The following is a 53,487-nucleotide window of genomic DNA, read 5'->3' on the forward strand; positions in this document are numbered from 1 at the left end:
CGTCTCGCGCCGCCCCCTCTTCGAACGCTTCCTCACCGACGGCCGCATTGAGCTCGACTCCAACATCGTCGAGCGCGCCATCAGACCACAGACAATTACAAGAAAGAATAGCCTCTTCGCGGGCAGCGACGGCGGCGGACGAACCTGGGCGACCATCGCAACACTGCTGCAGACGGCGAAAATGAACAACGTCGATCCGTTCGCCTGGCTCAGCCTAACGCTGCAGCGTATCGCCAACGGCTGGCCGAGCAGCGAAATCGACGCGCTTATGCCATGGAACCACGCCGCCTGACGGCCGCAGCTTGCCGCTTACAAACGTTTTCAGGGCATGGTCTCTACTAAGACTCTACGCATCGAATTCTTCCCTCGGGTCGATGTCGGATGGCAACCCCGCCGTACTCGCTCGCTTCCGAACCGCCAGTTGATATCTCAAAGTCTTCCATCGAGCGATGAGTTTCCTGGACAAGATGAAAGCACCTCGACGATAGATCAGATCTCAGGGTCACTCATCCGCTTGCCAACAACCAAGGCGATATCCTCTTGGAGCGTCAGCTCTCGGCTCGATGGTGACGAACCGCTCGTCTTCTCTACAAATTCAATCACTCAGCGAAAGCTCACGCAGCAGCATCGGGTTTTGCCGAGTTAAGTGACTCGACGAATGTCGCTTGATCCCGCCAAGCAGGGCGACAAGTGGAGCAAGAACAAAGATGCCAAATGCGCGAGGGCAGCTTGTATCTTTGCCGCAACTGAAGACAGTAGCGGAAAGCCGACATGATTTCACGAGGGCTGGCTTGCGCAACCGGATCACCCGGCTACCGTTCTCTCTCGTGAACCTTACTTAGCCAGATCGTGGATCTGCGAAGCGCCGAAAGATACTGCGCCATTCAAGGGGAGGCGCCAGCCGCCGAAAGGCCTCTGGCCATCAGCCTACCAAAACAAGGAGACGACGGCATCTCTTGTTTGTCTGTAGCATATGCTGTGCGAGCGTACGGCTGTTAACAGATGGCAACAATGTCGCGCCGGAGCGCTCGCACCGTAGGCGAATAGGGGCACTCGGATGATCACGCCGTTTCGACGGAACTGGAGCCCAAAGGAATTATTCGATGCTCTTACGCCAGCGATGTTCGCCGCCGAGACGTCGAATGTCCGCGCACGTTGGGACAAATTGTGGCCTGATCTGTACACGGAATATGACGCCCGGCACCTGAAACAAGAACTAGTAGTCCGAAATCTTATCGTCTCCGATGAAGCTGCGGCATTCTTCAACGCCTGGGCGATCGACGAAGAGCGTCACACCGACGGATTCATCCGGATCATTGAACTCGTCGCCAATGGATCCGAAAAGGATCTCCGGGAGAGATTGGACGCTCGATCTCATGATTTTGGTCCGATCATGGAACACCTGAAGGACGAATTCTCCCTAATGGTTATGATCGCATTTGATGAGATGTGCACTTGCCGCGCTTATGCAGCGGAAAAGCCGTTTTATGACAGACTTGGGAACAACACGTTCCATCATTGGCTCCGGGAGGTAATTGCCGACGAGGCCGTCCACTCGATGAACGCCGTTAACGTTATCCGCGCGTGCTATCGCGACCGCATTAGCCAAGTCGGCACAATACTCGATAACCTAATCCGCGCAGCTGATACTCTATGCTATTCGGGCACCTTCGTCCTCGACTACTTCGGCGCAGTGTACTCCAGGGAGCTGCTCGCCGAGTCCCGCCTCGCTACAATGAGAAACATTGCCAAACCACTCATCGTGTAGAGCGAGATCTGTAGCCGGGTGCCTGCGGAAAGTTATTCCGACGTCATACCGCCGCTCAATCCAGCTCTTCTGCACATTTTACGTTCTGCCAATTGACGCCAATTTTTCCTGATGCGTTGTGCGCAATTGTCGTGTTCACCACACGCCGACGGTTCTCCTTTTGACAGGATGGTACAAGCCAGTTCTGTTTTGTGTCTAGTTGGCGCGCGCGCGGCCGTGAGTACGCCTCTCCCGCAATTGGTCCAGTCTTTGCTCTGCAGTTTGGCGAACGACGTGCGGCTCCCCTGCTTCGTCGGATTTGTCCGCCATGAACGTGGATCAGTATGGAACGAAAGGCGATGCCATGAAGAACCGGATTTCGGTCACCGCCAAGGCAGGAGGTACCGCCGCTAATGCCTCCGGCTCGACGACGCCCACCGCGCTGGCAGTCGAGCACAGAATGGATGATAGCACTGACATATATCTTCCAGAAGAGGAGAGCGTCTTTGCCGACACGGTCAAATCGGATCGACCCGCTAGCTTCACGCTTGAGAACGGCTTCCAGGTAGTCGTGATCCCGGATCATCGCACGCCGGTTGTGACCCAGATGATCTGGTATAAGGTCGGCTCCGCCGACGAGCCGCCTGGCAAATCGGGACTTGCGCATTTCCTCGAACACCTGATGTTCAAGGGCACCTCCAGACATCCGGCGAATGAATTCTCCAAGTCCGTCCTGCGCGCCGGCGGCAATCAGAACGCCTTCACCGGGCTCGACTACACCAGCTACTTCCAGCACGTGCCGCGCGAGCACCTCGGGCAGATGATGGAATTTGAAGCCGACCGCATGACCGGTCTCATTCTCAAAGATGAGGATGTGCTTTGCGAGCGCGACGTCGTGCTGGAGGAATTCAACATGAGCGTCGCCAACAATCCAGGTGAACGTCTCGCCGAGCAGATGATGGCGGCGCTTTACCTCAACCACCCCTACGGTCGCCCGATTATCGGGTGGCGCCTGGAAATCGAAAAGCTTACTCGAGAGGACGCGCTTACCTTCTACAAGCGCTTCTATGCACCGAACAACGCGGTCCTGATTGTCGCTGGCGACGTCGCCCCCGAGGAAATCCGCTCGATGGTGAGAGAGACATTTGGCGGCATTCCCACGCAAGCATCGATTCCGCTGGAACGCCTGCGGCCGCAGGAGCCGACGCCGGCCGCGCCACGCACAGTGACGTTGGCCGATGGCCGCGTCGAGCAGCCGGCCCTGCACCGCTACTATCTAGCACCAGCGGCTCGCACCGCGGCCGCTGGCGAGGGTGCAGTGCTTGACGTGCTCGAGCAGTTGATCGGCGGCGGCGTTAACTCATATCTCTATCGCTCGCTGGTAGTCGAAAAGCAGCTCGCGGTCGCTGCGGGAGCGAGCTACCACTCCGCCGCGCTCGATCCCTCGCCATTCGCGATTTCCGCCGTACCGAAACCCGGCGTCAAACTGAGCCAGATCGAGCGCTCCATCGACGAGGTAATAGCCGAGATTGCGCGTAATCCCGCAAGCACCGAAGATCTCGAGAGGGTCAAGACGCGGCTGATCGCGCGCGTAACGTACGCCCGGGACAATCACGAAATGCTCGCGCGCTGGTATGGCCGCGGCCTGACAACGGGACTATCCATCGACGATATTCGGGGCTGGCCGGACCGCATCCGCGCGGTCGGTGCACAGCACGTACACCAGGCCGCGCGGAAATGGCTCGACAAGAAACGGTCGGTCACCGGCTATCTCACCAAAGAGTCCACCCTAAAACACGGGGAGGCGCTCTAATGATCCACCCTTGCACACGACGTGAGATCCTCCTCGGGGGAGCCACGCTCTCGATTGCGATGCTCGGCTCGGCAAATTCGCTCGCCGCCACGAGGACGCTTGCCCGGACCAGGATTAAACGCCTGGTTTCGTCTTGCGGTATAGAAGCCTGGTTGGTGCAGGATTCCACTGTCCCGTTGATCGCGATGGAATTTGCCCTCACCGGCGGCGCAACTCAGGACCCCCCTCAGAAATCCGGCGTAAGCCACATGGTTGCTGCCCTACTCAAGGAAGGTTCTGCCGGACTTGACTTCAAGGCCTTTCATAAGCGGCTCGACCGTCGTGCGATTGATCTGCATTTTCACTCGACCCATGATCACTTCCGCGGTTCCTTGTGCACGCTCGAGGACAACGCAGACGAAGCCTTCGACCTTTTACGGATGGCGCTAACCTCGCCCCGTTTCGACGCGGCCGATGTCGAACGGATCCGTGCCACCGTGCTTGCGCGCCTTCGGCACGACTCGACCGATCCTTCGTCTCTGGCCCATCGCAAGTTCCTCGAAGTTGCCTTTGGCGATCATGCTTATGCTCGCCCACCCGGTGGCTCGCTGGAGAGCGTACCGGAAGTCGAGGTCGCGGATCTCAAGGACTATGTCCGACGCGTGATCGCAAAAGACACGCTCAAAATCGCAGTGGTCGGCGATGTTGATCCGGGGGTCCTCTGCAAACTGCTCGACAAGACCTTTGGCAGCCTGCCGACCAACGCGGAGACGACGCCGGTTCCCGACGTCGTCGCAGCAAAGCCGCCGCAGCGAGTCTTTATTCCGCTCGACGTGCCGCAGACAATTGTGACTTTTGGCGGTCCAGCCGTCCGTCGCAATGAGCCCGATTTCATGGCCACCTATGTCGTCAACCACATCCTCGGCGGCGCCGGCCTGACGTCGCGCCTGTTCCGAGAAGTCCGCGAAAAGCGCGGACTGGCCTATTCGGTTCGTGAGCACCTGCTCTGGTTGGATCATTCAGCCGTGTTTCTCGGCAAAAGCGGCACCTGCGCCGATCGTGCCCACCAAACGGTCGAAGAAATCGAGAAGCAGGTCCGCTACATCGCCGAGGAGGGACCGACTCAGCACGAACTCGATGATGCAAAGTCCTACCTGAAGGGCTCGCAAATGCTGGCTCTCAACACATCATCAAAGCTTGCGCGAACGCTGCTGCAGCATCAGCTTGACAAGCTGCCTATCAACTATTTCGAAACACACAACGCCGTGGTCGATGGGGTGACGTTGGAGGACGCCAAGAGAGCCGCGCAGCGGCTGTGGGGCGAGGGTCTGCTCACAATTGTCGTCGGCCGCGCCCCAAAGCATGCGGCGCAGCCGACCACCATGCCAGCGGGGACCGCACCCTCGCCGGACGCCGAACAGCTGGACGCCTCCCCGACGGCGCCGCCCAATTAACTTTCTAGCAGCCCGGGCCGCTAGCTGGCGCCTCGCTGTGGCACGCGGAGTGCGTCTAGCCACCCGCCTTTTGCTCGCGGAGATATTCGCTCATCGGGCATTACCATGCGGCCGCTCGAGTGCCGCTTTTTCTCAATCCCGTTGCGAACGAAGGCGGCAGTCCGGATTGGAGACTTCAGGGTAGCGAAATGCAGAAATAGAGCTATCACCAAGAAACACGGCCTCACCGGGGACTACGCTGAGGCATGGTCGTGCTATTGGGGGAGCGGCACAGACGCGGAAATGACCGCTTACCAAATGACTTGTTCTTAATTCTTTTCATTCGGGCCTAACCACACGGATCGAAGCTCTTCGCGGCGCTCTAGGGGAATGCCTAGCAAAGCTTCGGTGGTTGTCCATCAAGAACATGAAGCGAGCATGATGTGGCTTTGCGCCGAGGCCGAATATGCAGACCAATTATCTAAAGCGCGACTGACCGGAAGAAACGAGAACTGGACGCGCACCTCGCGCCCCATTTGAGGCAGGCTTGCCCAGCAAATCGAATGGGAGGTCAGAGTGGGCGCTTAAAACTATAATGTACACCGTCTTCCGCACCTCAAAGGAAGCGGCCCACCGCGAGCGCACACGCGCCAGGCAATCGCTGAATCCTTGCAGATTCTTCTCGGCCCGCCGTCATCGGGGAACTCAATGCCAAGACAAGGTCGCCGTCCCGGTTGCTGGACGCGGCTTCTTTGACTGAGCGTGCTCGCTATCGTTTCACCACCGATGCAGCGCCGTCGGCCGGCGCGCCCCGCTCGCCCTTCTATCCCACGGGGCTCGCAATCTGACGCTACGTAAGATTCGGTCGCTTCATATTAATCTGGATAGCGACAGCGATAGATAACGATGGCACGTCACCACAGGCAGGCTGTTGATTCTTGGCGACGCATTCCAGCCGCCCACAAACCTCACGTAGATCACCAATACAAGTGATTTACTCGCCCTTCTCGGCCTGCATCGACGTTGCGATCTAAGGACATCACTCGCTTGATGTTGAAAACGTTCATCGGCAGCAAAGCTCTCGCATCGAAGATTCGTTGCCCCTTCTTTCTGCCATGTTCGCACCCAAAGCAGAGACGCGCCCGTTGCGCAATTTGCGCGCGGCAATAGCGAGTGTCTCAGGAGATTTCCATGGTGAAGCCAGTTGTAATTGTGGTAGGCGCGGACAAGGGAGGAGTCGGCAAGACGACAGTATCACGAACGCTACTGGACTACTTCAGCGTCAACAACGTGCAAACACGCGCATTCGACACGGAGTCGCCGCGGGGAACGCTGAAGCGTTTTTATCCCGAGATCACCGAGATCGTCGACATGACAACGACGGCGGACCAGATGAAGATCTTCGATACCCTGAACTCAGGGCTGTCCGTCACTGTCATCGATGCTCGCGCAGGCTTACTGTCCTCTGCGTTGGCCTCCTTACGCGACATCGGATTTCTGGACTCGGCGCGGTCTGGCCAGATCACGTTTGCCGTATTCCATATCCTGGGATCATCCATCGCTTCACTAGACGAGATCGCGGAAACCGCGACTTTCATGAGCGGCGCAAAGTACTACCTGGTCAAGAACTTCATCAACGACACTCAATTCTTCCAGTGGGATCAAGCGACATACAATTCCTATTTCCACCGCATCAAACATGCCACTGAGTTGGTCATACCGAAGCTCAACGAGATGGCTTATGAGCAGGTGGAAGTCGCATCCGTCCCATTCGTAGACTTCGTCGCAAACAAAGGGCGGAACGATGAACCCGCGAACAACTCCTTCGTGCTGCGCGGCTATGTCCGGCACTGGCTGGCAAACGTCTGGAGCGAGTTTGATCGCATCGACTTGACGGAATTGGCCGGCGCCAAGTCCGCCACCCGGGCCGGCGAGAAGTAGTCGCATATTCGGCGAGCTCAGGTTGGGCCCGCGCACGAAACAAAATTGACCTGCTGGCTATGTTAGCGACCCCCATCTACATCATCTGCTCTCCTAGCCCGCAGGTCGGTAAAACCCTCGTCGCTCGGGCCATGAGCGAGTTCTTGCTGCTGAAGAACGGCACAGCGCTGTCGTTTGATGTCAACCTGAAAGAGCCGTCATTGCTCGACTACCTCCCAAATATCACGGAGACCGCGGATGTGATCGACACGTATGGCAAGATGCGGCTGATGGACCCTCTTGTCATCCACGATGGAGTAGCCAAGGTAATCGATCTCGGCTTTCACGCTTTCGACGAATTCTTCAAGATGTGCGAAGAGATCGGCTTCATGAAGGAGACGGCGCGCTGCTATGTCGCCCCTATCATCCTTTTCGTCGCGGGCGCTGACCGCATCTCTTGTCGTAGTTATGAAATGCTGCGGAGGCGAATTCCGCCGGCGTCGCTGGTCACCATCCACAATGAATTCGTGCTGCGGGGCGAATTACCTGAAGGGATGGATCGCGAGCGGGTGCTTCGGATTCCCGCGCTTCCGCTGTTCCTCAAGAGATATATAGACCGGCTTAGCTTTTCCTTCACTGGATATCTGCGCAACGAGAAGGATTGGTCCACCGAGCTGCATCAATGGATCCGACGGAATTACAGCATGTTTCGTGATCTGGATTCGAATGTGATGCTGCGAAACTCCTATCGATCTCGGGGGACGGATATTGACAGTCTACGTTCCACAAGGGCTACTTGAGATTCCGATCCTCTCGCCAGCTATTCGTCCGGCTATGAGCAGTCTTCAATGGCGTTCTCAACGGGACGCGAACGCATGATTCGCGGTCTACGAATCGCAAGTGGATTGCCCATCTTTACCGGATCGTCCGCACCGATCACGCGACCGGCAAGTGACGGCAGCTCATTCGCCGAATGGCTCATGCAGACACGCCGTCCTCAAAAGGATCGATGACTGTGTTCGCCTTGAGAGCGGCTAGGCGGTCGACCAGCTCTTGCATCAGACGACGGTCATAGATGAAGACCGAGCTTCGCGAGCACCTGGTACATGACCGGGCTTTTGATCTCGCGGGCGATCTCGTTTCGGATCTGGGCTCCGAGCACCCGCTCGGCATCGGCATCGCCCGTCAAACCTTCATCGGCCAGTCGGAGATTCAGGCGGGTTTGAAACTCTTCGCCCATCGCGTCGACGAGCCGCTCCTGCATGGCGGCATAATCTCCGGGCGCGATGCGCCTCGTCACGCTTTCCCACGGTTGCCAACGCGTTGCCAGATAGTCCGCAAATTCCGCCGCTTCCTGATTCCGCACCAATGCCTCGGCGCTAGCCACGTCGTCCTCGGTCACGTGAGAGACGTTCATAAAGCGCATGTCGGGAGCGATATGCCGCAGCTCAAGCCGGTCGCGCAGCTGGGTCTGGTAGGCAAGGTAGACCTCGATTTCATCGACGTCCGCGCCGGGATCGGCAAGACGAAGCGAGTTGACCCTCTCACGCGCGATTCCGTCCAGCGCTTCTAAGCGAAACATGACGCGGCCGTGCTGGAGCAGTTCGCCTAGTCGCCCATCGTAGGCGCCGTCCTCGACATCAGCGTTCAGGCGTGCGGTTTGCATGCCGTTCCAGGCCAGAGTAATGCGATCTTCGCAGCTCGCGTTGGCTCCCGACGCCAACTCGAAATATTGCTGGCGCAAACGCGGCCTGACGGCCGCCTGCCGCAAATCTTCGGCGACCGCCTGGCGGAACGCCTCATTGCCATAGTTTACGGTGCTCCGGAGCCTGTCCAAGAAGAGGGCATAGTGCGCCGCGCCCGCTTCATGGGCGAAGTGCTGCCAAGTGGCCATTGCCGTGGGCTCCCCCTCGAGCCAGTCCGCGGCAACCTCTTGCAGGGAGCGCGGCTGAACTTCAACAGCTCCGTCCGCGGTCGAGAAGAAAACCTGCGGGCCGGCATAGCGTCCGGCATGCATCGCTGTTGCCAGGCCAGCCTGCACCCAATCGGCGAGCGGATTATTCTCCAGATCAACGCTCGAGTCACGGCTCAGCTGCGTCAGCAGGGTCCCGGGCACGCTGGTCAGCTGGTTGTTGCTGGCGCCGAGCCACAGCAGCTGGGGTGGGACCGTCTCAGGCAGGCTTGTCAGCCGGTTGTGGCTGGCGCTCAGCCATTCGAGCGCGGCCGGAAGAGGCTCGGGCAGGTCGGTCAGCTGGTTGTAGTCGACGTTCAGACGCTGGAGCCCGTCTGGAAGTCCGGGCAGGTGGGTCAGGCGGTTACCGCTGGCGTCCAACTCCTGAAGCGTTGCTGGAAGGCGCTCGGGCAGGCTGGTCAGCTGATTGTTGTCGACATTCAGCCGCCGTAGTCCCGGCGGCAGCTCTGCGGGCAGGCGCGTCAGCCCATTGCTGATGGCATAGAGCCGCCGCAGGCCAGGTGGAAGCGCCGGTAGGCCGGTCAGCTGATTATTGCTGGCGTAGAGCCGTTGGAGGCTGGCCGGAAGGGTCTCGGGCAGGCTGTTGAGCTGATTCTCGTCGACATTCAGGCGGCGCAGCCCAGCCAGAATGGACGCCGACAAGGCGGTCAGGGACAGAGACGACAGATCTAGCGGCTCGTTGAGATCACCCGTGCCCCGCCAAGCCCTCGTTCGACTTACCGCCTGTTGCCGATCCTCATATTGCCCCTGCCCGTCTTCAGCAGCCCAGTCCGTCAACACCTGGTCCTGCGAGGCAGCCGCCTCGGCAGTGAACGCCTGCACGTCCATCAAGGCCTCTCCCCACTGCGATGCGGCCGGAGAGCCCGGTTCGGAGCTTTCCGAATCGGAAGTTACGGAAGAAGTATTAGCACCGAGCTGTTCTGCATTCATCGATGTCGTCTCTTCGGTAGCAATATGAAGCGACGCGCCGGGGCGGCGCATCTTAGAACGGGTAATCCTCACCGTGGATGACGCTCCACTGGCTAATTGCAATGAGGTGCGATCACCACCGGGGCCATCCCGCACGGCTGGCGCGAACAAGCTGCTGAGAGTGTTACAGAGCAACTGCAGACGGTGCAGCGGACCCAGGCGAGGGCTCGCTCGTGGATCGGCGTCTATCCGCGGTGTCCTCTGCTAGATGTGCGCTCATAGAGCCGACCCTGCCTGCGAGTAGCGGCGTTCAAGATACGAGAGCTAGCTGTCGATAAGCTGACCGATCGCGGAGCGACGAAACTGGACAGTCTTCATCAATCTCTCAACCTTCGGATCGGCATTCCGAGGACGAACGCACTTCGAGTTAGGCGGACTGGTGTCGAGTGCCGGCACGCCAGCTGCGGGACGCTTAACCAGCAACTTTGCTGTCGCTCGCCGCCAGGCCGCCACGCCCTTCCCCTGCGTTCGAACAGTATGTAAAATAGCTGAGTAGAAAGCTTGCAGCCCATCGCGCCTAACGCCGCTCGGGCTTGTCTACGAGACGCGGCGCGCACCCGATGTTAACAACTCGGCCTCGCTAAATTTCTCCGATGACGAGTTCCCAGCCATTTTGACGTCGCCACGAAGACCGACCCTGCCCCTCGGCTCACACTCGCAGATCTCGACGGACAAGCGCTGATGAGGCGGCACTCGACCCGTACACCTCCGACCGAATGATCGAACAGCTGCATCTGCCCTGGTGCGACACAGGGTTTCTGTATCTCGAGCTCAATTTAGTCGATCCGCGCCGAGACCAATGAACTCGAGCACCGACTGCGCCTCTGATCTCGCGTGACACACGTTTCAATATTTGTATTGGTAGCTCTTCCGTCCCGATCAGTCCTGCTCTCTCGCCGGCTAACCAAAAATGATCACCTGCTCGTCAGAGGGCGCGATACCACTCCGCAACACACTGATCATCTATGATGAGAGCATGTGCTCGACCACGTCATTCTCCGCCTGGCTCAAGACCTAGTCGTTCTGATTTTTGTTCAGTTCTGTATTCTTCGGCCGCCACATCGAGCGAGTGTCGCTGCGAAGGATAGTCGACTTCGAAATTGCAGCTTCACGCCCGTTGAACGCTATCCAGAGATTTATCTGGTCGGTTACCTCACTACTCGGACCGATTCTCAGCACAGGCGCACGGCTTCAGATAGCGTGAGTTCAGGATTTTGATCGCTCCACAGCGGCATTCCACCTGGAGTGCCGACCGCATGATGGCGCAAATATGGAAAGGATTCCTAATTCTGATCTTCGCAATCAGAACGTCGTCAAGTTGCGGCACATGAGAAGCTATTCTCTCGCAAACGTCCGGTCGGGCCTGATCTGGCGGCCTTTCGACTCAACGCGTTGCATGTCGTGGCGTTGCCCCACGATCTTCCGGCGCGGATGCTTTCGGCAGAATCTGGACGGAAACTCAACCGGCGCCTTTTGCTGAATGGGTGGCGCGTGCCGGGATCGCAGTTAGGCCGGCTCGCCTTCCTCAAACAATCGCCGTCATGCTTATTTATCGGGTAAGCGATTGCGGATGCCCCGTTAGCAGCGCGGGCCTGACCAGCATCAGAGCGCAGGCGATCGCAATGAAGCCGCCAGCGCTTTACGCCGCTTGGGGCGTTGGAGCTCGACATCGTTACGTTCGGAGTCGCGAGGCTCAACTCAGGTCGCGCTCAGCACCTGAACAGGCAACAAAGCCGCCAAACCCTTGCAAATTTCGCTGACATCGACCATGGAAACACTGTGCGTTAATGGCTCCTGAGTGAGCCGTTTGTGTCGGACATGGATTTAGCGACCCTCCGGTTGTCCGTTTTTGTTCGCGCACCAATCAATCCTGTGGAGCACAGGATTGTGCAAGGCACACAAGCGGCGCCGTGAAAACGCGAGGTCCGCCGCGTTCTCTCGTCACACGCGCGGTGTAGGGTGATATTGATGATAAGAGTTTCGCACATCGAACTGCTCGGCGAAAGAGCGGACGGAAGTCGCAAGTCCTCGGATGCACTTATTCGGCAGGAACGCGGGGCCTACGAATGGCCCTTCGATAACGATCGCCATGCTTGATACTCCAGGGCCGAAGTGAACTACATCTGTGATGACTTCAATTGATGATACATTCAGTGAGATCAGATGGCTGCGGAACGAAATCTGGCGCTGCCGTCAACTCCTTAAAAGGGACCTACCTGGCACGGAGCGCAAGGCGGTTGAGAAGCGTCTGCTTGAACAGCTTTTCTGCTTTTGAACGGCTCTTGTCGACGGCGTTTCCTTTGACCTTGAGCCCTAAAATATGTTCGGCCAAGAGCACCACGATCGGGCGAAGCGACTCCCCTGAAGCGCCTATCGAGAATGCCACAACGGCGTCAAGCGGTTCCTTCGGGAAGTCGATGGGCGGCTGATGACAGAGGTTTTCTAGCTCATTTGGTACCTCGAACCCGGAAGTCGGGACCAAGCTAATCCCCAGCTGAGAAATCTGAGGAAGACTGCGATGAAACAAACCTCCAACCCTAACATTCCGGCGATCTTTTGCCAGTTATACCCGATTTAGCCACCTGCCCGGAAAATACTTGGTTGCCGACCACAACGCTATAGATTGATGGGCAGCACGGTTCCGGCAGATGTCCGCGGTAACCACCACAGTTTAAGCAGATCGTCCTTCCGACCAGTTACAGCGAGGTGATGGCAACCTCACGCGGCCTCAAAGTCGGCGAATGGTTGCAGCGCAACGCAGTACGAAATCGGGGCTCAGAGCGCATTACAACCTCGCAACACGCATGGGCACACTATCGATCGCTGATCGAGGCCAATCATCCACCGAGCTCAGTCGCCCTCAATAAATGAACTGCGGGTCGGCAGGCTGATGCTTGCAGCCCGATCGACTTTCGCTCCAAGCTGGCCAAACTCCAGCGCCCGTCAGTCTGAACACCCACTTTCGCTCGATTTCTGCAACTGCCGCTCGGACGCCTCACTCTCGATGGAGGACGACCGGAAGCCTGTTGAGACGTCGTCTCGGTCCGTCGTTTCTCTCCGCCGCGGTTGGCACCATGCGGCGGCATTCGCCGCGCAAATTCTTGAAATTGTCCTTAAGACAAAACATGGCTACATCCACATCGCTACGCCCTGTGAAGTGGTCACAGAAGCGGATCAGATCTGGTCTGCATGACATCAAGACCTCCTCGGCCCGCCGATCTCGCGCGCGAGCCTGTCCTCTGCACCAGGTCGCTGCAATCGCGATCGTAGCCAGGGCGGCTGCACAGCGAAGCGCATTGCAAGTCCAGCCCCTTCGTCGCTCTTGATTCACCAAACCTCTCTTAAGCCGCATATCCTTCACTATTGTTCTCTGCCCCGCGAGTATAACCTGTTTACCGGATGGGCCGCCTCAGCAGCCACTGTCTCGCTGTTGCGGGCCGACGCAATGATCACGGGCTTCCGAATCATCATCCCACTACCGGCACGCTGATTGCGAAAGACCGAGATACAGCTGATATCGGCCGGTTAGTGCTTGTGTGGCGATGCTGGCTCCCAATACGGCGTCCTGCTTCGCAATGCTACAACCTGACGCGACCGTCGATTCAAGCACTTTGAGCGTCGTGAAGTGTGTGAATACGCTTTGAGACGGGCAGCATACCCACATTAGGGAAGTAGGCCGAGCTCCCGAGAACTCGAGGTCGCGTTCAAACACTTCGCCAAGGCCATCGAGGCGTTCAAGGCGACCCTTGACTACTCCTGCCGCTCCCTTCGATCAGTACCTCGATGGCGACGGATATGCTCTCACTGATCAGCAGAAAGCCGGGCTGAAGCGATTCACCGAAAAAGGATGCTCCTCTTGCCACAACGGAGTCAACGTCGGCGGACAAGATTACTTCCCGTTCGGCGTGATTGGAAGGTCGAAAGCCTGCTTGCGAGGGAGGACAAGGCTCGTTTTTCCGTCACCAAGCATCTCGGCGACGAGCATGTTTTCCGCTCGGCGCCGTTGCGCAAACGTCGCGTTCCGCCCCGTACTTCCATTCTGGTCAGGTTTGGAGTCTAAGGTAAGCGGTTGGCGTGACGAGTGAGGTTCTGCGGCGCAAAACTTAGCGGTGAAGACGCTGACGAGATCCTCGCCTTTCTGAACTCGCTCACCGGGCAACTGCCAAAGATCGATTACCCTTTACTGCCCAAGCGGACCATTGCAACCCCAAAGCCCTCGTTAGACAAATAGGCCTTCACGATAGCGACACGCTACATTGTGATTAGCGAGGAAGATAGGCGGTTGCCACGAAATCCGGCGATGTCGCGGTCCAAGCTTGAGCAACCAGCGGGCCCCCATTGTGAGCCTCGAGCCCAACCCGGTTCGTCGCTGACGCAAGGATTCCTTAGGGGCCTGTCAAATCATCCATCTTTCGCAGCTCGATCCTGGGCCACCTGGCCTTGCAACGAGGGTCCGCGCACCCTGAAATGCGCCGCAGCCGGTGCTGTGAGGAAGATCTCTTCCGTAGTTCGCGGGCACCGCATATCATTTCACACCAATCATTTTTCAAAGCCCCGGCAGCCGACCTTCTCATGCGCGCACATCGGAAGGTGTCCCAAATCGGGTGCATAGACTTGTGCATCATTGACGAGTTTTACGGCCACGTGTTCGCCAAAGCACCATCTCCAATGCAAGAGACGATCGATCATCCTCAGCTTCCATCTCCTAGCTCCTGCATGTGCGGTTGGTGACGCGAGCGTCGAAAGTCCTACAATAAGATACGACGATTTAAGACGCCCGGCGCAGACCGAAACAAAGCCCCCTTGCCGCTAGACGCTCAGGTATTCCTTGAAACGGCACGCGTATTGCTGGGTAGAGATCAGTCGGTCGCCGCGAAGGAAGCCGGAGCTCAAATGAAGTTTATGCGATTCATCTTGATTGATCTGGCTTTGATCCTGCTCGTACCCGAGAATGCAGAAGCCATCACCGTGGCTCACGGCACAAACTTCAAATCGGCTCGCAAAGCCGTGGGATCCTTGATGCGGATTTCCGGCTCCGAGCCAGCATTCATCTCTGGCCTGAGCGGACATCTTTGCCGCCCAACCTTTCAAGCCGCGAAATTTGGACATTCAGCAGAAGCGGCCGGGCCGGCCAAGCAGCCTGAAAACGTCGTGCTAATGGACGGGCGCTTTGCCTCTCATTGGCAAGCGCACTGGGCAGCGTCCCACTGTCACGATCGTCGCGGCGCGGAGATGCTCGAGAAGCCTCTGATCTTAACACAGATCTGTAGTCCTCCGCCGCACCTTATGCCCGCACGCGAGCAGAGACGCCGTGCTGGAGCGGCACTGGCCGGATTATCTGAAGGATCACCATCATCTCTATTGGAGCGATTGTGCTCGTGACTTGGATGGGAAGATACAGCGCAGGCGCAGGTCCATGAGAGAGGCAAAGACGGGCTATATTGAGGTTGCGTTCAACGGCTCTCTGGCAAACATTCCGTTAGATGCGCAATTCAGCGCGCCAGCCAAGGGCGTCACAGCAATTTTTGGTCCACCCGGGTGCGGCAAGACCACACTCGCGCGCTGCATCGCAGGCGTGCAGCATGTTCCGACTGGATTTTGTGCGGTCGATGGAGAGATTTGGCAGGATGAGACGACGTTCCGACCGCCTCATCTGCGTCCCCTCGCATATGTATTCCGACCACCAATTCCTCTTTCTCATTGGTCTGTACGCCGCACCCTACAATACAAGGCGTCAAAATCCACACCCTCACTAATCGATTTTGATGGAGTGGTCGAATTGCTCGCCTTGGCGCCGCTGCTCGAGCGTTCGCCATCACATCTTTCCGCGGCCGAGCGACAGCGACTTGCCCTTGGCAGCGCGCTGTTGGGCCAGCCTCAGCTACTTTTGCTGGAGGATCCACTCATTGTGCTCGACCGCTCCGCCAAATGCGAGATTCTGCCATTTCTCGAGCGCATGCGGAAACAGCTCCCATTGCCGATGATCTACATCACCCATGACATCGCTGATATCGAGCGTTTTGCCGATCATCTTGTCATGATGAAAGACGGCGTCGTGACTGCGGCCGGGCCGCTCAATGTCGTTCAGAGCGATGCGGCGCTTGCCAGCCGCGGCGAAGCAGCAGTCTGCCTTGATACCTTGGTCGGCGGCTATGACGGACGCTATGGGCTGCTCATGCTCCGCCTCAACGGAGCGCGCCTTCTAATACCTGGAGCGCCGCTTAAACCGGGCGCGCAACTGCGGCTGCGCGTCGCAGCCGCCGACGTCAGCATTGCGTGCGAGCCACCACGTGCAAGCTCTATCCTCAATGTATTTCAGGCACGCATCAAAGCCTCTCTGCCGTTCGGGGAGGCGGAGGTCACCTTGGTTCTGGATCTTGAAACTGGCCGTTCTGGCGTGCCGCTTTTGGCGCGCATCACGCGCCGCTCCTTTGATGCGCTACGGCTCTGCAATGGAGCGGATGTCTTTGCGGAGGTCGCGCGCGCCGTTCCGCTTGCGGCTGCGGAGCGGTGTTTGCAACGCCTGCCACGATCCGCATGAGAACGTTCGACAGATATGTCCCCGACACGAGAAACAAATCGGCAGGAACCCGGCCGTCATTGATAATCTGGATGGGATACATCTGAATAGTGTGGCGGCTATTCTCTACCACAAAAGACGATGTGGATAGGCTACTCGCCGATTTCGCTCAGGATATCGCGCAGCCAGACGTGCGCATCGCGGGATGCGTGCAGCGACACGCGAGGTGTGCAAATAGCACGCACGTGATGCTCGCAATCGACACTACCACAGGCCAAGAGATCTCGATTTCCCAGCCACTTGGTGCGGATATGTCCTGTAATCTCGATACAAATGGGCTTGCTGTCGTTTCCCAGGCATTCCGCAACAAGATCGATCTTCTCGTGATCAACAAATTCGCCAAACAAGAGGCCGCTGGCCGGGGCCTGCGCGCCGAATTTGTTGAGGCGGTCACCCTAGGCGTATCAGTGCTGACAGGCGTTACGAAACAATGTCTTGCCGACTGGCGAACCTTCGCCGCGGGCGTTGGCAAGCTGCTGCCTTGTGATCGCCAATCTTTGGAGCAGTGGTTGTGCGATACTCAACACGCGAGACCGTTTTCAAGAGCCTTGGCAAGCAATCGCTTGGCTACAGATCTTTATCTAATCGACGCTCCGAGATCGCGGGGCATGCCTGTAAGAAAGCAACTGGACTCCACGCCTGAGAACGGATGGCACATAGCTTGCTTCCAATAGTGAAGCCACCATCTACAGAATGCAAATTTGTGAGGACAGCATGCGCGGAATTGGAAGTCAGTTGCCGCCCTTCGAAATCACAGGCGTCAAGCCCCGTTTTCAAGCGCAGGAAGAAGGAGGACAGAGTGCATTTGAGACGCTGACCGAAGCGAGCTTTCCAGGAAAATGGAAGATTATCTTCTTCTATCCCAAGGATTTTACCTTCGTCTGCCCGACCGAGATCGCTGAGTTTGCCCGGCTGTCCAAGGAATTCGCCGACCGCGATGCGGTTGTACTGGGTGGTTCGACTGATAACGAGTTCTGCAAGCTCGCTTGGCGGCGTTCACATGTCGACCTGCACGAACTTCCAATCTGGCAGTTTGCCGACACAAAGGGAACGCTCGTCGACGGTCTTGGCGTGCGTTCACCCGAAGGGGTTGCCTATCGCTACACTTTTATTGTTGACCCCCAAAATACGATCCAGCACGTCTATGCCACCAATCTCAGCGTCGGGCGCAGTCCTAAGGACACGCTCCGCGTTCTGGACGCGCTGCAAACCGACGAGCTCTGTCCCTGCAACCGTGAAATCGGCGGCGAAACCTTGAAGGTTGCTTGAGGCAGCATGTCTTCAATCGAACAACTGAGCGACAGGATTCCCGATTTCGCGAAGGATGTCAGGCTTAACTTGACCTCCTTGCTGGCCGATGAGACGCTTTCGCCTCAGCGAAAGTACGGGCTGCTGCTGGCGAGCGCGATTGCCACTCGCAATGCAGCCCTGATTGCCGCGATGGAATCAGCGGCGTCCGCTGTAATGACATCAGTAGCGATTGCCGCAGCGAAAGCCGCTGCGTCCCTGATGGCAATGAACAACGTCTACTACCGCTTCGCTCACCTCGTTGCCAACCCGGAATACAAGGCGATGCCGCCACGACTGCGTATGAACGTGATCGGCAACCCCGGAGTGGACAAGTCCGATTTCGAGCTCTGGTCGCTTGCAGTCTCCGCAATAAACGGCTGCGGTGCGTGCATCGATGCCCACGAGAAGACACTGAGAGCCGCGGGCGTCGATTCCGAAACGATTCAGACCGCCGTGCGCTTTGCCGCCATCATGCAGTCAGTGGCGATCGCAATCGAGGCCGCTGGGCTCAACCCCTCTTAGGCGAGGGGCTGCTCCTTCCTCTGCCATCCGATCGGCTGCGCTGTGGCGCCGTTCAGTGACGCCACAACCGGTCCTTCGCAGCTCCCGACCCAGCGGGACATTGGAAGTCATTTCTGGCGGCAGCGTCCGCATGAACGAGTGTATGGCTCGAATCCAGGCCCGTGCAACCGACGCCGAATGCGAAAATGCAGTGAGATGCTATAGCCTAACGCCGGTCGCACCAAGGCCCTTCGTCCACCATCATCCGAACTTGAACAGCACTCCAAATCCGCCGCGCGGATGGCTCCATTGGATGTCGCCGGTGGGCTCGGCGATCACGCGGCAGGTACCGCACTCGATGCAGCCGTCAACTGTTATCTCAACCTGGCCGTCGTCGTTAAGCTCGTAGCATCGTGCGGGGCAGGCTTTCAACAGTGCAAGTAGCTGCGGCGATGGCGTCGTATGCGCACGGACCTTGACGTGAGGGTGACCGACGTCGACAAGATAACGGTTGTAATACAGCTTGTCTTCGACGCGCACTCGGGGTTCGACATTCATGCTTTGACCTTTCATTGTTGAGATTCACACTCTCGCGGTCAGCGCCAGGCCCGGGCAAAACGACAAGCATCGCCGAACAGACCTGTCCATGACCGCGCCTTGACAAAGGATTTTAAGGTCGCCTTCTCCTTCTCGGCCTTGGGCGTACCATCGACGCGCACAAAGTTTTGCATCGCCTTGGAAATGAGCTGCGGATAGGTGAGAAAAAAGTTTTGTGACTGGGTATGCATTAGGGGCGGCAAATCCTTGTACTTCTTCAGATCTTTGATGACGAAGGAATCGTCCAGCATCTTCTTGTAGATCGACAGATTTGTTGCGCTCATCGGTTCGCCGCGCGATTTCAACAGACCTATCGCTTCGGCGGCGATGCGGCCGGAAGTCATCGCGAGATTCGAGCCCTCACGATGAATGGCATTGTTGAGTTGGGCCGCATCGCCCACTACGACCCAGCCTTCCCCATAAAGCTGCGGGATCGACTTGTAACCGCCTTCAGGGATGAGATGCGCCGAATATTCCTTGACTTCGGACCCTGCTATCAGGGGCGCCACAGAGGGATGCCTCTTGAATTGATCGAGCAGGACGTAGGGTGTCTGGCCCGTGCGCTGGAAGTCGGCGACGAGACAACCGATGCCGAGAGAAATGCACTCTTTGTTGGCATAGATGAAACCCATTCCGGTCATGCCGCGGGAAATGGTACCGGCGGCCTCGATCACGACGCCTTCATCGCCCTTGAGATTGAAGCGCGCCTCGATAGTCTCGCGAGGCAGGAAGTGCATTTCCTTCACCGCGAGCGCAACATTATCGGGTGTCGGGCGCGCGCGCAGGCCCGCGCGCGTCCCGAGCAGACCATTGACCCCTTCGGCCAGCACGACGACATCGGCGTGTATTTCGCCGTCTCGGCGATCTGTACGAACACCGACGATCCTTTCACGCTCGTCCCGTGCGAGCTCGGTGACGGTCGTCTCGCACAGCACGGTCGCGCCAGCCTCCCGCACCTTGGAAGAGAACCATTTGTCAAACTGGGCGCGTATAATCGTGTAGCGGTTCGGCCGCTCCTCGTTGAAGTCCTCCGAGCGGTAATGCATGCCGACATGGGAGCGATCGTCCATCATCCAGAACCGCTGCTCGACCAGGTGACGTTCGAGCGGCGCCTCCTCGCGAAACTCGGGGACCAGCTTTTCCATCATGTCGGCGTAGAGGATGGCGCCCTGCACATTCTTCGATCCGGGATATTCGCCCCGCTCGAACTGCAGCACCTTCATGCCGCGTTTGGCCATCGTCAATGCCGCCGCGTTGCCGGCCATACCGGCTCCGACCACGATCGCATCGAATTTTTCTTCAATCATCATCATCTCCTCTAGATCGCGATACGGGCGCGCGAATTCGGCAAAAGCCGGGCGCGAAATGCGGCCGTCAGCGCCGGTAGCAATTGTATGGCGTCACTGACGATCGCGAGATGGGCGAAGTCGAAGATCGGAGCGTTCTTGTCAGTATTGACGGCGACGATCAGATCCGCGCCCTCCACGCCAACCCGGTGCTGGATCGCGCCCGAAATGCCGGCGGCAATATAGAGCTTCGGCCGGATGGTTTTGCCCGTCTGGCCGATTTGCCGGTCAGACGTAACCCACCCTTTTTGCACGAGAGGACGCGAGCAGCCGTATTCAGCGCCAAGCAGAGTTGCGAGCTCGCGCACCAACCGAAAGTTCTCAGGCGATCCCAATCCTAGGCCGCCCGCAACCACGACATCGGCATAGGCGAGATTGGACGTCTCTGCATCGCGGTCGGGAAGGAACGACAATACTTTTGTGACAATATCATCTTCGACAAGACCGAGCGGATGGACGATGATACGAGCGGCATCGCGTACGACGCGCTCAGGCATCGGCATGACCCGCGGGCGGACGGTTGCCATCTGCGGACGATAATTCAAGGTATAGATCGTGCAGAGCAGCGAGCCACCAAAGGTCGGACGCGTCGCCGCAAGAGAACCATCGGCGTCGACCTCCAGCGCGGTGCAGTCGGCAGTGAGCCCCGTCGACAGGGTCGTCGCCACGGAACCTGCGAGATCGCGACCGAGCGTCGTCGCCCCCAACAGTAGGATCTCGGGCTTATAGGTGTTGACGAGTTCGGTTAGCGCTTTGGTATAGGATTCGTTGCGGTAATCCGACAAAACATTGTCGCTCACGAGATAGGCCAGATCGGCGCCATAGCAAAAGGCGTCAAGCGCGGCGTTACGTGTGTGCTGCCCCTCCGGACCGATAACGACAGCGGCAAGATTCACCTTTAGCCTGTCTGCGAGCCTGCGCCCTGCACCCATGAGCTCCCAGGAAACCGGATGCACCTGGCCGCGCTCCAGCTCAACAAAGACCCAGACGTGCTTGTATGCCTTAAAGTGCTCCGGCAGTTCTTTTTTGGCTCCTGCTCGACCGGTCGCCCCCGGCATGGCCGTTTTGGTGACATTGCTCATGTTTTAGATTCCCCTCAAAGATAGGTGTGCCCGAGCCACAGGTTTGCTTTAGCTTCGATAACTGAAGATCACTTTTGGTCAGCAAGAGGCCGACTGCTCTGCCCCGTCTGCTTGGTCCGACAGGCCGCACGACAAGGGCCATCGTCGCGATAAACGTACCGGTCCGGCCTGATTTGGAGCGGTCTTCCACACTGGACGCTTGCGCCAGATTTGGCGAGCGCCACCGCAGGGGCCAGCGCGACGCGGTGGTTGAGATCGGTCGCTTCCATGCCTGAGTTGGCGGGTCCGTTCGCTGCACAATACCTGCGCCTCACTTTCGGCCCGGCGGCCCCACATTGACGGTGACGACGAGGGCAATCCTGGCAGTGCACCTGTCACGCAATCCATGCCGAGCCTCCAGCGCGGACAGCCTGCATGGGCCGACGCTGGCCCTCTTCCTGCCGTGTTGCTATCCGCGATGGGATGGATACAAATCTGAGCGGAACCGGGAGCCAGTTTGATGCGGACGACACTGTGCATACCCTCTCCAGGTGTAGCGCGAACGTGTGACTTATCATTGACCACCATCTCAACGTCCATACGGAGCCTTGGTCGCGTCAAAGACGTTTCGAACGGGCCCGACGCGATCGTAAGCCACGAGTTGATGGCGCAGGGCGGCAGGCAACTAAAAGCAGCATCATGGGTCTTCCTTCAATCTCATCTCGGACGACTACCATCTGTCGGCATCGATGATCGGATCGGCAGGACAACAGCAAGTGTCGTACCAGTTGCAAAAACCATTGAAGTCAGTCGAAAGTAATGGATTGGCAGACACTTGAAACATACGCTGACACCGTGGACACCCGACCAGTCCGGACACGGGTCGGAAATACGACAGCCGCCGCTCGGGTGATGGCTGCAGAGAGTTGGCCCGGATAAAGACAAAGGCCGCACATCGGGTTGCCACGGCGTCCCGTCGGGCACACCGTGCTTGCAGTGGACCGCTAGATCACTTCAGCTCGCTCAACGGGACAAAGGCCGCCTTAGGGTCTGCGACGGCATCCTTCAACACCTTGAACACTCGCTGGTCGATCGGTGACGATGCCACGAAATCGGCATAGGCCTGCTCCAGCATCGCCTTGCACCGAGCTCTGATCTCCGGCTCAGCGACACCAGCAAATTGCTCTTTTGCAAAATATTGTCCCATGCGTTTTAAGATGTGAAGTCGCGCGACATTCACGATTTTAGGGTCGTAATCGACGCCAAGTAGCGAAAAAAAATCCTCTGCCGACGAGGCCTTGCTGAGCCGATCCAGGATACCGGCTGCCGGGGATGAGTTGATCATGGAAAATTCTCCTTCGGATTAGCTCTGGACGGTAAATGAGATGGGGTGGCTCCTGTTGACTGCTGCTGTCCGGCCTCGCACAGCTGGTTGCGCATCGCCAAAGCCTGACTCCGGAAAGTGTGCCCTCAACTTCGCTGCCCAGATCAGCAGGTCCGCCGGTGACGACGTCAGTCCCAATGAAGATCCGGGATCAATGGCCAAACCATGATCGAGGTTGACGCTCGTCAGGCCGGTCGCCGGACCGGAAATCAGCCGCGCGAGAAGATGCCGATTGGCAGTCCGGAAACGGCTCGCCATCGCGCAGGAGATCACAGCATGTATGGCGGAACGGGCAGTAAGATCTGGGGGTGAGATCGCGCCAGGGGATCTGACGTGCGAAAGCTGAACGCCGTTCGGGCCCATCAGCGACATCGGACGCCGTCCTTGCGGCGCGTCTGTTTGCGAAGGTCGACGCAACCGCTGCTGGACACGGCTTTTCACGCGGGGTGGTTTGCCAGGCATCCGCACACGTCGCGCCAGATCGCGGCCACGGATTCGCGCTCGACCGGCCGCTTGTGCTCGATGGCATATTTGCGGACTTGCGACAGAATCTGTCTGGCTTGATCGGCGCTGGCGACGAGCTGCAGTTCATCGAGTAACGCGGTGATCGCCCCAAGTCCGGAATGCTTGCCGATCACAAAGCGGTTGCAGCGGCCAAGCGAAACGGGATCAAGCGATTGATAGGTGCGTTGATCCTTCAAAAGGCCATCGACATGAATGCCGGATTCGTGCGTAAATACATGCTCTCCGACGATGGCCTTGTTCATAGGAATCGCACGCGCGGCCGCGGCTGCTACCACCGCGGCGACGTTCTCGAGCTCCGGGAGTATGATGCCGGTCTCGCGCCCGTAGAGCTGCTTGAGTGCGACCGCGATTTCCTCGAGCGGGGCATTTCCGGCCCGCTCGCCCAGCCCAATGACGGTCACTGAGGCGTGGCTGACGCCGGCCTTGATAGCGGAGAGCGTGTTGGCGGTTGCGAGTCCGAGATCATCGTGACCGTGAAACTCGAGCTCGATATCGGTGGTCGCACGCAAATTCCTGACCAGCGCGTAGGTTGCGTCGGGATCGAGCACACTGAGCGTATCTGCAATACGAAAGCGACGCGCGCCCGCGGCCTTTGCAGTTGCCATCACTCTGATGAGAAAATCGATGTCGGCGCGAGAGGAGTCCTCACCACCGACGGCGACCTCAAGTCCGCGCGCACAAGCATAGCCTACCACTCGCTTCACCCGTTCCAGTGCCAGGTCGCGATGGCCACTTAGCTTGGCCGCGATCTGGACATCGGAGGTCGGGATAGACATATTTACCATGGACACCTTTGCTTCGATCGCCGCGTCGACATCCGATTCCCGCATCCGGCACCAGCCTATGGTGGTCAGCGGAAGATCTGCTTCGACAATGGCGCGAATGGCGGTGATCTCCTCGTTGCCCATCGCCGGCGTTCCCGCCTCGATCTCCGTGACGCCGGCCCGCGCCAGCGCCTGCGCGATCGCCACCTTTTCCTCTGTGGTGAACGCAACCCCAGGTGCCTGCTCGCCGTCGCGTAATGTCGTGTCGTTGAGCACGGTGGGCTTGGCGCGCTCCTGGTCGGACCAAGACGATTTGGCGGCGGTGCTGGCGGCAATCACGCGAGCGCTCCTCATTGTTTGACCTACCTAAGCTTCAGCAACCAGCATGCCAGCCCGTCGTCCCAGGCAACCCACTGACGAAGCTAACGCTTCCGTCCTCGACCTCCTTCAGCAAATGGATTGTCGCAAATGCGACAGGCTCATGAAGCGGACGCCTTGCCTGTTGCGCCGCCGAGTTCGCACGTTAATGCAATTGCGGCGCGCAGGGTGTGAGAATTGTCGCGGAGCACTTGAGCCCGTCGCCGCCTTGGGCACGTGGTCACTCGCTCGAAACGACGTCAGCCGCGCCCTCAACCTTCCGCTCGGCTTACCAAATCTGGCGAGGCTTTATGGTGCGATCGCGGACCCCTGTGGCAGTTCAGACGGCCAGTCTCCGGCAACGACTGGCTGAGCCGCCTGCAACAGCAAATCGCGCCGGCGCTCCGCCATTCGGCTCTCGCTGCTTTCTTCGCCGAAGCAGAGGTTGAAGTCGACACATTGCGTGCACACGGGCGTTGTGCACATCACGAGGCCTTCATCCTCGCAAAGCATGCGGTATAAGAAGCGCTTCCAGCGCATATTGTTGACATTGCGGACGGCGAGCGGCGCGAAATGGCGGCTCAGCAGCCGGGATAGTTCGCCGCGATTGAGCAAACCGAGAGCTTCCCACAGATGGCCTGGCTCAATGGCACGCCGCGCTATCATCGCAGCCAGCCAGTGGCCTATATCCCCTTCCGTCGAGCGTTGCTTGAGCAAGAGATCGCGCAGCATCGCGATCTCTTCGTCCTCTTCGCACTTGAAAAGCGAGAGCTGCTCCGCGAGCTTAATCTCAAGCGAGGGAAAGTACTGCTCCAGCAAGGCCGCCAGTTCTAGGCCGGACAGCCCGGCCTTCTCGGGAAGGAAGCCACCATCCATTGTGGCAGCCGCCAAGATAGACGCCAGGACATGGCGATCAAAGTTGCTGTCAATGGCAATATCGGCGTCTGCAGGAGGCACACCGGTGAGTAGGCGGTAGGTTGCAATTCCCCTGTGCATCTGACTGTTGTCATCAACGGCACAATCAGCCATCAACGGAAGGAAGTGCGCTTCGGACATAATTTTGCGAGTTTTCACAATGGTCTGGCTTGCGCTGCCGCATCCTAAGTTTGATCAGGGTCGATCGTCAGAATGCCGGCCTCCCGGGATGGGCGGTGAGGGAGACCGGCATTCGTCGCGCGCCTTCCCAAGGCCGCGACTCGCGACTTTTACGAGGCCGCGAGTTCGGCGGCAGTCTTGCCGACGATGGATTCGTCCACGGGCTTCATGATGCCATGCTCCATCAGCATGTCCTCGAGCTCGTCCATGGAGATTGGAGTCGGGATGATGCCTTTGCCGCCATTTTTGTGAACCTTGGTCGCAAGATTGCGATAGTGATCGGCCTGCTTGGAATCGGGTGCATATTCGAGCACCGTCATGCGGCGTAACTCAGCATGTTGCACCACGTTGTCGCGCGGGACGAAGTAGATCAGCTGAGTGCCTAGCTTCTTGGCCAACGCTTCCGCCAGTTCCAGTTCCTTGTCGGTCTGCCTCTCATTGCAGATCAGACCGCCCAGCCGCACGCCGCCAGAGTTTGCGTACTTCAGGATCCCCTTGGAAATGTTGTTCGCGGCATACATCGCCATCATTTCACCGGACATCACGATATAGATTTCCTGCGCCTTGTTCTCGCGGATCGGCATCGCAAAGCCACCGCAAACGACGTCGCCGAGCACGTCGTATGAGACATAGTCAATGTTTTCGTAGGCGCCGTTCTCCTCCAGGAAATTGATCGAGGTAATGACGCCGCGGCCGGCGCAACCGACACCCGGCTCAGGACCACCGGATTCCACGCAGCGAATGTCCTTGTAGCCGACCTTCATTACGTCCTCGAGCTCGAGGTCCTCCACGCTGCCGGCGCTCGCTGCAAGGCTCAAAATCGTGTCTTGCGCTTTAGCGTGCAGAATCAGGCGGGTCGAGTCCGCTTTCGGGTCGCACCCTACAATCAGGATTTTCTGACCCATCTCAGCCAGCGCCGCCAGCGTGTTCTGCGAAGTCGTCGACTTGCCGATGCCGCCCTTCCCGTAGAACGCGATTTGTCTCAGTGAAGACATGTTGCTCTCCATCAACCGATTTGCCAAAAGTTGCGCGCTTCCTGCGCGCGAGCTTGTTTCTCTCTCAGAAACGAGGGCACACGGGTTCAAGGGAAGGAGCACATCGCTCGTCTTACGCGTCGGCGTGCACTCAGCCCTCACTCAGTGTTGCTGCCGCATATTAGCAACCGCCGTGCCAACGCTTGACCGCGATCCTTAAGTTTCTGATTATGCTTCGGAAAACCAAGTAGCTGGTGAGCAAGGTCCTGGTTGTTTTGGAGCTAACAGGATCTGCGCGGCTGTCAGAAAACTAACAACGACCACAACCATCAACGCGAAATGCCGATTTGGTGCCCCGCTCCGATGCTTTCAGGTGTGGAACGGAACTTGCGTCCGGCGACGGTAAATATGCCGGTCGGGGCCCGAAACCTGGTGCACCAGCGGCGAGGTTGCATACACGGTACAGCGCTTGGTGCACTGACTTTGGAGATGATCGGAATTGAACAGGATCCCGAAGCAGCAGCGCCGTGCCAATCGTTGAGCTCAGCGCGCGTACATAGGTATGTTATGGCGACAATCATCTTCTATCAGAAGCCCGGCTGCGCCACCAACGCGCGTCAGATTCAAGCGCTGAAGTCCGCCGGCCACGACGTGATCGCCCAGGACATCTTGAAGGAGCCATGGGATGCGGACGAATTGCGCAGCTTCTTCGGCAATATGCCCGTTGCCTCATGGTTCAACCGAGCTGCGGCACGTATCAAATCAGGCGAAGTCAATCCCGATACTGTCGACGCGGCAAGCGCACTCGCATTGATGGTGGGCGATCCGCTCCTGATACGACGGCCGCTGATCCACGTAGACGGGACACGATGTGCCGGACTCGATCACCCCGTGCTGTCGCTGTTTGGCTGCAAGACGCAAGATGATCTCGAGGGGTGCTCGCACGAAGCAAATCCCACGCGTTGTCCGCAGACCTGAGGAAACGAAGGAACGTCCCGCCAGCCCATCGAACAAGCCAAGATGACGTTTCCCACTTCCGGCTTCCTTCACGGGCAATAAGCGACAGGACGTTCGCTGAGACCGCCCGCCCGAGTGGCTGCTCCAAGGGCATCGCCTATATTGCGCTCGAGTGCGGCGCTAATCGCCCTTTGCGAGAGGCCGCGACAGTTGGCCCCTTTATCGCGGATGACTTCAGCGGCCAGGAGAACCAGGCCCAGAAGCGGTTTCTTGAAGAGCCTCGAGCTCTGTTGAATTGAACTCTCGACGCTTCGCGGCCGTGATCCTTATGCAACTTAGCGGCATAATTGCGCCCCGCCCGCTCCCATTTTGATCGGCATCAAATCCTCTGCCATTCCCCCTATGTGACAGAGATCTCGCGCGGCTCTTCGCGCGGACTATGGAATGGAGAATTCGATGAGAACAAGGACAGTTCTGACGACGGCATCCCTCCTCTCGCTAGCGACCTCGTTGGCCAACATCCCGACACGGGCTGCAGATCTAGGCCGGGCGCCGATCTACTATAAAGCCCCCGCGATCGAACCCTTCAATCCATGGATGATCCGCCTGCGCGTGCTTGGCGTCTTGCCGGATACCGCAGGCAGCTCCGTCAGCGTCGCCGGTGCACCCTCGCTATCCTCACCAAGTTCTGGCCTTTCGATCAGCGACCAAGCCATACCCGAGCTCGACATCACCTATTTCTTCACAAAAAACGTTGCCGCCGAACTCATTCTCGCCGTCACCAGCCATCACGTCAGCGGCAGTGGCGCGCTCACTGGCCTCGATATCGGCAAAGCCTGGCTGTTGCCGCCAACACTGACCCTGCAATATCACTTCACCGATTTCGGCGCGCTCAAGCCCTATATCGGCGCAGGCATCAACTACGCCGCATTTTTCAACCAATCAGCAGCCAATACGTCGCTCGCCGGTCTTGCCGTTACGGATCTCCGCATCAGCAACCAATTCGGCGCGGCGGTCCAATTCGGATTCGATTACATGCTTGATCGCAACTGGGGCCTCAACTTTGACGTGAAGAAGCTATGGCTGCGGCCGGAGTACTCCGCGACCGTAAACAATGCGATTGCCGTCACCGGGCGCGCCAACATCGACCCATGGCTGGTCAGCGGCGGCGTCACTTACAAGTTCTGACGCTAGAACAGGATCAAAAAGAGGAACCCGTTTGATCACCCCGGACGCGGCGAGCTCATCGAGCGCGCCACCTGACCTCGCCGCAGCGCAAGCAGAGCGAGATGGCGCGTCAAGGACGCGTCATCTCGCGAGACCCGGGGATCCATTCGCAGCACTGCTCTCCCTGTGAGCTACGATCGCGCGCATGGAGTGTCGGTACACAAACAGATCCACCCGGCATATGTTCATATTCTTATCTAGTCGCGCGTTGCAAAGGCGCCATTTGCCGATTGCGCCGGAGACGAAAGGCGGCACGCCGGGGCAACGTCAATGACTTGCTGTTCTCACATCCGGGGCGTGACTGCTACGCTCAACCTCAGACCATCTGAGCTCCGAGCGATCAGCTCATCGTCGGCCGAGCCGACGATGTTTGCTAGCGCGAGCAAGTGGCCGCTGATCGAGGCCTCTAACTTCGCTTTAGCACCATCACAAGGCGGTCGACACGTTTTCCCTGCTTGAGGTGGGAGTCTACGATTTCGTCAACATCCTCAGGCGTGGTCGCGTGATACCACACGCCATCGGGATAGACGACCATCAAGGGACCAGAGCTACAAAAGCCAAGGCAGCCTGCCATCGTGAAGCCGATATCGTTGAGGCCTTGCGCTTCGATCGCCTTGGCCATTCGATCCCACAGGGCTTGCGCGCCGGAGGCGCCACAGCTGCCGTGCGGATGAGTTGGCGGACGCTGCGTGTTGCAGGCAAAGACATGATGCCTATAAAGTTGAGGAAGCTCGAATTCGGTTTCTGAGTTCATGCGCCTATCCTTTGAAATTCCGTATCGACCAATTCATACTAATCATTCCCACTTGAGCTTGCCAAAGCTGGCACAATGAGCGGGCGCTACCGTGATCGTCATCGCTGGTGATCAGCAATAGATATCTTCGTGTCCAGAGCCACCTCCTTGATTTCCAACCTCTTCTGCTTCATCGCGATTTTGTCTGCTCCCGCATCACTTGCTCACCATTAGTCCAAAGCAAGTTGCACACCAGATTCGATCGTTCGCTTCGCCAACGATCCCTCGCTTTGCGCGGCTCTCGTTTATTGCGAAGGTTGCGACAATGTCGTTCGATTCTGTTCCGGACACGACAAACATACCGTTGACCTCTCGCTTCAACCTTCTGCAGTTCGTACGAAGAACACAGAGAAGCTCGGTTCTTTTGCCCAGTTTTTGCGCTATCACATCTTGCAATGAGCGGCGATCTTCATGACCGTCGAGCCGCCTAGCGAGAAGCTCGAAGATCGTGTGGTCAATCGAGCGCCGTGTTCTGCCATGGGTGACGGGCTCGCCGCATTGACCAGCGCGAGCCCACGACATCTTTTCGCTCTGAAGCTGGACGCTGCGTTCCGTCGCTGCTTCTATCGTTTGCTCCGCAGATAGCGCCTGTCGCGAGAGCCCAACGAGGCAGGAATGTTCGCAGAGCCACCTTTGAGGCTGCCGACCAAGCCGGTCGCAATTCCCATCGGCAGCAAGTCAAAACCGCAACACAGCGGTCCCAGATTGGCATCACGCTTTACATGATACGTGTCAGACGCGCTTGCAGCGGATAATGCGGGACGACGAGCAACGTGCTCATTAATGCATTTTGCCCCTAACCGGCCTAACTGACGATGGTGGCGCCGGTCACAAGAGCGTCGCACGAACCGATGTTTGGCATGGCAGTTGCTGCGCAGGCAACAACGCCAGCCGCACCGGCCGGCCTTCTGACACAGGATCGTCATTCCCCTCCCCGAACGATCCTGTCAGTCTGGGTCCTGCCATTCTCCAAGCCCAGACGATGCCCTCGGCGAACTTCCAGCCGCCGGGGGCATTTCCCGCCCAAATATATCGACCGCGGCAGAAAGCATGTCCCGGCTGCCGGCTCGATTTGACGAGCCAGCGCAAGAGCAGCTTGTTGGTGCCGCGGAGGTCGCGGAGTGAAAAGCCGCACTCCGACGAGGTGCCCGTTTTGTCTCACCAATGAATAAGTTGTGACGCGCGTCTACCCACACTCACGAGCACAATGGCCTCATTCGGAGGAAAAAGCGCCTCAGGCAGCTTGAGCACAACAAAACGATAGGTCCGTCGGTCCGGATGGATCGTGATATCCATGGTTTCGTCGTTGTCTCCGAAGGGTTCGGCAAACCGATCGTCCTGAAGCAGCTTGACGCCGCACAGGCAGAGGTCACCTTCGATCCGGCGAGTACTACCGGCTCAAGCGATCGTCCATGAACGGGCCCTTGATGCACATCCAAGTGTCGATCTCAAATCTTGCACCGTGCCGGCCACATCGGAGAAAAGAGCGGTCCGCCGAGAAAAACGCGCCGGAGCAGATGTTCAGCCAGACATTCTCATGTAGACAGCGCTTCGCGCAACCAAAATACTCATTGCGGAAGGTGCGCACCACAATAATTTGGAACGGGCGGCTCTAGCCCTATCATCAATCGGCGCAAGCTAAAGCTCATGGCCCCCCTCCGCTCGTTGGCATCGGCCGGACAGACGACAAAAACCTCGATGTGACCGCTCATTAGGTTGCCGATTATACGTTCGCTTATCGCCTTGCAGTTTCCTGCTGGAAGGCTTCGATCGCGGCCCGGCTCAGCTGAAAAATCCCACGGCCGCGTGAGAGCGGCCGATAAGCCGAGCTGGCACGGGTGTTGAGGACGTCAAACCACTCGTTCCGCGTAAGCATCGCCGGACGCTCGCTGATTTGGATCACTCTTCCGTCCGGAGCGAAGCGGACGTGGATCATGATTTGTTGCGAGTTCATACCAATCCCCTGTTTGGTAACTCTAAAGATCCTGAGTGGCCCCGAGATTCTCGACTGTGATGTGCCTGGTTTCGGGCACCTTGACGCGTACGCTCTCAAGCCGCGCCTTGGACGCGGCGCCTTCTTTGCTATTCGGATGGGCCTAATCTGCACGCGGTAATCCGATCCATCGATCAGATGAAGGTCGAAACGCGGAAACTGCCTGAACGGCTGATCCGCCACATCAGAGGCATCACAGCGCACCAAGGCAAACTCGACGCCGCAGCTCGACAAACGAACGCATCTCGGCTCCATCGGCTGCAAGCAGTCGCTCGATTTCGATCACTTCCTCCTCGGTGAGCGCCATCTTGGCTCCTCTGTGACTCGCGAAAGGCGGAGCGTCATCGCCAAAACAGACGCTCCGGATCGGCATTCAATTCGTCGATTGCAGAAGGCAACCGATTGTAAAGGCTGTAAAACTCCCAGCTTCCTCGCGCATGGTTCTTGCAAAACAACTTCCAGACCCCGCACACGGCATCGTAAAGGATCAGCGCGACGTCGATGAGAGCGCCATCCTTGTTGATGTTGCGCGAGCAACAGGGGCTCTCGACGAGGTAGCCGCCCCTCACCGGCGTCACGTTCGGTGAGACGTAGAGGTAGCGCTTGCGCAAGCTCAAGCCGCGCTCGATCCGTTTGCGATCGAGCTCGTTGGGGTGAGGCGTCAGCCCGGGCTTTATCCTTCTCATCAGCGCAGCATTCATGGCGAGCGCCTCCATTCAAATATGCAGCTGTTTACCACAATCGGCAATGTAGACCGGCACGTTCGCTTCGGTATGGATCGCGACGTTGATGATCTCGCCGGCCGCTGCGGCGACGAGCAAGGCTCCTTCGGCTGCGTATCGCGAATGGCGTGGTCGTTGACGAGGTCGACTGCGGTCTTGGCCCGCTGGCCGCGCCGATATTTCGGAAAGCCACGCTGCGTCATGATTCCTCCGGCAGCGGCAGATCCTCGACCTCCTCGCAAGCGTCCACCGCGTCCAGTTCCTTTCGCTTCATGCCGACCCGATAGCCGCTTTCCAGATATTCGACGCCGTAGATGTAGAACTGCTGCAGGAACGTGCCGATCGATACGACGTAACCCACCTCTCCCTTCTTGGCTAAAATGTCGCCAATCTCCTTGCCGCGATAGGTGCCATCATTGCGGACGGTGCGATTGGCTCGCACCTTTTGGCCAAATCTGAAGACAGGCGGCTCCCTGAGTTCTACGACGTCGCTGTCGCGAACGATGCTGTTCATGTACCGCTCCTCATGCATCGCTCCTTTAGAAAGGCTGGGAGCCGCCTCGCCCTTCGCAGGCGAGATCCTGCATCACTGTGTCCTCGCGCGGCATCGTCATTCACATCGACGATGGCAGCGCTGCCGAGAATGCTGCTCTCGGCAGCGCGAAGCGCCTTTGGACCACCGTGCGCAATGACATGCCCACCAGGGCCGTACTGGCGACCAGCAACAGCACGATCGCAGGCCAATCCAGCGCGGTCGTTGTCCGTGATGAAGGACCGAACGTCAGCGCCTGGGCCGCCGCCAACGCGAGCACGAAAGCTTACGACGCTTTCAGCGCCAGCTCTTTGCATGCCACTCATGGCGCTCACGCTTTAGGATTGCGCCTGGTAGCGAGGCAAGGAAGTCTCAAGCACGCAGGTATTGTCGACCGGACAGGCGGCGACACATTGCGGCACGTCGAAATGGCCAACACATTCGGTGCATTTCGCCGCCTCAATGACAAAGGTCCCCCCCTTTTCCGAGATGGCAACGTTCGGGCATAAGGGTTCGCAGGCTGAGCAGCTCGTACACTGCGAGGCGATGATCTTGAACGGCACATATTCCCCCTTTACGCTGCAGAGATCAGAGATCCCTGCTGGATCGCGGCGTCGCCGCGCTGCACGTGCTGGATCTCCCCGCGTTTCACCCTGTCCAGATAGGATTTGAACCAGGCGACCGCCGACTTCTCAATGAATTCGTGGGCGTATTGATCGATCGGCTCGATCCCCGCCTGGATCAAATTGCTTTTCGGGCAGCCGCCAATCTTGGACACGAAGACCGCATGGCAGTCATGGATGCCACGCATGATGGCGGAAAGCCTGTGCTCCTCGCCATAACCGCCCTGGCAGTAAACGTCCACGCGGCGGTGGCCGACGAATTTGGCGCCGGATGTAGAGAGTTCGTAGACTTGGAATTCCTTGGCATGGCCAAAGTGCTCGTTGATCAACCCCGAGCCCTTGGTTGCGACGGCCACTAGAAGAGTGATCGCGCTCATCTCTCCGGCAAGTTCCGCAAGCTCCTTTTGGGCAGCCGCGACTTTGGCGGCACGCGCACGCTCTATCCTGTCCTGATATCCTTTGCGCATCTCTAAGTCATATTGGACATCCATTTTCATGACCTGATCGGTGGTGAACTCTGCGCTGCGATCCTCCCCGAGTAGACCGACCGCATCGGCGCGGCACTGGCGGCAATGCCGCATCGTTTTTATCTCCCCTTCACAAGCATCTTGCAGCTCCTTCAATTCCCAGGCCGTCGGTCCGCGCTGACCATTGAGGCCAAATACTGTGCCGTGCTCGGGCGCGGAGATCAGCGGCATGATATTGTGAAGGAAGGCACCGCGCGACTTCACGGCCTTGTTGACCTCGACTAAGTGGCGGTCGTTGATGTTTGGGATCATGACCGAGTTGACCTTGCAAAGGATACCCCGCTCGCTAAGCATCTCGAGGCCTTGCAGCTGGCGATCGGTGAGTATCCTTGCCGCGTCGATGCCGGTGTATCGCTTGTGGTTGAAGAAGATCCACGGGTAGATTTTGGTGCCGATTTCGGGATCGACCATGTTGATCGTGATGGTGACGTGGTCGACTTTGGACCTGACGATGGTATCAATATGGTCCGGCAGAGCCAGTCCGTTGGTTGACAAACAAAGCTTAATGTCCGGAGCTGCCTTGGCGACCAGCTCGAACGTCCTGAACGTCTTTGCTGGATTGGCCAGGGGGTCGCCGGGACCAGCGATGCCAAGGACCGACATCTGCGGAATGGTGGTCGCGACCGCGAGCACCTTTCTTACCGCCTGCTCAGGAGTGAGCTTCTCGCTCACCACACCCGGACGCGATTCATTGGCGCAGTCGTATTTTCGGTTGCAGTAATTGCACTGGATGTTGCAGGCAGGCGCGACCGCGACATGCATGCGGGCGTAATGATGGTGCGCTTCTTCGCTGTAGCAGGGATGGTTCTTGACCTTTTCCCAGGTTTCGATCGGCAGATCGCCATGCCCTGCCTGCGAGCCGCAGCTCGCCTGACCGGTGCTGGCCGAAGCGCGGCAGCCCTTGTGCTCGGCGGCTGGCTTCATCTCGCCATCCACTGCAGCTTTGACATATTTTTCGCGTCCGACGACCGCGTTCATTTTCATTTTTCCCTGGAGGCATCATCGGCCTCCCAGACCATCCGTGAGCGAGCCTCAAGAAGCTGGGTAGCAACTTACATGCCATGGCTGAGACGATGAAATTGCAGCGATCCGCCAACGGGTTAGCGAAATGGACGCTCGCTCATGTAAGAAGATGCAATGATGCGCTTGTTGTCAGTGCGACAGATACGTCGTCATTGTCACGCAGCGCTCCACGGCTTGCGCATTCATTCTGGCGCGGAGCTCGCCGAACCGGGCTCCATCTGAACGGGTCTTCTCGCGTTGCGGCCTCGCAAACAAGTGGTTACGGGCTGGAGGATTCGGGCTTCACAAGGATGCTAATGGGTGATCAGTATCTCAACCGCGCAAGTGAGCAAAATCGCAAGCGGTGCAAGGCTTTGCTCGAGTGGAAAGCGGAGCTCGTTGCGCCAGGGCGCGTCCGGATCAACGAGCGCATATCGGGTGTCAGCCGAGCGCTTGATGGTTTTCCGGGCATAGCTACGCATGAGCTGATCGTTGAAGCGACAGCCGATGAAGAGAAAGGTCTGTCCGGGTCGCCTTTCCTTGATGATGTCCGGAATTGGTGCCTGAATATCGATTTCGGTCAACGCCTGGACAGAGCCAGCGTCGGAGCTAAGGAAGTTGTTGGCAGCTGCACGCTGCCATGCGGCTTGTACAACACCGTCGCCCAGCTGCCGGCCACGGCGCTATCGACCTCTGAGCCAAGTGAACTGCAAAAGCGATACCAACGATTCTCCCCAATGCCGGTGCGGGTGATACCCGGCACTTCGGCCCATCCATCGCGCTCACCCAGCTCCGCGCGCCTGGCGGCATCATACCACGCTTCGACTATGACGGCAGGGGCAGGGACGCACGATGATGGTGCAACCGCGTCGGCTCAACTGACCGAGCGAAGGCCTGCGTCATCAATGCCGTAAGGCGGACCGGCGTTTGGAGATCTCGATATGCTGCGCCGAGGCCCACGCATTGCCCCCAGGCCGCCGCGGCAGCGCAACCTTGCTGGCGAAGAAGCTGGTCAACGCCTTTGGCGTGGTCGGCATATCGGATCTGCACAATTCGCGAGGCCACGACGAGATAGGGAATGAGGCTCGCGGCCCTCAGGCCCGCAGCGATGTCCACGAGAGTCGCCTTTGCATCAGCAGCATCGACAAAGTCGGCCTGTGGGGGCGCCTTCATGGTTCGTCCCCGTTCTCGCCCCGCTTTCTAGCGTTGATTGTGATCGGTAACCGTGTGCCGCTCGGCATATCAGGCAAATCGAGCACCCAGCCATTGGCTACTTTGATCCAGCCGCCCCATAGCGTCTCGTACTCGGATTCAACGATTGGCTCTTCGAGATCCTTTTTTGGCACGTAGATCGATAGGCCCGCGTCCGGAGACCGGCGGATCATGATTTTCACGAGGTCTACTCCCTGACTGCGACGGAGGAGGTGGCGCGCTGGCGAGCCACGATGTCGGACACTGCGCACACGACCTCATCGACCTCCTCGATGGAGGTTTCACGCGACAGAGAAAAGCGCACCGCGCCACGCATCCGCCGCGCCGGCACCTGCATGGCACGCAGAACATGCGACGGCTGCATTGAGCCGGCGTTGCAGGCTGATCCGAGCGATACGGCGATGCCCGCCCTATTGAGATGGTAGGCGATGGCTTCGCCTTCGAGATGATCGAATGCAATATTGGCCGTGTTCCCTAATCGATTGTTGATATCGCCGAGCGCAACGCACTTGCCATTGTGCAAAATTCCCTGCTCAAGGCGGTCACGCAACGCGCCAATGCGAACGCGCTCGGGTTCGAGCCGCTCCGACGCAAGTTCGGCGGCCTTTCCCAGGCCGACAATGCCGGGAATATTCTCAGTCCCGCCGCGGCGCCCTCGTTCCTGTGATCCGCCGGAGATCAGCGGCCGGAATTTTGTCCCTGTGCGCAAATATAGCGCGCCGATCCCCTTGGGACCGTGCAGTTTGTGCCCGGATAGCGACAGCATGTCGATCGCACTGCCCTTTAAGTTCACGCGCACCTTACCGATGGCCTGGACCGCATCGGTGTGAAACAGCGCCCCCGCCTCACGGGTCAGCTCGGCCAGAAAGTCCACGGGAAACATCGTTCCGGTCTCGTTGTTAGCCCACATAACCGACGCAATCGCTGTGCGTGGCCCGAGCGCGCCGCGAAACGCCTCGATGTCGAGCCGGCCGCGGGAATCTACGGGTACAATGTGCGTCTTGACACCTCTTGTCGCCAGTTGCTCAGTTAGCGCAAGGACGGCGGAGTGCTCTACCGAGGTGGTGACGATCTCGTCGCGGTCTTCCTGCATCGCAAGAGCAGAGAGGATCGCGGTATTATTGGCCTCGGTCCCTCCCGAAGTAAAAACAATCTCATGATCGCATGCGTTCCCTAGCAGGATGCGCAAGCTACTCCGGGCCTGCCTCACAGCCACTGCTACCTCGCTGCCAAAGGCATGCGTGGACGACGCATTGCCGAATTTCTCGGTGAAGAACGGCAACATGGCTTGCACGACGGATGGATCGGTCCGCGTCGTTGCATTGTTATCGAGGTAAATCGGCACTCGATTTTCGCTCAATCCACTGCCTCGCCTGCAGCAGCGACGGGCATCAGGCGAAGCAATTCGCCGCGTTTATGGACCAGCCGCGCCTGAATGCCTTTCCGCCCCACACTCGAAAGCTTACACAACGTGCAGGCACCGGTCAGCCTGACCATCGCCCTGCTTCCATCGATCCCGATCAGGCAACAGTCGCCATTGCCGCGTTGCAGATTGGGTCGGATCTCTTCGATTGCGCCGCGAATGCGACGCTCGCGATCTGTGGTAGTGGGTGACGACGGCTTCAATTGTCCTGGTTCGGCCGGCATATGTCTTGCCCTCATCAGCTGAACGATTTTCCGCATGAGCAGTTCGCGGTGGCGTTCGGGTTGTGAAAGGTAAAGCCGGCACTCTCCGGTGCCATCACGAAATCGATGGTCGTGCCGATCAGATGGCCACGGCTCTTGTTATCGACGAACACCTTCAGCCCGTCGCACTCGATCACGGTGTCGTCAGGCTTCGGTTCTTCGACCAGACCCATCTTGTATTTGAATCCATTGCAGCCGCCTGCTTCGATCGTGACGCGCAGACCGCCGGTCGGGTGCGTCGACGATGAAATCGCGCTCTTGATTGCATTCGCTGCGCTATTCGTCAGGTTGATCACGGCTTTCCCTCATCAGCTTGGACTCAGCTCCTAAGGGCAAGTCACGTGCCAGCGCGCGGACGCCTGATGGTGCCGACTTTTTCGGATCGCGCCTGTTCGCGCTGAAACCGTTGTCGGATTCCCAACAAGGCTCTTTGAGGCGATCGCAGCCAGGGACGCGTTTTCTTTCTAAGCTACGGCGAAAGGCCTTACTCATGCGACGGCAAGTAATTTGCATCGCATCTAGCGCCGACCCAAGGCGTCGGTGAAGAGGTTAGATCGAGGAAGAGTATAATGACTGCAATCGAGAACACCGCACTCGGCAGACTCGACAAGGAGGGCCGCTTGCTCAACGCCGTACTCAAAGGCGCGACTACCAAGCCTGGCCGGTTCGGCTTTCGCGGCGACGTCGCATTAAAATTCCAGACTCAGGTCGCAGACGAGAAGCGGCCGCCAGACTATTCGATTGAACAGGTGTTGACGATCGCGCAGGACGGAGAACGCACCATTCCGGTGCTGGCCGGTTACGTGCATTCCTTCGCCTATCTTGCTGACGTCGCGACCGTCCTTGACGGCGCCTTAAGCCCAACCGGGAGCTACTTCATGTTCTGCAACAACATCGATTTACTGGCGAAGTACCGAGTGAAGTTAGGTGATGTCAGCTTTCACGTTCTACCCTGCGATGAATCTACGGTTTGGAAGGAGATGATGGACCTGGTCGGGCTCAACAAGGACGACATCAAGAAGCTCGATCCGGGCGGCAAGCTTGATTGCCTCCTCGATACCGCAAAGGATCTCGACCTCGCTTATGAGGAGATCTCGTACGACGACGGGCTAAAGAGAATGGAGCCCGTGAAAAACCGCAATGAGAACCGGCCCGTGTGAGCGGGGTCTTCAGTGGTCGAGCGATGCATCCTCCTCGACAAGACGTTCGCCGAGGACGCAGATATCACCATCCAGAACCGCCAGCGCGATCGGTGTGAGCGCGCTCCCCTGACATGGACCTTCGACGCACCGCCCGGTTCCGAGTTCGAAGGTCGAACCATGCTTGCCGCACATCAGCCGGATACCACATGGATCGAGGAATTCGTTCCGCTCCCAGTCCAAATTGACGCCGTTGTGCGGGCATTTATTGGCGTAGCCAAGCACCTTTTTGCCCCACCGCACCACAATGATGGACCACGGCCGGTGATTGCCGTGATCATCGACGGCTATAAGGTTGAATCCCATGGCCTTGCGGCTCGGAATGTCGTTAAAGCCGCAAATGGCATAGATGGCATCTGGCCGCATTCATCCCTCGTTTATTGCAAGAGCTTTTTTCGTTGCCGTTGAGCAAGGATCGTACAAGTACCGGATCGGTTCGCGTCCACGGCGCGGGCCCATTGCAGCTCAGCTACTTACCCAGGCATGTTCAGCCAAATTCGTTAGACGCCGCCAGCGTGCGGCCCCTTTGACGCAACACCGTTGCGCCCAGCATAGAACGGTCGAATCTCCGTCATTTAGGGGCCGGTGCTGCTATTGCAATTAATTCACCCCATCTGCATTCTCCTCAGAGCGCGCTCCAGGTAAACTGAAGGGTCGTCGTCCGAGGAGTCTGATTCGTAGCTTCTCTGAGGGTCGCCGTCGCTGCCCGAAGCTTTCGCAAGATACTTCGTAGGCTTGTCTACACGCTGCCACTCGTCGTTCTCGTTCTTCGTCCACACCTCCGGATGTTGGTTAGGATCAAGCACCCAGTCGTTATCCCCCACGTAAACAAAGCCCATCTCCGCTAGGCGGGGCTCCATGCCTACTAAGGCCGGTCGCGACAAGATCAGCGGATAGTCGCCATCCTCTCGCAGTTGATGTTCTAGCAAGATATCGCCAGCGTTCTCGACAAGCGGATGTGTCACCCTAAGATCTACCACGGATGTGATATCGTTGCGCCCAAACTGTTGTCGAAAATTGTCTTCTTCAATCCGAACCGGGCCTTCTCCTACTCTTAAAAGTCCGACAATATCGTCACCCAACTGATAGCTGTAAAATTTTGCTGGCTTATTTGGATCGTCGTGGGTGTTGGCGTAACTTCCAGCAACCGTTGCTGCGCGCTCAGCCTTCTCGGACACGAATTCTGAGTACTCTTCTGGGTGCTCGACGATGTGCCTGATATCACTGCGTAAGAATCTCTGAACTCCACGCATGAAGGTTTCCCGGTCGATCGGTCTAATGGGCGGTTCGGAAACGAGAGAGTATGATGCCGCTGGTTCGGATGAAGGCCCACCTCGCTCGATTCCTGCAACTGCTTCCGCAAACCGGGGACTATCTCCCGCTTCTGACGAATCGTCAGTTTGGTTACCGAACTGGCTGGATGAGTCAACGATTCTGCCATACATCAGAGCGCTCTCCTATCGGCAAAGTTTCACGCGATTGAGCTCGTGCCGTGCAAGCTCTGCGCTAGGATCGCATTCCTAGCTGACCAGAGCCTGACCAAAGCACTCATTTCGGCGTGACTGCGCGACGCACTCTGCGCGTGAGTTACAACAGCCGCTGTGACAAGCCATGAACTGTGGGTCGGATCGCACGTAAGCTCTCAGGCTTCGAAAAGGCACGGCTCGCCTTCTAGGAATAGGCGGACCTTGGAGACGAGTATGAGCAACGGCTGTTGTATCGGCATAACATAGCCGGCGCCCTACCATCACCAGGCTTTGCTTACGCTTTAGCTCGCTCGATCTTGCTATTCGATGTTTAATCGAGATCCTTATGGCGCGCCGTCCTCACCATGAGTTCATCCGATCAAAACTGCACCTTTCCTCACCTATAACTCGCCCGCCGCGACAGGACGAGTGTGTTCGCTCATGCCGCTTCAGGTACGGTTGACGTGTGAGTCTGGCAGTTGGCCGGGCAAACCCTGGCGCATGCACCGCAGCCAATGCAGGCGCCTTGATCATTCAGAATCATGACCTTCTTTTCGATCTCATCGTCGTCGTCATCGAAGTTGACAAATTCGCCATCCTCGCTGATTCCTTTTAACGTCATGACATCTCGACCGCACACCTTGAAACAGCGGCCACAGCCAATGCACTTCTTAGCATCGATCGAGATCAGGTATTGTGGCGTCCAGTCGCGACCGTCTCGTGTCTGAAACGACATGCATTGCCCCTTTAAGTATTTTCCAGCGCCTTCAAGTCGAGGCTCTTGCGCTCAAGTTCGGCATAAGCATCGTACGCCTTCTGCGCCACCATCATGATCGAGGTCCAGTTGGTGGGCAATTCTTCCGAAAGGTCGTGCAGATCCAGCTTGGCCTGTATCGCCTTGGCAGATACTTTCTTTAGTTCGGCCTTCAGTGTTTCATGATCGCTCATGAGTATCCCCAATAGTTCGCCACGTCCGGAAATTTCCGAATCAGGCCAATTCCGTCACTGACATACTTGTCGCCCGCCTGCGCGAGCTTTAACAAATTATCAAATCCGAACCGATGCACATCGCGCAGCTGCTTGTTCACGGCGATCAGCCGGCCTGAAATGAGCACCATGCGGCCGAAGCCTTCATGATGCAGATCCATGACCGGCTGGATCATCACGCCCGTCTCCCTCTCGATCGACAGCGCAACCGCATCGAAGAACAGCTTTAGTCGCCACAGCGTATCGGAATCAGGATCACCGGTAATCGGCAATGCGCGCCTTTTCTCCTTGTCCAGGACATAGGGTTCGAGCAGGTCAAGATCGCTCTTTGCATCCCAGGCTCCGTTGGTATCCTGAGCACGCCAAATCTTGATCAGCTCCTTGAGAAACGGCGCGTCGACGGCGCTCCCCTGTTGCACTGCTTTTGCGGTCATATCACCTCATTCGTCGAACTCGAATGTACGCGGTCGGTCCTTTGCCATAGCCTTGCGTAGCCACGGAGGTGGCGTGCCCTTCAGTACACGCTCGAGCTTTTCGAGCAAAACCGGAATGCTTTCGGGTTTATTCACCTTGATAGGATGGATCTTGTTGGCCACCACTCGCGCAGCCGCGGCACCGCCAATGGCGGCGACGTAAAGGATTGCGCAATCCTTGATCGCCTCGATCTTCGGCGCCAACTTATCGTCGTTGCCGTCTTCGTTAAGATCGCCCTCAAACTCAATCGCTTTAAGGAACACGTGCCCACCAGGCGCGACATCGTAAATTGCGATATTCTTTGCCCAACCAAAATGGGCATCGACTCGTCTCAAGTCTTGAGTAGCAAACGCGACCTTCATGCAATCGACCTCTCAGCCGCGCTGGTAGAGCTGTGATAGCCCGAGCATCGTGACTCCGGTCGTAGTCCGCCATGTATCGGGAGTAGGCTGATCGTTCGCCTCGCGGTGCGCGATAATGAGGTTGGCAATTTCGAAGATCAGATTTCGGGTACCACGATAGCCGACGGATAGTTGGTGTCCCGCGCCAAGTCGATCGAACATCGGAAAACCCGTACGATAGAAGGGCAACTTCAGCCGAGCCGCCGCTTGCCTGCCATGCGAATGCGTGATTAGCAGGTCGCAATGCTTTGACTTGGCAAGCCCTTCCAGATCCTCGAGATCGCCAATGAGTACCTCCTTCGTCTTGATCCGGTCGATCACCTCAGACTGAGTGGTCGTCACGGCTGCGGTCACCTGCGCGCCCATGTCATGGAGCATGCCGGACAGATCGAACAGAAGGTCTGGCTCAGCGCCGATCGCAACTTTGCGACCGGCAATATGGAAGTGCGCATCCAGCATTGCATCGGCGAGTTGACCGCGCTGGCGTCGATATTTCAGGGGTATGGGGCGGCCGCTGATCTCGCTCAAGAACGTCATGAATTCGTCGTTTGGACAGAGACCACGCACCCGCTCGAAGACGCGAAAAGGCACGCCGGTCTTGAGCTGCATCACCTCGGCCGCTCGCTGCATCTGCGCCCCGATTGCAATCGTCCATGCGGCGCGGCCCATGCTCGCGATTTCGTCGACGCCGATGCCGCCAATGGTCGTTGGCGCAAACTCATCGGGGATATGCCCATCGAGCGATCCCGCCAGGTCAGGGAGAAAGGACGGGCACAAGCCGAAATCCTCCACTATGACGCGGAGTTCATCAAGATCGCCGGGCGTGAGATGACATCCCGGCAGAACATTCACTTTCGATGGATCCCGCAACCCATTGGCACTGGGCCCTTCCACCAGCACCTCCACAATGCGCGAAACGGCCTTCTCCCAGCCATCCTGGAATGCGCCCTTGAAATCAGGCGTCGAGACATACACGAGTGGCAACTTTACGAGTTGCGGATGCTTGCTCCGGATTAGCTTGAGGTAGGCATCCACATCGTCGCCGTTGGTCTCAGTGACACCGGTCGAGCAGATTCCGATGATCTTTGGCTTGGTTCGGTTGTAGATGTTCAGTATCGCCTGCTCGAGATTCTCATAACCGCCGAGTACGGTCGCGACCTCGCTCATCGCGGTCGTCTGCAGCGGTACTGCCTCTTTGAAGTGCCGGACAAAGAGCGTGAGCCCGAAGGATGTGCATCCCTGGGAGCCGTGCAGAAGCGGCATCGCCCCGCGCAGTCCCATGAAGGCGAATGCTCCGCCGATCGGCTGACTCATCTTCAGCGGGTTGACAGCGCAGGCTTTCGTCGGCGCCGAGACCATGGCCATGACGCCTCCCTATTCTGCGGCCTGTCGCATAGCAGATGGCTCAGACACCAACATACCTTCAATGCGTCTTTGACAGCAGCCACCGATCGCGTTGGTATGCTCTCTGACCGCTGCGACGCTCCTAAGGCCGTGCGCGTAGATTGCATCCTCAATAGTGCCCAGATCGACGGTGTTACAAAAGCAAATCTTCCTCGCGCGGCGCGCGGCTTCGGCACGCGCCGGATCGCAGGCCATCGCCGCCACCGGCGATCCCATCTGCTCCATCGCCTTGGCCAACGCCTCCCATGGAGCCGGTCGACGTAGTTGCTCCCACATCGGACTGGAGAGCGACTTGTCGATTTCTTCCACCAGCTTGACCATCCCGACATAGCCCATGTAGGCGTGGCAACGCTCCTGGTTGATGTCCAGCCAGGGCATCGCCGCTTTCAGCGCTATGAACTGCGACTTGCCGCCCGATAGCATGATGTCGGCTTTTGCGTCCTTCAACATCCTGTACATTTCTCGCGGCGTCATGTCCTCGATCATGTGTGCATCTTGCCCCATGAGCTCCTTGATGCGCTCCTTGTCTTTCTTGGTCGATTTCTTGACGCTGGTTCCGACTAACTCAAGCCCGGCTTCCTGGAGTGCCGCAACGACCGACCACGACTTGACGCCGCCGGTAATCAACAAGGCCTTCTTGCCTTCGAATCTTGCCTTGTACGGCTCTATCGCGGCCCAAGCCCGCGATTCCTCGCGCGCGATCACCGCTTCAGTGCGCCCGAGCAGATCTGTCGGCGCGCCACGTTCAACCAATAAGCGGGTAAGCTGACGCAGCGATTCGCTCGAATCCTGAATACCGTAGAACGACCCCTCGAAGAACGGGATCCCGTAGCGTTGCTCCATCTTGCGCGCGACATTGATCATGGATTTTGAGCACACCAACATCGCCGCCCGCGCACGATGAGATGAGGCAACTTCGCGATACTTGCCATCGCCGGAGATGCAGGAGAGAATCCGTACTCCAAGCTCGTCTAGCAATGGCTTCACTTGCCAGAGCTCTCCCGAAACGTTGTACTCCCCGATCAGGTTGATATCGTAGGACGTAGTGTAGTCCGGCTCTTGCGTCCCGATCACATACTCGAGCAACGCCTCACCTGCGAGCTTATTGCCAAGGTTCTTCGAGCCGACGAAGCCCGGGGAATTGATCGGGATCACCGGCTTTGCGAACCTTTGAGATGCTGCCTTGCAGACTGCGTTGATGTCATCGCCGATCATCGCCGGGATGCAAGTTTGATAGACGAAGATGGCGGGCGGGTCGCATTTATCGATGATCTCCTTGATGGCTATGCAGAGCCGCTTCTCGCCTCCGAACACAATATCGGTTTCGCTCAAATCGGTTGTGAACGCGGTGCGCCACAGATTCGAGCCTGATGACGCAGCGCCGCGATTGTCCCAAGAATTACCTTCACACGCGATCGGACCATGCACCAGGTGAGCGACATCGGTGAACGGCTGCAGCGCAACCTTGGCGCCATCGAAAGCACAGCCGCCGGCTGCGCTACCCGGCTGCAGCTGGTTGGTGCAGCCCTTCTTGCGTTCAGCCTCCGACTTACTGCCGTTCTTGCCGCAGCCCGGCTCGTCGAAAATATTCCTGACCGTGGCCGCCAGTGAACTCATCCCTTTTTCCTCTCAGCGAAAACTAATTGCATGGTCAACGGCCGTGTGCTTGTGCCATCGTCGGGGTTATTGGGCAACGGCACGCGCCACGGTCGCTGATCACCGAATGATGTCGAAGCTGTAGTCAGTTTTGCCAAGAACGTTTGTCTTCTTGTCGATTTCATCGAAGATCTTGTCCAGTATCTTCACCAGCACATTCAGGCCGCCCTGATAGCCCCATAGGGGCGAGCGGTGATGATGATGCCGATCGAAAATCGGAAAGCCGATGCGGATGAGCGGCGTTCCAGTATCGCGCTCCAGATACTTGCCGTACGTGTTGCCAATCAGAAAATCGACTGGCTCGGTGAACAGGAGTGAGCGCATGTGCCAGAGGTCTCGACCGGGATAGGCTTGGCAGCCCTGCCCAAATGGCGAGCTTGCAAGCAGCACCTGCATTTTTTCGTGCCAGGCCTTGTTGCCGTTGGTAGACAGAACATGGGTCGGTTCGGCGCCGAGTTCGAGCAGAAACGCAGCCAACCCATAGCAAAGATCCGGATCGCCATAGATCGCGAACTTCTTGCCATGGATGTGAGCGCTGGAGTCAGCGATGGCGTCGACCAGCCGGCCACGTTCTCGCGCGAGTTGCTCGGGAATCTCCTTGCCGCTAATGCCTGACAACGCCACGATAAAGTCATCCGTTGCGGACAAGCCTACCGGGTAGTTGAAGGATACGACGTCTTGGCCATGCTCAGCCACGAATGGCAGCGTTTTTTCGGTGCACCACTGCTGCATGGAGATTGTCGCCTTGGAGTGAACCGCGTTGGCCGCATCTTCCAGCGTGGTCCCGCCGTCATACATCCGGAATTCGCCGTCTGTCGGAGTATCGAAGACTTCAGAATTATCCGCTAGAATCGTGTGCTGAATGCCCATCAACGCCAAGATGCGCTTGATCTCGCGGAGATTTCCTACGGTATAGCCATCGAACCCACCAATGATGTTGATCGCGCCGTTCTGCTTGCGCTCCAGCTTCGGCGCTGTTCCGGCCTTACCGTCCCAAAAATGCTCCAGAATGCCCTTGAGCGCATTGTCATAACCGGTGACGTGGCTGCCGACGAACGCCGGCGTATGGGCGAATGGCACATCGAAGTCCGCCGGAACCGAGCCTTTCTCTTTTGATGTCTTGATGAAGGCGTTGAGATCATCGCCGATTACCTCGGCCATGCAGGTCGTGGAGACCGCGATCATCTTGGGTTTGTACATGTTATAGCTGTTTGCGAGACCGTCGATCATGTTGTTCAGCCCGCCGAATACGGCAGCATCTTCCGTCATCGACGAAGAGACGCAGGAAGAAGGCTCCTTGAAGTGCCGCGAAAGATGGCTGCGGTAATAGGCCACGCAGCCTTGCGAGCCGTGGACGAAGGGCAGCGTTCCCTCAAAGCCAACAGAGGCGAATACCGCGCCAAGCGGTTGACAGGCCTTGGCCGGATTTACCGCCAAGGCCTCTCGCGCAAAGTTCTTTTCCCGATATTCAGCCGTTTTCGTCCATTCCTTGATACGTTCGACCTCGGCGTGATCGCGAGGGTTCTCAAATACCTTCTTCTTAGCCAGCATCTGCTGGTATTCTGGACCGCGGAACAGTTCGAGATGATCGAGCACGTGTTCGGCACTCTGCGCCATTGTTGAAGTCCTTCACTATCGAGATTGGTATCGCTCCGGCTTTCCCAGAGAGCGAGATGAGTTGTTTTATTCTGCAGCCAGGAGCTTGGGCCCCGAAGCTTCCTTCCAAGGGGCCTTCGTTTTCTTCCAGACCGGCGAGTTGACGGCCATGTCCATGTCGCGCGCAAAGATCGCAAAGCCGTCATAGCCGTGATATGGGCCCGAATAGTCCCAGGAGTGCATCTGCCGGAACGGCACACCCATCTTTTGAAAAACGTACTTTTCCTTGATGCCCGACCCGACAAGGTCAGGCTGCAGCTTTTCGACGAAGCGCTCGAATTCATAGCCATTGACGTCATCGTAGATGAGCGTGCTGTCCTTTACGTAGTGCTGAGCTGTGCGCTGATAGTCATCGTTGTGACCGAACTCGTATCCGGTGCCAATGACTTCCATCCCGAGGTCCTCGTATGCGCCGATCACATGACGCGGACGGAGCCCGCCGACGTACAGCATCACCGTCTTGCCCTGAAGGCGCGGGCGATATTTCGCGATCACGGCGTTCACCAGCGGCTGGTACTTTTCAATCACCCGCTCGGCGCCTTCCTTAATCTTATCGTCGAAATAGCCGGCAATCTTCCGCAGCGACTCTGCGATCTTTGAGGGCCCGAAGAAGTTGTACTCGCACCAGGGGATACCGAATTTCTCTTCCATGTGGCGTGAGATGTAGTTCATGGAACGGTAGCAATGCAGAATGTTGAGCTTTGCCTTAGGCGTTGCCTCAAGCTCAGCCAGTGAACCGTCGCCGGACCACTGCGCGATCACTCGCAAGCCCATCTCCTCCAGCAGAATTCGTGATGACCACGCGTCGCCGCCGATATTATAGTCTCCGATGATCGCAACATCGTACGGCGTCGGCTCAAACTTTGGTTCGGCATCGGACTCGAGTTGGTCGAAAATCCAATCGCGTACAGCGTCGTTGGCAATGTGGTGGCCTAGTGACTGCGACACGCCCCGAAAGCCCTCACAGCGGACCGGCACAATCGTCTTGCCGCCATATTCCTTGGATTTCGCTCTCGATACGGCCTCGATGTCGTCACCGATCAATCCTATCGGACATTCCGATTGGATCGTGATGCCGTTGTTGAGGGGAAACAGCTCCTGGATTTCGTCAAGAATTTTGATCAGTTTCTTGTCGCCACCGAATACGATATCCTTTTCCTGGAAGTCAGAGGTGAACTGCAGGGTCACGAAACTATCAATGCCCGTCGTGCCAACGTAATAATTGCGTCGCGAGCCCCACGAATACTGACCGCAGCCGACCGGGCCATGGCTGATATGGACCATGTCCTTGATCGGTCCCCAGACCACCCCCTTTGACCCTGCATAGGCGCAGCCTCTGATCGTCATCACGCCAGGTATGGATTTGATGTTGGACTTCACCCCGCAATCTGACTTGCCGGCTTGGTGAACGTTGAGGTGCTTTGCGCGCCGTTTCGCGGTTTTCTCCGGATAGACCTTCAGCACCTCCTCAATCAGCTCTTTGTTGCGAGCCCTGATTTCTGCGATGCTCTGGGTCGTGGCAAGACTCATCTGATATCCTTCAAAGGTTAGCTGTTGCGAGGCGGCTTCTTGACGAAGAGTTCTGCAACCAGCATGCCAGCGTCTCCTGAGCACGAAAAACAGAGCAATAAAAATTGCTTAGCGCGCCTCATGCGGTGACAGGGGGCTTGTTGCGAACCCGACATCACACTTCTGGACAGAGAACTCTTGGTTTGGCGCTGTTCGAAATGGAACAAGGACTGGTCATGCGTGAAATTTCCCGACCAATTCTCGAGCGTGTCCGAGATCGCGGTATTCTGCGATCGCGCTCGCCGAAGGCGCCGCACAGGAACACCGGTCGCAAGACGGCTGACCGACACAGGCCTGCCAATGCTATCTCATCTTGCTGCGAGCTACAGGTGCTTACTTGCTGCGATGCGATGAGGTGCATCAGCTCATCTTCCGGATCTCAATACGAGCTGCCTTGCCACCTGGACATCGTAGGCTCGCCGTCAGGAGAACAGCTGCCGCGCCTTGATAACCGCACGCACGAGTACATCGATCTCTTGACGTGTATTGTAAAGTCCGAGGGACGCACGGCACGTTGCCAGCACCCCGAAGCGCTTGTGCAGAGGCATCGCACGATGGGTACCGGCCCGCACCGCTACACCGGCACGCTCGATGACGGTGGCAATATCATGCGCATGCGCACCTCGCGGATCATCTCCCCGCCGCCGTTGAAGGGCGATATGGATTCGAGATGCTCAAACTTGCCGTAAAGCACACCGATCCCAGTCGGACCAAGAGTTTATGGCCCGTCATGACGTAGAAATCGCAATCAATGTCGCAGACGTCTGCGCTGGACGCATCCTTGCGATCCGTCGACCAGCACCGGGATACCACGGGCATGCGCGATCCTCACCACGTCTTTCACGGGTAATACCGTGCCGAGCACGTTCGACATTTGTGTGATTGCAACCATCTTGGCGCGCGGGGGTCAGCAGTCGCTCAAACTCGTCGAGCAAGAAGATTCCGCCATCATCACCGACGCCCCTTTGATCACTGCACCGAGGCGTTCCCTGAGAAGGTGCCATGGCACAATGTTGGAGTGGTGTTCCATTATCGAGAGAACGATCTCATCACCCGGCGTAATGCGTTCGCGGCCAAAAGTCTGGGCGACGAGATTGATTGCCTCTGTGGCGCTCCGGGTAAAGATGATCTCTTCGTTCAAACGCGCGTTCACAAAACGCGCCACCTTGGTACGGGCGCCTTCATACGCCTCGGTGGCCGCTTAGCGAGATAGTGCAAGCCGCGATGAACGTTCGCGTATTCGCTCGCGTACACCTGCATCATACGGTCAAGCACCGCGGTGGGTTTTTGCGCGGATGCAGCGTTATCGAGGTAAACAAGCGGCTCGCCGTGCACCCTCATGGCGAGTGCAGGAAAGTCCGTACGCAGACGGTTGACATCGTAACTTCCATTGCTCACGGCGGGATGTGCACTCATCGCCTCGCCTGCAGCCAGTGTTCAGCTTGCGCCGTTACAAAATCGCGCAGATTCTGGGACGTGATCTCCTCAATCGGCTCGCCAATGAATGCTTTAATCAGCAATATCCGCGCATCCTTCTCGGATAGCCCCCGAGCGCGCAGATAAAATACGAGAGCGTCGTCCAGCGCACCCGATGTCGCTCCGTGGCGGCAGGCCACGTCGTCAGCCAAGATTTCGAGTTCGGGCTTGTTGTCGGCCTCGGCCTGGTCGGATAGCAGCAACGCTCGCGTCGTCAGAGTGGCGTCCGTCTTCCGCGCCGCGGGACGAACGAGAATTCGGCCCTGAAATACCGAGCGGCCGCAATCGTCGATGACCGCGCGGAACTTCTCCCGGCTGTTGCAATGTGGCACGGCGTGGTCGACCACGATCTTTGTGTCGGCGTGAAGCTCGTCTCTGACGAGATTAACTCCATTCGCCGAGAGCTTGGTTCCCTCGCCAGCCAGCGTGATGAATCCCTGATAGCGGCTGATGGAGCCGCTGCAGGTCATGGTGAAGAGGTCGAGCTTAGCCCTGGCGCCGACTGCCATGATTGCCGACGAGATGTTCACGGCGTCAGAGGCAGCGGCCGCCACGCGGATATGCGAAAGGCGTGCCTCTTCGCCAACTAGGGCGATTATCGCATCGTTGGCTTGATAGCCGCTCGCGCCTTCAGCCGGGACGAAACTTTCCAGGATGGCCGCATGCGCTCCTTTACCAAGCTGGAGATAAGAGCGTGTATAGGTGGATACCGACAGTCCGGTTGCGACGTGAACGATTTGAATTGGACGCTTCACCGCATTTCCGTCGGCGACCGTAATCACCAGGCCATCTGTCGCCATTGCGGCATTGAGCGAGATCGCCGAATCGCTCGTCGTCGACAGCAGCAGACCGGCCATGGCCACAGCGGCCGGAGTCTCCAGAACCTCTCGCAGCGAGCGCACAACGACTTCAGTTTCCAGCCTGCCGAGATCGGATAGCTCCGGCGCGAACATGCCGTCCACCAAAACCAGTTTGACTGCCTGATCGGCAGCCACTTGCTTGGCCGACACCTTTGCGCGCGCCAGCGCTTGCGCGTCTGGTTGCGGAGCGAGTGGCAGCACCTCGCCGATCAGAGCGCGCAGATCTGTGTATTTCCAGTCTTCCATGCCTCGATGCGGGAGGCCGGCACGTTTGTAGACGTCAAATGCCCGCGCCCGGATTTGGGGGACAGGGCCTGCACCAGGCAGCCGTCCACGTGCCTCGGCGAAAATATCGTCCGTTGCACGTTCGGCGTCGGCTTTGGCCAAAACCTGCTTCATCGGGGAATCCCTCGGCCCGTCAGGCAGCGTCTTCAAATTGGGCGTAGCCACAAGCCTCCAGCTCCAGCGCGAGTTCCTTGCCCCCGCTCTTCCTGACCCGCCCTTTTGACATCACGTGCACAATGTCCGGCACGATATGGTCGAGAAGCCGCCGATAGTGGGTGATCAGGATCATCGCTCGTGCCGGCGAACGCAAGGCATTGATGCCGCTGGCGACGATACGCAGCGCGTCGATGTCCAGGCCGGAATCGATCTCGTCAAGGATGCACAGACTCGGCTCCAATAATGCCATCTGCAAAATTTCGTTGCGCTTCTTCTCGCCGCCGGAGAAGCCGACATTGACGCCGCGCTTGATCATGTCGTGGGGAATTTTGAGCGAACCGGCCACCTCGCGGACTCTTTTCAGGAACTCGGGGGTGGAGAATTCGCGCTGGTCGCGGGCCTTGCGCTGGGCGTTCAGCGCCGCCCGCAAGAAGTTCATGGTGGTCACGCCGGGGATATCGACCGGATACTGGAACGCCAGGAACACGCCCTTGGCGGCGCGTTCATTTGGCTCCATCCTCAAGAGGTTCTCGCCCCTGAACAGGACTTGTCCGCCGGTGATCTCATAGCCCGGCTTGCCTGCGATGACGTGCGAGAGCGTCGATTTGCCGGAGCCGTTCGGCCCCATGATCGCGTGCACCTCACCCGCATTGACGTTAAGATGCAGGCCCCGGATGATTTCGCGGTTTTCGACACGAACATGCAAATCGTGGATTTCGAGTAGCGCCATTCTGATCTGATCCCTGAAATGCATCATCCGGCGAGCCGCATTCGAGCTGGCTCGCGAGGGGGTTGTTTATCCGACAGATCCGTCGAGCGAGATCGAGATTAGCTTCTGCGCTTCCACCGCGAACTCCATCGGCAGCTTTTGCAGAACTTGCTTGACGAAGCCGTTGACGACGAGGCCGACCGCTTCTTCCTGGCTGAGCCCGCGCTGGATGCAGTAAAACAGCACGTCCTCGGAGATTTTCGAGGTCGTCGCTTCGTGCTCGAACGTCGCCGAGGAGTTCTTGGCCTCGATGTACGGCACGGTGTGCGCGCCGCACTTATCGCCGATCAGCAGCGAGTCGCAGGCGGTGAAGTTGCGCGCGCCGGTCGCTTTCCGGTGCGCGGTGACGAGGCCGCGATAGGTGTTCTGCGACTTGCCGGCCGCGATGCCCTTGGAGATGATCCGGCTCGACGTGTTCTTGCCGAGATGAATCATCTTGGTGCCCGAATCGACCTGCTGGAAGCCGTTCGAGATCGCGATCGAGTAGAACTCGCCGCTCGAATTGTCACCGCGGAGAATGCAGCTCGGATATTTCCAGGTGATCGCCGAACCCGTTTCGACCTGGGTCCAGGAGATCTTCGAACGGTTGCCGCGGCAGTCGCCACGCTTGGTGACGAAATTGTAGATGCCGCCCTTGCCTTCCGAATTGCCGGGGTACCAGTTCTGCACCGTCGAATATTTGATCTCGGCGTCGTCATGCGCGACGAGCTCGACCACGGCGGCGTGGAGCTGGTTCTCATCGCGCTGCGGCGCGGTGCAGCCCTCGAGATAGGAGACGTAGGCGCCCTTGTCGGCGATGATCAGCGTGCGCTCGAACTGGCCGGTATTGCGCTCGTTGATGCGGAAATAGGTCGACAGCTCCATCGGGCAGCGCACGCCCGGCGGCACGTAGACGAACGAGCCGTCGGAGAACACCGCCGAGTTCAGTGTCGCGTAGAAATTGTCCGAGGTCGGAACCACCGAGCCCAGATATTTCTGCACCAATTCAGGATGCTCGCGGATCGCTTCCGAGATCGGCATAAAGATCACGCCGGCCTTCTTCAGCTCCGCCTTGAACGTGGTCGCAACCGAAACCGAATCGAAGACAGCATCGACCGCGATCTTGCGGCGCGCCGGATCTTCCTCACCGACCTTCGGCTCGACACCTTCGAGCATGGCAACTTCCCGCAAGGGAATGCCGAGCTTCTCGTAGGTCTTCAGGATCTCCGGATCGATCTCGTCCAGCGAGGTGACCGTCTTCTTCGGCTTCGGCGCCGCGTAGTAATAGAGGTCCTGGAAGTCGATCTTGGGATAATCGACGCGCGCCCAGGTCGGCTCGGTCATGGTCAGCCAGCGCCGATAGGCCTCGAGCCGCCACTGGAGCATCCAGTCGGGTTCGTCCTTCTTCTGCGAGATGAATTTTACGATCTCTTCCGAAAGCCCCTTGGGGGCCTTCTCGGAGTCGATCAGGGTCTCAAACCCATAACGATACTGGTCGACGTCGATGCGCTTCACGCGCTCGACCGTCTCTTGCACGGCTACCATTGCCCGCTCCAGTGGCACAACGAC

General features: G+C 58.0%; 48 protein-coding genes and 3 pseudogenes. 14 read left to right on the forward strand and 37 right to left on the reverse strand.

Annotated features, from left to right (window positions below; translation table 11 throughout):
- From BM190_RS37620 to BM190_RS37645, 7 genes and pseudogenes are all read left to right on the forward strand, one after another.
- The coding region (locus tag BM190_RS37620; RefSeq protein ID WP_143109173.1) for a transposase domain-containing protein at positions 1–292 on the forward strand (292 nt) is incomplete at its 5' end.
- A 200-nt stretch (positions 293–492) separates the two neighbouring features.
- A pseudogene (locus tag BM190_RS42000) lies at positions 493–570 on the forward strand (hypothetical protein); the annotation flags it as partial.
- Positions 571–1,057: 487 nt separating this feature from the next.
- Positions 1,058–1,768 carry a hypothetical protein gene (locus BM190_RS37625; protein WP_244550885.1) on the forward strand — a complete coding sequence of 237 codons (711 nt, stop codon included), beginning with the start codon at positions 1,058–1,060 and terminating at the stop codon, positions 1,766–1,768.
- Positions 1,769–2,207: 439 nt separating this feature from the next.
- Entirely contained in the window at positions 2,208–3,560 is a 1,353-nt protein-coding gene (locus BM190_RS37630; protein ID WP_092262861.1) for a M16 family metallopeptidase, read from the forward strand.
- 59 nt (positions 3,561–3,619) lie between these two features.
- On the forward strand, positions 3,620–4,993 hold the full coding sequence (locus tag BM190_RS37635) for a M16 family metallopeptidase (protein ID WP_177237529.1): 1,374 nt from the start codon (positions 3,620–3,622) through the stop codon (positions 4,991–4,993).
- 1,170 nt (positions 4,994–6,163) lie between these two features.
- A complete protein-coding gene (locus tag BM190_RS37640) occupies positions 6,164–6,913 on the forward strand; it encodes a P-loop NTPase family protein (protein WP_092262769.1) in 750 nt (249 codons plus the stop codon).
- Between the two features lie 59 nt (positions 6,914–6,972).
- Positions 6,973–7,692 (forward strand): hypothetical protein, encoded by a 720-nt coding sequence (locus BM190_RS37645; protein ID WP_092262772.1) that lies wholly within the window; start codon positions 6,973–6,975, stop codon positions 7,690–7,692.
- Positions 7,693–7,961: 269 nt separating this feature from the next.
- Here BM190_RS37645 and BM190_RS37650 read toward each other — a convergent pair whose 3' ends face one another.
- From BM190_RS37650 to BM190_RS40095, 3 genes are all read right to left on the reverse strand, one after another.
- A complete protein-coding gene (locus BM190_RS37650) occupies positions 7,962–9,794 on the reverse strand; it encodes an NEL-type E3 ubiquitin ligase domain-containing protein (protein ID WP_092262776.1) in 1,833 nt (610 codons plus the stop codon).
- Between the two features lie 2,251 nt (positions 9,795–12,045).
- Positions 12,046–12,315: a hypothetical protein gene (locus tag BM190_RS40870; RefSeq protein ID WP_177237523.1), complete on the reverse strand. Its 270-nt coding sequence runs from the start codon at positions 12,313–12,315 to the stop codon at positions 12,046–12,048.
- A gap of 2,327 nt (positions 12,316–14,642) precedes the next feature.
- The gene (locus BM190_RS40095; protein WP_143109174.1) at positions 14,643–14,942 is read right to left on the reverse strand and encodes a hypothetical protein; all 300 of its coding nucleotides are present in this window, start codon (positions 14,940–14,942) and stop codon (positions 14,643–14,645) included.
- A gap of 307 nt (positions 14,943–15,249) precedes the next feature.
- Between BM190_RS40095 and modC the strand changes: the two genes are divergently transcribed.
- The 4 genes from modC to ahpD all read left to right on the forward strand — a co-directional run bounded on the left by modC (position 15,250) and on the right by ahpD (position 18,225).
- Positions 15,250–16,374 (forward strand): molybdenum ABC transporter ATP-binding protein, encoded by a 1,125-nt coding sequence (modC, locus tag BM190_RS37675; protein WP_092262864.1) that lies wholly within the window; start codon positions 15,250–15,252, stop codon positions 16,372–16,374.
- A gap of 89 nt (positions 16,375–16,463) precedes the next feature.
- On the forward strand, positions 16,464–17,087 hold the full coding sequence (locus BM190_RS37680; protein ID WP_283806147.1) for a DUF2478 domain-containing protein: 624 nt from the start codon (positions 16,464–16,466) through the stop codon (positions 17,085–17,087).
- Between the two features lie 40 nt (positions 17,088–17,127).
- Positions 17,128–17,682, forward strand: coding sequence for a peroxiredoxin (locus tag BM190_RS37685; RefSeq protein ID WP_092262783.1), 555 nt, complete (start codon positions 17,128–17,130; stop codon positions 17,680–17,682).
- Positions 17,683–17,688: 6 nt separating this feature from the next.
- On the forward strand, positions 17,689–18,225 hold the full coding sequence (gene ahpD / locus BM190_RS37690) for an alkylhydroperoxidase, AhpD family (protein WP_092262785.1): 537 nt from the start codon (positions 17,689–17,691) through the stop codon (positions 18,223–18,225).
- A gap of 240 nt (positions 18,226–18,465) precedes the next feature.
- On the opposite strand, the gene BM190_RS37695 is transcribed toward ahpD, so the two are convergent.
- From BM190_RS37695 to nifH, 7 genes are all read right to left on the reverse strand, one after another.
- A complete protein-coding gene (locus BM190_RS37695; RefSeq protein ID WP_092262787.1) occupies positions 18,466–18,762 on the reverse strand; it encodes a ferredoxin family protein in 297 nt (98 codons plus the stop codon).
- A 38-nt stretch (positions 18,763–18,800) separates the two neighbouring features.
- Positions 18,801–20,108: an FAD-dependent oxidoreductase gene (locus BM190_RS37700; protein ID WP_092262867.1), complete on the reverse strand. Its 1,308-nt coding sequence runs from the start codon at positions 20,106–20,108 to the stop codon at positions 18,801–18,803.
- An 11-nt stretch (positions 20,109–20,119) separates the two neighbouring features.
- Positions 20,120–21,229 (reverse strand): electron transfer flavoprotein subunit alpha/FixB family protein, encoded by a 1,110-nt coding sequence (locus tag BM190_RS37705; protein ID WP_092262790.1) that lies wholly within the window; start codon positions 21,227–21,229, stop codon positions 20,120–20,122.
- Positions 21,230–22,217: 988 nt separating this feature from the next.
- Complete coding sequence (gene nifW / locus BM190_RS37710) at positions 22,218–22,553, reverse strand: nitrogenase stabilizing/protective protein NifW (RefSeq protein ID WP_092262792.1); 336 nt, start codon at positions 22,551–22,553, stop codon at positions 22,218–22,220.
- A gap of 476 nt (positions 22,554–23,029) precedes the next feature.
- A complete protein-coding gene (gene nifV / locus BM190_RS37715) occupies positions 23,030–24,220 on the reverse strand; it encodes a homocitrate synthase (RefSeq protein ID WP_502687025.1) in 1,191 nt (396 codons plus the stop codon).
- Positions 24,221–24,547: 327 nt separating this feature from the next.
- A complete protein-coding gene (locus tag BM190_RS37720; RefSeq protein ID WP_177237525.1) occupies positions 24,548–25,294 on the reverse strand; it encodes a nitrogen fixation protein NifQ in 747 nt (248 codons plus the stop codon).
- Positions 25,295–25,443: 149 nt separating this feature from the next.
- Positions 25,444–26,328, reverse strand: coding sequence for a nitrogenase iron protein (nifH, locus tag BM190_RS37725; RefSeq protein WP_092218329.1), 885 nt, complete (start codon positions 26,326–26,328; stop codon positions 25,444–25,446).
- A 546-nt stretch (positions 26,329–26,874) separates the two neighbouring features.
- Between nifH and BM190_RS37730 the strand changes: the two genes are divergently transcribed.
- Positions 26,875–27,285 (forward strand): ArsC/Spx/MgsR family protein, encoded by a 411-nt coding sequence (locus tag BM190_RS37730; RefSeq protein ID WP_092262795.1) that lies wholly within the window; start codon positions 26,875–26,877, stop codon positions 27,283–27,285.
- Between the two features lie 423 nt (positions 27,286–27,708).
- The gene (locus BM190_RS37735; RefSeq protein WP_177237526.1) at positions 27,709–28,452 is read left to right on the forward strand and encodes an OmpW/AlkL family protein; all 744 of its coding nucleotides are present in this window, start codon (positions 27,709–27,711) and stop codon (positions 28,450–28,452) included.
- Positions 28,453–28,897: 445 nt separating this feature from the next.
- Here BM190_RS37735 and BM190_RS37740 read toward each other — a convergent pair whose 3' ends face one another.
- From BM190_RS37740 to BM190_RS37810, 12 genes and pseudogenes are all read right to left on the reverse strand, one after another.
- Positions 28,898–29,245, reverse strand: a complete 348-nt coding sequence (locus BM190_RS37740; RefSeq protein WP_092262802.1) for a (2Fe-2S) ferredoxin domain-containing protein — start codon at positions 29,243–29,245, stop codon at positions 28,898–28,900.
- A gap of 1,429 nt (positions 29,246–30,674) precedes the next feature.
- A complete protein-coding gene (locus tag BM190_RS41800) occupies positions 30,675–30,875 on the reverse strand; it encodes a Rieske (2Fe-2S) protein (RefSeq protein WP_349516945.1) in 201 nt (66 codons plus the stop codon).
- A 144-nt stretch (positions 30,876–31,019) separates the two neighbouring features.
- Positions 31,020–31,238, reverse strand: a complete 219-nt coding sequence (locus BM190_RS37750) for a hypothetical protein (RefSeq protein ID WP_092262875.1) — start codon at positions 31,236–31,238, stop codon at positions 31,020–31,022.
- A 380-nt stretch (positions 31,239–31,618) separates the two neighbouring features.
- Positions 31,619–31,978, reverse strand: a complete 360-nt coding sequence (locus BM190_RS37760) for a DUF3024 domain-containing protein (protein ID WP_092262878.1) — start codon at positions 31,976–31,978, stop codon at positions 31,619–31,621.
- A gap of 220 nt (positions 31,979–32,198) precedes the next feature.
- The gene (locus tag BM190_RS37770) at positions 32,199–32,513 is read right to left on the reverse strand and encodes a nitrogen fixation protein NifZ (protein ID WP_092262805.1); all 315 of its coding nucleotides are present in this window, start codon (positions 32,511–32,513) and stop codon (positions 32,199–32,201) included.
- Between the two features lie 356 nt (positions 32,514–32,869).
- Entirely contained in the window at positions 32,870–33,094 is a 225-nt protein-coding gene (locus BM190_RS37780; RefSeq protein ID WP_092262811.1) for a 4Fe-4S binding protein, read from the reverse strand.
- 11 nt (positions 33,095–33,105) lie between these two features.
- A complete protein-coding gene (nifB, locus tag BM190_RS37785) occupies positions 33,106–34,659 on the reverse strand; it encodes a nitrogenase cofactor biosynthesis protein NifB (protein WP_177237527.1) in 1,554 nt (517 codons plus the stop codon).
- Between the two features lie 338 nt (positions 34,660–34,997).
- Positions 34,998–35,856: pseudogene (locus BM190_RS42005) on the reverse strand (SIR2 family protein).
- Positions 35,853–36,077, reverse strand: coding sequence for a putative nitrogen fixation protein NifT (gene nifT, locus BM190_RS37795; RefSeq protein WP_092262813.1), 225 nt, complete (start codon positions 36,075–36,077; stop codon positions 35,853–35,855). Before nifT ends, BM190_RS42005 begins: the two are co-directional and overlap by 4 nt.
- A gap of 5 nt (positions 36,078–36,082) precedes the next feature.
- Positions 36,083–37,255, reverse strand: coding sequence for a cysteine desulfurase NifS (gene nifS / locus BM190_RS37800; RefSeq protein ID WP_092262817.1), 1,173 nt, complete (start codon positions 37,253–37,255; stop codon positions 36,083–36,085).
- A complete protein-coding gene (locus BM190_RS37805) occupies positions 37,252–37,578 on the reverse strand; it encodes a NifU family protein (protein ID WP_244550887.1) in 327 nt (108 codons plus the stop codon). Before BM190_RS37805 ends, nifS begins: the two co-directional genes overlap by 4 nt.
- A complete protein-coding gene (locus BM190_RS37810; protein WP_092262819.1) occupies positions 37,557–37,877 on the reverse strand; it encodes a HesB/IscA family protein in 321 nt (106 codons plus the stop codon). The genes BM190_RS37805 and BM190_RS37810 overlap by 22 nt, the downstream gene beginning before the upstream one ends.
- Positions 37,878–38,150: 273 nt before the next feature.
- Here BM190_RS37810 and BM190_RS37815 point away from each other — a divergent pair, with 273 nt between their 5' ends.
- Positions 38,151–38,741, forward strand: coding sequence for a hypothetical protein (locus tag BM190_RS37815; RefSeq protein WP_092262823.1), 591 nt, complete (start codon positions 38,151–38,153; stop codon positions 38,739–38,741).
- 9 nt (positions 38,742–38,750) lie between these two features.
- On the opposite strand, the gene BM190_RS37820 is transcribed toward BM190_RS37815, so the two are convergent.
- The 15 genes and pseudogenes from BM190_RS37820 to sufB all read right to left on the reverse strand — a co-directional run bounded on the left by BM190_RS37820 (position 38,751) and on the right by sufB (position 53,463).
- Positions 38,751–39,146, reverse strand: coding sequence for a Rieske (2Fe-2S) protein (locus tag BM190_RS37820; protein WP_092262826.1), 396 nt, complete (start codon positions 39,144–39,146; stop codon positions 38,751–38,753).
- A 239-nt stretch (positions 39,147–39,385) separates the two neighbouring features.
- A complete protein-coding gene (locus tag BM190_RS37825) occupies positions 39,386–40,225 on the reverse strand; it encodes a host specificity protein (protein ID WP_244550888.1) in 840 nt (279 codons plus the stop codon).
- Between the two features lie 460 nt (positions 40,226–40,685).
- Positions 40,686–40,982: a ferredoxin III, nif-specific gene (gene fdxB / locus BM190_RS37830; RefSeq protein WP_092262828.1), complete on the reverse strand. Its 297-nt coding sequence runs from the start codon at positions 40,980–40,982 to the stop codon at positions 40,686–40,688.
- Between the two features lie 11 nt (positions 40,983–40,993).
- A complete protein-coding gene (locus BM190_RS37835) occupies positions 40,994–41,194 on the reverse strand; it encodes a CCE_0567 family metalloprotein (protein ID WP_092262830.1) in 201 nt (66 codons plus the stop codon).
- Positions 41,191–41,667 (reverse strand): NifX-associated nitrogen fixation protein, encoded by a 477-nt coding sequence (locus BM190_RS37840; RefSeq protein ID WP_092262832.1) that lies wholly within the window; start codon positions 41,665–41,667, stop codon positions 41,191–41,193. The genes BM190_RS37835 and BM190_RS37840 overlap by 4 nt, the downstream gene beginning before the upstream one ends.
- A 6-nt stretch (positions 41,668–41,673) precedes the next feature.
- Positions 41,674–42,069 carry a nitrogen fixation protein NifX gene (gene nifX / locus BM190_RS37845; protein WP_092262835.1) on the reverse strand — a complete coding sequence of 132 codons (396 nt, stop codon included), beginning with the start codon at positions 42,067–42,069 and terminating at the stop codon, positions 41,674–41,676.
- A gap of 12 nt (positions 42,070–42,081) precedes the next feature.
- Complete coding sequence (gene nifN, locus BM190_RS37850) at positions 42,082–43,473, reverse strand: nitrogenase iron-molybdenum cofactor biosynthesis protein NifN (RefSeq protein WP_092262839.1); 1,392 nt, start codon at positions 43,471–43,473, stop codon at positions 42,082–42,084.
- A gap of 9 nt (positions 43,474–43,482) precedes the next feature.
- Entirely contained in the window at positions 43,483–45,129 is a 1,647-nt protein-coding gene (gene nifE, locus BM190_RS37855) for a nitrogenase iron-molybdenum cofactor biosynthesis protein NifE (RefSeq protein WP_092262842.1), read from the reverse strand.
- A gap of 99 nt (positions 45,130–45,228) precedes the next feature.
- A complete protein-coding gene (gene nifK / locus BM190_RS37860) occupies positions 45,229–46,785 on the reverse strand; it encodes a nitrogenase molybdenum-iron protein subunit beta (RefSeq protein WP_092262845.1) in 1,557 nt (518 codons plus the stop codon).
- 66 nt (positions 46,786–46,851) lie between these two features.
- Positions 46,852–48,354 carry a nitrogenase molybdenum-iron protein alpha chain gene (nifD, locus tag BM190_RS37865; RefSeq protein WP_092262848.1) on the reverse strand — a complete coding sequence of 501 codons (1,503 nt, stop codon included), beginning with the start codon at positions 48,352–48,354 and terminating at the stop codon, positions 46,852–46,854.
- Positions 48,355–48,815: 461 nt separating this feature from the next.
- The gene (locus BM190_RS42010; RefSeq protein ID WP_244550889.1) at positions 48,816–48,965 is read right to left on the reverse strand and encodes an aminotransferase class V-fold PLP-dependent enzyme; all 150 of its coding nucleotides are present in this window, start codon (positions 48,963–48,965) and stop codon (positions 48,816–48,818) included.
- A 2-nt stretch (positions 48,966–48,967) separates the two neighbouring features.
- A pseudogene (locus tag BM190_RS37870) lies at positions 48,968–49,809 on the reverse strand (aminotransferase class V-fold PLP-dependent enzyme).
- A complete protein-coding gene (gene sufD, locus BM190_RS37875) occupies positions 49,806–51,128 on the reverse strand; it encodes a Fe-S cluster assembly protein SufD (RefSeq protein ID WP_092262851.1) in 1,323 nt (440 codons plus the stop codon). Before sufD ends, BM190_RS37870 begins: the two are co-directional and overlap by 4 nt.
- 19 nt (positions 51,129–51,147) lie before the next feature.
- Positions 51,148–51,900 (reverse strand): Fe-S cluster assembly ATPase SufC, encoded by a 753-nt coding sequence (gene sufC / locus BM190_RS37880; protein ID WP_177237528.1) that lies wholly within the window; start codon positions 51,898–51,900, stop codon positions 51,148–51,150.
- 66 nt (positions 51,901–51,966) lie between these two features.
- Positions 51,967–53,463 (reverse strand): Fe-S cluster assembly protein SufB, encoded by a 1,497-nt coding sequence (gene sufB / locus BM190_RS37885; protein WP_092262855.1) that lies wholly within the window; start codon positions 53,461–53,463, stop codon positions 51,967–51,969.
- Positions 53,464–53,487 lie beyond the last annotated feature (24 nt).

Origin of the sequence: Bradyrhizobium sp. Rc3b (assembly GCF_900114915.1) — a bacterium.
Classification (GTDB): domain Bacteria; phylum Pseudomonadota; class Alphaproteobacteria; order Rhizobiales; family Xanthobacteraceae; genus Bradyrhizobium.

Excerpts from the sequence above, each read along its gene's own strand:
- BM190_RS37625 (WP_244550885.1), top strand. The coding sequence starts at position 1,058 with ATGATCACGCCGTTTCGACGGAACTGGAGCCCAAAGGAATTATTCGAT.
- BM190_RS37630 (WP_092262861.1), top strand. The coding sequence starts at position 2,208 with ATGGATGATAGCACTGACATATATCTTCCAGAAGAGGAGAGCGTCTTT.
- BM190_RS37635 (WP_177237529.1), top strand. The coding sequence starts at position 3,620 with ATGCTCGGCTCGGCAAATTCGCTCGCCGCCACGAGGACGCTTGCCCGG.
- BM190_RS37640 (WP_092262769.1), top strand. The coding sequence starts at position 6,164 with ATGGTGAAGCCAGTTGTAATTGTGGTAGGCGCGGACAAGGGAGGAGTC.
- BM190_RS37645 (WP_092262772.1), top strand. The coding sequence starts at position 6,973 with ATGTTAGCGACCCCCATCTACATCATCTGCTCTCCTAGCCCGCAGGTC.
- BM190_RS37650 (WP_092262776.1), bottom strand. The coding sequence starts at position 9,794 with ATGAATGCAGAACAGCTCGGTGCTAATACTTCTTCCGTAACTTCCGAT.
- BM190_RS40095 (WP_143109174.1), bottom strand. The coding sequence starts at position 14,942 with ATGTCCAAATTTCGCGGCTTGAAAGGTTGGGCGGCAAAGATGTCCGCT.
- modC (WP_092262864.1), top strand. The coding sequence starts at position 15,250 with ATGAGAGAGGCAAAGACGGGCTATATTGAGGTTGCGTTCAACGGCTCT.
- BM190_RS37685 (WP_092262783.1), top strand. The coding sequence starts at position 17,128 with ATGCGCGGAATTGGAAGTCAGTTGCCGCCCTTCGAAATCACAGGCGTC.
- ahpD (WP_092262785.1), top strand. The coding sequence starts at position 17,689 with ATGTCTTCAATCGAACAACTGAGCGACAGGATTCCCGATTTCGCGAAG.
- BM190_RS37695 (WP_092262787.1), bottom strand. The coding sequence starts at position 18,762 with ATGAATGTCGAACCCCGAGTGCGCGTCGAAGACAAGCTGTATTACAAC.
- BM190_RS37700 (WP_092262867.1), bottom strand. The coding sequence starts at position 20,108 with ATGATTGAAGAAAAATTCGATGCGATCGTGGTCGGAGCCGGTATGGCC.
- BM190_RS37705 (WP_092262790.1), bottom strand. The coding sequence starts at position 21,229 with ATGAGCAATGTCACCAAAACGGCCATGCCGGGGGCGACCGGTCGAGCA.
- nifW (WP_092262792.1), bottom strand. The coding sequence starts at position 22,553 with ATGATCAACTCATCCCCGGCAGCCGGTATCCTGGATCGGCTCAGCAAG.
- BM190_RS37720 (WP_177237525.1), bottom strand. The coding sequence starts at position 25,294 with ATGTCCGAAGCGCACTTCCTTCCGTTGATGGCTGATTGTGCCGTTGAT.
- nifH (WP_092218329.1), bottom strand. The coding sequence starts at position 26,328 with ATGTCTTCACTGAGACAAATCGCGTTCTACGGGAAGGGCGGCATCGGC.
- BM190_RS37730 (WP_092262795.1), top strand. The coding sequence starts at position 26,875 with ATGGCGACAATCATCTTCTATCAGAAGCCCGGCTGCGCCACCAACGCG.
- BM190_RS37735 (WP_177237526.1), top strand. The coding sequence starts at position 27,709 with ATGGAGAATTCGATGAGAACAAGGACAGTTCTGACGACGGCATCCCTC.
- BM190_RS37740 (WP_092262802.1), bottom strand. The coding sequence starts at position 29,245 with ATGAACTCAGAAACCGAATTCGAGCTTCCTCAACTTTATAGGCATCAT.
- BM190_RS37750 (WP_092262875.1), bottom strand. The coding sequence starts at position 31,238 with ATGAACTCGCAACAAATCATGATCCACGTCCGCTTCGCTCCGGACGGA.
- BM190_RS37760 (WP_092262878.1), bottom strand. The coding sequence starts at position 31,978 with ATGAATGCTGCGCTGATGAGAAGGATAAAGCCCGGGCTGACGCCTCAC.
- BM190_RS37770 (WP_092262805.1), bottom strand. The coding sequence starts at position 32,513 with ATGAACAGCATCGTTCGCGACAGCGACGTCGTAGAACTCAGGGAGCCG.
- nifB (WP_177237527.1), bottom strand. The coding sequence starts at position 34,659 with ATGAACGCGGTCGTCGGACGCGAAAAATATGTCAAAGCTGCAGTGGAT.
- BM190_RS37805 (WP_244550887.1), bottom strand. The coding sequence starts at position 37,578 with ATGCGGAAAATCGTTCAGCTGATGAGGGCAAGACATATGCCGGCCGAA.
- BM190_RS37815 (WP_092262823.1), top strand. The coding sequence starts at position 38,151 with ATGACTGCAATCGAGAACACCGCACTCGGCAGACTCGACAAGGAGGGC.
- BM190_RS37820 (WP_092262826.1), bottom strand. The coding sequence starts at position 39,146 with ATGCGGCCAGATGCCATCTATGCCATTTGCGGCTTTAACGACATTCCG.
- BM190_RS37825 (WP_244550888.1), bottom strand. The coding sequence starts at position 40,225 with ATGTATGGCAGAATCGTTGACTCATCCAGCCAGTTCGGTAACCAAACT.
- fdxB (WP_092262828.1), bottom strand. The coding sequence starts at position 40,982 with ATGTCGTTTCAGACACGAGACGGTCGCGACTGGACGCCACAATACCTG.
- BM190_RS37835 (WP_092262830.1), bottom strand. The coding sequence starts at position 41,194 with ATGAGCGATCATGAAACACTGAAGGCCGAACTAAAGAAAGTATCTGCC.
- BM190_RS37840 (WP_092262832.1), bottom strand. The coding sequence starts at position 41,667 with ATGACCGCAAAAGCAGTGCAACAGGGGAGCGCCGTCGACGCGCCGTTT.
- nifX (WP_092262835.1), bottom strand. The coding sequence starts at position 42,069 with ATGAAGGTCGCGTTTGCTACTCAAGACTTGAGACGAGTCGATGCCCAT.
- nifN (WP_092262839.1), bottom strand. The coding sequence starts at position 43,473 with ATGGCCATGGTCTCGGCGCCGACGAAAGCCTGCGCTGTCAACCCGCTG.
- nifE (WP_092262842.1), bottom strand. The coding sequence starts at position 45,129 with ATGAGTTCACTGGCGGCCACGGTCAGGAATATTTTCGACGAGCCGGGC.
- nifK (WP_092262845.1), bottom strand. The coding sequence starts at position 46,785 with ATGGCGCAGAGTGCCGAACACGTGCTCGATCATCTCGAACTGTTCCGC.
- nifD (WP_092262848.1), bottom strand. The coding sequence starts at position 48,354 with ATGAGTCTTGCCACGACCCAGAGCATCGCAGAAATCAGGGCTCGCAAC.
- sufD (WP_092262851.1), bottom strand. The coding sequence starts at position 51,128 with ATGAAGCAGGTTTTGGCCAAAGCCGACGCCGAACGTGCAACGGACGAT.
- sufC (WP_177237528.1), bottom strand. The coding sequence starts at position 51,900 with ATGGCGCTACTCGAAATCCACGATTTGCATGTTCGTGTCGAAAACCGC.
- sufB (WP_092262855.1), bottom strand. The coding sequence starts at position 53,463 with ATGGTAGCCGTGCAAGAGACGGTCGAGCGCGTGAAGCGCATCGACGTC.